The sequence below is a fragment of the Cypionkella sp. TWP1-2-1b2 genome (assembly GCF_049896245.1).
GTDB lineage: Bacteria > Pseudomonadota > Alphaproteobacteria > Rhodobacterales > Rhodobacteraceae > Cypionkella.
The window spans coordinates 1-56,783 of record NZ_JAFCTX010000012.1 but is presented as its reverse complement, the minus strand read 5'-3'; the positions used below and the strand labels follow the sequence as shown (position 1 = coordinate 56,783).

Annotated in this window: 51 protein-coding genes, 1 tRNA gene and 3 pseudogenes (1 of these 55 running past the window's edge); 36 read left to right on the top strand and 19 right to left on the bottom strand. The window is 59.3% G+C overall.

Annotation, left to right across the window (positions count from 1 at the left end):
• Together ACP7AP_RS10000 and ACP7AP_RS09995 are read right to left on the bottom strand one after the other, a co-directional pair.
• Positions 1-262: the beginning of a sugar phosphate isomerase/epimerase family protein gene (locus ACP7AP_RS10000; RefSeq protein WP_426034066.1), read on the bottom strand. The gene continues 794 nt to the left of window position 1, outside the view; 262 of the gene's 1,056 nt are visible here — the first part of the coding sequence; it begins with the start codon at positions 260-262; its stop codon lies off the left edge, out of view.
• 9 nt (positions 263-271) lie between these two features.
• The gene (locus ACP7AP_RS09995) at positions 272-1,303 is read right to left on the bottom strand and encodes a LacI family DNA-binding transcriptional regulator (protein ID WP_426034065.1); all 1,032 of its coding nucleotides are present in this window, start codon (positions 1,301-1,303) and stop codon (positions 272-274) included.
• Positions 1,304-1,631: 328 nt separating this feature from the next.
• Here ACP7AP_RS09995 and ACP7AP_RS09990 point away from each other — a divergent pair, with 328 nt between their 5' ends.
• The 21 genes and pseudogenes from ACP7AP_RS09990 to ACP7AP_RS09890 all read left to right on the top strand — a co-directional run bounded on the left by ACP7AP_RS09990 (position 1,632) and on the right by ACP7AP_RS09890 (position 23,786).
• Positions 1,632-2,861: an ABC transporter substrate-binding protein gene (locus tag ACP7AP_RS09990; RefSeq protein ID WP_426034064.1), complete on the top strand. Its 1,230-nt coding sequence runs from the start codon at positions 1,632-1,634 to the stop codon at positions 2,859-2,861.
• 84 nt (positions 2,862-2,945) lie between these two features.
• On the top strand, positions 2,946-3,839 hold the full coding sequence (locus ACP7AP_RS09985) for a carbohydrate ABC transporter permease (protein ID WP_426034063.1): 894 nt from the start codon (positions 2,946-2,948) through the stop codon (positions 3,837-3,839).
• The gene (locus ACP7AP_RS09980; protein WP_426034062.1) at positions 3,832-4,758 is read left to right on the top strand and encodes a carbohydrate ABC transporter permease; all 927 of its coding nucleotides are present in this window, start codon (positions 3,832-3,834) and stop codon (positions 4,756-4,758) included. The genes ACP7AP_RS09985 and ACP7AP_RS09980 overlap by 8 nt, the downstream gene beginning before the upstream one ends.
• Before the next feature lie 4 nt (positions 4,759-4,762).
• Positions 4,763-5,875 carry an ABC transporter ATP-binding protein gene (locus tag ACP7AP_RS09975; RefSeq protein ID WP_426034061.1) on the top strand — a complete coding sequence of 371 codons (1,113 nt, stop codon included), beginning with the start codon at positions 4,763-4,765 and terminating at the stop codon, positions 5,873-5,875.
• Positions 5,876-5,879: 4 nt separating this feature from the next.
• Entirely contained in the window at positions 5,880-8,270 is a 2,391-nt protein-coding gene (locus tag ACP7AP_RS09970; protein ID WP_426034060.1) for a beta-mannosidase, read from the top strand.
• Between the two features lie 9 nt (positions 8,271-8,279).
• Positions 8,280-9,029, top strand: coding sequence for a sugar phosphate isomerase/epimerase family protein (locus ACP7AP_RS09965; RefSeq protein ID WP_426034059.1), 750 nt, complete (start codon positions 8,280-8,282; stop codon positions 9,027-9,029).
• Positions 9,030-9,038: 9 nt separating this feature from the next.
• On the top strand, positions 9,039-10,172 hold the full coding sequence (locus ACP7AP_RS09960) for a Gfo/Idh/MocA family protein (RefSeq protein WP_426034058.1): 1,134 nt from the start codon (positions 9,039-9,041) through the stop codon (positions 10,170-10,172).
• 42 nt (positions 10,173-10,214) lie between these two features.
• Positions 10,215-11,138: pseudogene (locus tag ACP7AP_RS09955) on the top strand (glycoside hydrolase family 43 protein); the annotation flags it as partial.
• Positions 11,139-11,210: 72 nt separating this feature from the next.
• Complete coding sequence (locus ACP7AP_RS09950; protein ID WP_426034128.1) at positions 11,211-11,834, top strand: hypothetical protein; 624 nt, start codon at positions 11,211-11,213, stop codon at positions 11,832-11,834.
• Between the two features lie 82 nt (positions 11,835-11,916).
• On the top strand, positions 11,917-12,570 hold the full coding sequence (locus ACP7AP_RS09945; protein WP_426034057.1) for a GntR family transcriptional regulator: 654 nt from the start codon (positions 11,917-11,919) through the stop codon (positions 12,568-12,570).
• A gap of 121 nt (positions 12,571-12,691) precedes the next feature.
• Complete coding sequence (locus tag ACP7AP_RS09940) at positions 12,692-14,080, top strand: aspartate aminotransferase family protein (RefSeq protein WP_426034056.1); 1,389 nt, start codon at positions 12,692-12,694, stop codon at positions 14,078-14,080.
• 532 nt (positions 14,081-14,612) lie between these two features.
• The gene (locus tag ACP7AP_RS09935; RefSeq protein WP_426034055.1) at positions 14,613-14,819 is read left to right on the top strand and encodes a hypothetical protein; all 207 of its coding nucleotides are present in this window, start codon (positions 14,613-14,615) and stop codon (positions 14,817-14,819) included.
• Between the two features lie 242 nt (positions 14,820-15,061).
• Positions 15,062-16,096 (top strand): cysteine synthase A, encoded by a 1,035-nt coding sequence (locus tag ACP7AP_RS09930; RefSeq protein WP_426034054.1) that lies wholly within the window; start codon positions 15,062-15,064, stop codon positions 16,094-16,096.
• Positions 16,093-18,642 (top strand): DUF3772 domain-containing protein, encoded by a 2,550-nt coding sequence (locus tag ACP7AP_RS09925; protein WP_426034053.1) that lies wholly within the window; start codon positions 16,093-16,095, stop codon positions 18,640-18,642. Before ACP7AP_RS09930 ends, ACP7AP_RS09925 begins: the two co-directional genes overlap by 4 nt.
• The gene (locus tag ACP7AP_RS09920; RefSeq protein WP_426034052.1) at positions 18,639-19,361 is read left to right on the top strand and encodes an alanyl-tRNA editing protein; all 723 of its coding nucleotides are present in this window, start codon (positions 18,639-18,641) and stop codon (positions 19,359-19,361) included. The genes ACP7AP_RS09925 and ACP7AP_RS09920 overlap by 4 nt, the downstream gene beginning before the upstream one ends.
• A 213-nt stretch (positions 19,362-19,574) precedes the next feature.
• Positions 19,575-19,664, top strand: a tRNA-Ser gene (locus ACP7AP_RS09915).
• 149 nt (positions 19,665-19,813) lie between these two features.
• Positions 19,814-21,016 carry a tyrosine-type recombinase/integrase gene (locus tag ACP7AP_RS09910; RefSeq protein WP_426034051.1) on the top strand — a complete coding sequence of 401 codons (1,203 nt, stop codon included), beginning with the start codon at positions 19,814-19,816 and terminating at the stop codon, positions 21,014-21,016.
• 76 nt (positions 21,017-21,092) lie between these two features.
• A complete protein-coding gene (locus ACP7AP_RS09905; protein ID WP_426034050.1) occupies positions 21,093-21,917 on the top strand; it encodes a hypothetical protein in 825 nt (274 codons plus the stop codon).
• A 100-nt stretch (positions 21,918-22,017) separates the two neighbouring features.
• Positions 22,018-22,230, top strand: coding sequence for a MerR family transcriptional regulator (locus ACP7AP_RS09900; RefSeq protein ID WP_426034049.1), 213 nt, complete (start codon positions 22,018-22,020; stop codon positions 22,228-22,230).
• Positions 22,230-22,649 carry a helix-turn-helix domain-containing protein gene (locus ACP7AP_RS09895; RefSeq protein WP_426034048.1) on the top strand — a complete coding sequence of 140 codons (420 nt, stop codon included), beginning with the start codon at positions 22,230-22,232 and terminating at the stop codon, positions 22,647-22,649. Before ACP7AP_RS09900 ends, ACP7AP_RS09895 begins: the two co-directional genes overlap by 1 nt.
• 114 nt (positions 22,650-22,763) lie before the next feature.
• On the top strand, positions 22,764-23,786 hold the full coding sequence (locus ACP7AP_RS09890) for a tyrosine-type recombinase/integrase (RefSeq protein WP_426034047.1): 1,023 nt from the start codon (positions 22,764-22,766) through the stop codon (positions 23,784-23,786).
• Here ACP7AP_RS09890 and ACP7AP_RS09885 read toward each other — a convergent pair.
• Positions 23,783-24,256, bottom strand: coding sequence for a hypothetical protein (locus tag ACP7AP_RS09885; RefSeq protein WP_426034046.1), 474 nt, complete (start codon positions 24,254-24,256; stop codon positions 23,783-23,785). The genes ACP7AP_RS09890 and ACP7AP_RS09885 overlap by 4 nt on opposite strands.
• A 342-nt stretch (positions 24,257-24,598) precedes the next feature.
• Here ACP7AP_RS09885 and ACP7AP_RS09880 point away from each other — a divergent pair, with 342 nt between their 5' ends.
• Positions 24,599-27,001 (top strand): hypothetical protein, encoded by a 2,403-nt coding sequence (locus ACP7AP_RS09880; RefSeq protein WP_426034045.1) that lies wholly within the window; start codon positions 24,599-24,601, stop codon positions 26,999-27,001.
• A 778-nt stretch (positions 27,002-27,779) separates the two neighbouring features.
• On the opposite strand, the gene ACP7AP_RS09875 is transcribed toward ACP7AP_RS09880, so the two are convergent.
• From ACP7AP_RS09875 to ACP7AP_RS09855, 5 genes are all read right to left on the bottom strand, one after another.
• Positions 27,780-27,914, bottom strand: coding sequence for a hypothetical protein (locus ACP7AP_RS09875; RefSeq protein WP_426034044.1), 135 nt, complete (start codon positions 27,912-27,914; stop codon positions 27,780-27,782).
• Between the two features lie 496 nt (positions 27,915-28,410).
• Entirely contained in the window at positions 28,411-28,809 is a 399-nt protein-coding gene (locus ACP7AP_RS09870; RefSeq protein WP_426034043.1) for a hypothetical protein, read from the bottom strand.
• Entirely contained in the window at positions 28,806-29,015 is a 210-nt protein-coding gene (locus ACP7AP_RS09865) for a hypothetical protein (protein ID WP_426034042.1), read from the bottom strand. The genes ACP7AP_RS09870 and ACP7AP_RS09865 overlap by 4 nt, the downstream gene beginning before the upstream one ends.
• Positions 29,012-29,215: a hypothetical protein gene (locus ACP7AP_RS09860; RefSeq protein WP_426034041.1), complete on the bottom strand. Its 204-nt coding sequence runs from the start codon at positions 29,213-29,215 to the stop codon at positions 29,012-29,014. The genes ACP7AP_RS09865 and ACP7AP_RS09860 overlap by 4 nt, the downstream gene beginning before the upstream one ends.
• 45 nt (positions 29,216-29,260) lie before the next feature.
• Complete coding sequence (locus ACP7AP_RS09855) at positions 29,261-29,551, bottom strand: hypothetical protein (protein WP_426034040.1); 291 nt, start codon at positions 29,549-29,551, stop codon at positions 29,261-29,263.
• Between the two features lie 96 nt (positions 29,552-29,647).
• On the opposite strand from ACP7AP_RS09855, the gene ACP7AP_RS09850 reads away from it, so the two are divergent.
• Both ACP7AP_RS09850 and ACP7AP_RS09845 read left to right on the top strand, forming a co-directional pair.
• Positions 29,648-29,896 carry a hypothetical protein gene (locus tag ACP7AP_RS09850; protein ID WP_426034039.1) on the top strand — a complete coding sequence of 83 codons (249 nt, stop codon included), beginning with the start codon at positions 29,648-29,650 and terminating at the stop codon, positions 29,894-29,896.
• Entirely contained in the window at positions 29,893-30,123 is a 231-nt protein-coding gene (locus tag ACP7AP_RS09845; protein WP_426034038.1) for a hypothetical protein, read from the top strand. Before ACP7AP_RS09850 ends, ACP7AP_RS09845 begins: the two co-directional genes overlap by 4 nt.
• 56 nt (positions 30,124-30,179) lie before the next feature.
• Here the strand turns inward: ACP7AP_RS09845 and ACP7AP_RS09840 are convergent, their stop codons facing one another.
• The 3 genes from ACP7AP_RS09840 to ACP7AP_RS09830 all read right to left on the bottom strand — a co-directional run bounded on the left by ACP7AP_RS09840 (position 30,180) and on the right by ACP7AP_RS09830 (position 31,855).
• Entirely contained in the window at positions 30,180-30,710 is a 531-nt protein-coding gene (locus ACP7AP_RS09840) for an HGGxSTG domain-containing protein (protein WP_426034037.1), read from the bottom strand.
• Positions 30,697-31,128: a terminase small subunit gene (locus ACP7AP_RS09835; RefSeq protein ID WP_426034036.1), complete on the bottom strand. Its 432-nt coding sequence runs from the start codon at positions 31,126-31,128 to the stop codon at positions 30,697-30,699. The genes ACP7AP_RS09840 and ACP7AP_RS09835 overlap by 14 nt, the downstream gene beginning before the upstream one ends.
• Before the next feature lie 544 nt (positions 31,129-31,672).
• A complete protein-coding gene (locus ACP7AP_RS09830; protein WP_426034131.1) occupies positions 31,673-31,855 on the bottom strand; it encodes a hypothetical protein in 183 nt (60 codons plus the stop codon).
• Between ACP7AP_RS09830 and ACP7AP_RS09825 the strand changes: the two genes are divergently transcribed.
• Positions 31,816-33,540, top strand: a complete 1,725-nt coding sequence (locus tag ACP7AP_RS09825) for a helicase-related protein (RefSeq protein WP_426034035.1) — start codon at positions 31,816-31,818, stop codon at positions 33,538-33,540. The two genes, ACP7AP_RS09830 and ACP7AP_RS09825, sit on opposite strands and share 40 nt — an antisense overlap.
• Here the strand turns inward: ACP7AP_RS09825 and ACP7AP_RS09820 are convergent.
• The 5 genes and pseudogenes from ACP7AP_RS09820 to ACP7AP_RS09800 form a co-directional block, all read right to left on the bottom strand.
• A pseudogene (locus ACP7AP_RS09820) lies at positions 33,481-34,039 on the bottom strand (transposase); the annotation flags it as partial. The gene ACP7AP_RS09825 and the pseudogene ACP7AP_RS09820 sit on opposite strands and share 60 nt — an antisense overlap.
• 211 nt (positions 34,040-34,250) lie before the next feature.
• Entirely contained in the window at positions 34,251-35,213 is a 963-nt protein-coding gene (locus tag ACP7AP_RS09815; RefSeq protein ID WP_426034034.1) for an aminotransferase class IV, read from the bottom strand.
• Positions 35,214-35,243: 30 nt separating this feature from the next.
• Positions 35,244-36,488, bottom strand: a complete 1,245-nt coding sequence (locus ACP7AP_RS09810) for an aminotransferase class III-fold pyridoxal phosphate-dependent enzyme (protein ID WP_426034033.1) — start codon at positions 36,486-36,488, stop codon at positions 35,244-35,246.
• Between the two features lie 71 nt (positions 36,489-36,559).
• A complete protein-coding gene (locus tag ACP7AP_RS09805) occupies positions 36,560-38,176 on the bottom strand; it encodes an ABC transporter substrate-binding protein (protein ID WP_426034032.1) in 1,617 nt (538 codons plus the stop codon).
• Between the two features lie 36 nt (positions 38,177-38,212).
• Positions 38,213-40,390 (bottom strand): alpha-ketoacid dehydrogenase subunit alpha/beta, encoded by a 2,178-nt coding sequence (locus tag ACP7AP_RS09800; RefSeq protein WP_426034031.1) that lies wholly within the window; start codon positions 40,388-40,390, stop codon positions 38,213-38,215.
• Positions 40,391-40,604: 214 nt separating this feature from the next.
• On the opposite strand from ACP7AP_RS09800, the gene ACP7AP_RS09795 reads away from it, so the two are divergent.
• Genes ACP7AP_RS09795 through ACP7AP_RS09785 form a run of 3 tightly spaced genes read left to right on the top strand, consistent with a single transcriptional unit; the run spans position 40,605 to position 43,709 of the window.
• On the top strand, positions 40,605-41,750 hold the full coding sequence (locus tag ACP7AP_RS09795) for an acyl-CoA dehydrogenase family protein (RefSeq protein ID WP_426034030.1): 1,146 nt from the start codon (positions 40,605-40,607) through the stop codon (positions 41,748-41,750).
• 34 nt (positions 41,751-41,784) lie between these two features.
• Positions 41,785-43,047, top strand: coding sequence for a four-carbon acid sugar kinase family protein (locus tag ACP7AP_RS09790; RefSeq protein WP_426034029.1), 1,263 nt, complete (start codon positions 41,785-41,787; stop codon positions 43,045-43,047).
• Positions 43,048-43,064: 17 nt separating this feature from the next.
• On the top strand, positions 43,065-43,709 hold the full coding sequence (locus ACP7AP_RS09785; RefSeq protein WP_426034028.1) for a class II aldolase/adducin family protein: 645 nt from the start codon (positions 43,065-43,067) through the stop codon (positions 43,707-43,709).
• Positions 43,710-43,728: 19 nt separating this feature from the next.
• Here ACP7AP_RS09785 and ACP7AP_RS09780 read toward each other — a convergent pair whose 3' ends face one another.
• Complete coding sequence (locus ACP7AP_RS09780; RefSeq protein ID WP_426034027.1) at positions 43,729-45,000, bottom strand: acetoin dehydrogenase dihydrolipoyllysine-residue acetyltransferase subunit; 1,272 nt, start codon at positions 44,998-45,000, stop codon at positions 43,729-43,731.
• Between the two features lie 20 nt (positions 45,001-45,020).
• A complete protein-coding gene (locus tag ACP7AP_RS09775) occupies positions 45,021-45,878 on the bottom strand; it encodes an IclR family transcriptional regulator (protein ID WP_426034026.1) in 858 nt (285 codons plus the stop codon).
• A 178-nt stretch (positions 45,879-46,056) separates the two neighbouring features.
• Between ACP7AP_RS09775 and ACP7AP_RS09770 the strand changes: the two genes are divergently transcribed.
• Genes ACP7AP_RS09770 through ACP7AP_RS09735 form a run of 8 tightly spaced genes read left to right on the top strand, consistent with a single transcriptional unit; the run spans position 46,057 to position 55,839 of the window.
• Positions 46,057-47,070 carry an ABC transporter permease gene (locus ACP7AP_RS09770; RefSeq protein ID WP_426034025.1) on the top strand — a complete coding sequence of 338 codons (1,014 nt, stop codon included), beginning with the start codon at positions 46,057-46,059 and terminating at the stop codon, positions 47,068-47,070.
• Between the two features lie 4 nt (positions 47,071-47,074).
• Positions 47,075-47,911 (top strand): ABC transporter permease, encoded by an 837-nt coding sequence (locus ACP7AP_RS09765; RefSeq protein ID WP_426034024.1) that lies wholly within the window; start codon positions 47,075-47,077, stop codon positions 47,909-47,911.
• Positions 47,912-47,919: 8 nt separating this feature from the next.
• On the top strand, positions 47,920-48,903 hold the full coding sequence (locus ACP7AP_RS09760; RefSeq protein ID WP_426034023.1) for an ABC transporter ATP-binding protein: 984 nt from the start codon (positions 47,920-47,922) through the stop codon (positions 48,901-48,903).
• Positions 48,903-49,934 carry an ABC transporter ATP-binding protein gene (locus tag ACP7AP_RS09755; protein WP_426034022.1) on the top strand — a complete coding sequence of 344 codons (1,032 nt, stop codon included), beginning with the start codon at positions 48,903-48,905 and terminating at the stop codon, positions 49,932-49,934. The genes ACP7AP_RS09760 and ACP7AP_RS09755 overlap by 1 nt, the downstream gene beginning before the upstream one ends.
• Complete coding sequence (locus ACP7AP_RS09750) at positions 49,931-51,223, top strand: CaiB/BaiF CoA transferase family protein (protein ID WP_426034021.1); 1,293 nt, start codon at positions 49,931-49,933, stop codon at positions 51,221-51,223. The genes ACP7AP_RS09755 and ACP7AP_RS09750 overlap by 4 nt, the downstream gene beginning before the upstream one ends.
• Entirely contained in the window at positions 51,220-52,425 is a 1,206-nt protein-coding gene (gene pcaF / locus ACP7AP_RS09745) for a 3-oxoadipyl-CoA thiolase (RefSeq protein ID WP_426034020.1), read from the top strand. The genes ACP7AP_RS09750 and pcaF overlap by 4 nt, the downstream gene beginning before the upstream one ends.
• Before the next feature lie 11 nt (positions 52,426-52,436).
• Positions 52,437-54,401 (top strand): 3-hydroxyacyl-CoA dehydrogenase NAD-binding domain-containing protein, encoded by a 1,965-nt coding sequence (locus ACP7AP_RS09740; protein ID WP_426034019.1) that lies wholly within the window; start codon positions 52,437-52,439, stop codon positions 54,399-54,401.
• Positions 54,402-54,405: 4 nt separating this feature from the next.
• Positions 54,406-55,839, top strand: a complete 1,434-nt coding sequence (locus tag ACP7AP_RS09735) for an NAD-dependent succinate-semialdehyde dehydrogenase (protein ID WP_426034018.1) — start codon at positions 54,406-54,408, stop codon at positions 55,837-55,839.
• Positions 55,840-56,374: 535 nt separating this feature from the next.
• On the opposite strand, the pseudogene ACP7AP_RS09730 reads toward ACP7AP_RS09735, so the two are convergent.
• Positions 56,375-56,644 (bottom strand): annotated as a pseudogene (locus tag ACP7AP_RS09730) (DUF1989 domain-containing protein); the annotation flags it as partial.
• Between the last annotated feature and the right edge of the window lie 139 nt (positions 56,645-56,783).

Below are 56,783 nucleotides of genomic sequence, written 5' to 3'. Positions count from 1 at the left end.
CGACCAACTGGCCTTGCAGGTGGGTGGAGAGTTCGGTGATCTGCACGCCATTCGCGGCAGCGATGCCTTTGATTTCATCGCAATAGGTTTTTGAACTGGCGGCGCGGTCAAGATCAATCAGCCGCGCGTCCCATGATGGGATCTGCACGCCTTTGTAACCGCAGTCGGCGGCCCATTTTGTGATGGCATCCAATGAGTTGAACGGCGCTGCATCGCCTGCGAATTGCGCCAGAAACAGCGCCGGGCCTTTGATCGTTTTCATGGTCTCTCCCTAATTTCCCGTGCGGAAGTCCGTGGCTTGCGGCACTTCCAGTGCTTGTCCCTGATCCGGCGCGCGGCCCTCTATCGCGGCCATCACGGCGCGGGCCAGAAAGTTCCCGGCACGCGCCACATCTTCTTGCACCACGATCATCTCTTTGCGAAAGCGGTGCAACAGGCGGATCGCCTCTTTTGCCACCACATCGAAATCTTGGCCAATCTGTAAGCCGACACGTTCGGCCCCGGCCACCGCTGCAATCGCGCCCGTGGTTGATCCGGCGATGATGCAATCGGGGGGGGAGCTTGCGAACCGACAGGCAATGGCGATTTCGATATCATCGGCAGAACTGTCCGAGGTGATTTCGGTTGCCAATTCAAATCGCATATTGCGCGCAGCGGCCTCTTGGCTGGCCCCGATGATCATATGGCGGGCATACATATGGTTGCGCGGCGGGGCGATCATCAAGACATGGCGGCGCTGGCGTTCGGCCAAGGCTTGCACGGCCAAGCGGCCAAAGGCTTCGTTGTCATAGTCGAAATAAGGGTGATCGAGCCCCATATCGGTGCGGCCATGCGTGGCGAAGGGGATGTGATGCTCGGTCATATAACGGATGCGCGGATCGTCGGGCTTGGTCTGGTTCAGGATGATGCCATCGGCGCTTTCGGTCTCGACGATATAGCGCACCGGGTCCATCGGGTCTTGGTCGCGAAAGAACGGCATCACCACCAGGTGGTAGGCGGTGCCGCGCAGGGCGTCGGCGATCGAGTATAAAAGCTTGGAGGTGTGGTTCATCACATCGGATTCAGTCGAGAGCAGCAAGGCAATCACATTGGTCTTTCCGGTGCGCAAACGCACAGCCGCGCGATTCTGCCTGTAGCCCAGTTTCAACGCGGTTTCGCGCACGCGGCGCTTGGTTTCCTCACCAATATCGGGCGCATCTTTTAGCGCCCGGCTGACCGTGGCAATCGCAAGCCCGGTGGCGGCGGCGATGGTTTTCAGCGTGGGCCGTTCCGCCCCAACAAGGGGCAGGGGTGATTCTGTCATCGCGTCCATTCCCGAACCCTGCCGCTTCTTTTGGCGGTAATCCACGCAATCTTCCAGCCCTGTGATTCGCTTTTTCCGGTGCGACCTGCGGCGGATGCCCGATGAGTTGCGATGGCAAAGCGCGCCAACTTGCCCATAATTTCAGAGACTTCCTCACCCGCAAACGGCACCGCCCAAACCGAAGATCCTGCACATACCACAATCATCAAGGCGCAGAATTTTACAACCGACAAGCGAAAAGATTGCTTGATTGAAAAAACTATAACGTTATAGGATCGGACTATAACGATATAGAAACCGCGAAAGCTTAATGATCTGGGAGGATCTTATGAAGAATTGGAAACTGGTTGCTGGCCTGTTGTTGTCGGTGGCACTGCCGTCCGGGGCCTATGCCACCGATCTGGAAGTCACCCATTGGTGGACCTCTGGCGGCGAAGCGGCGGCGGTGGCCGAACTTGCGAAAGCCTTTGATGCATCGGGCGATCATTGGGTCGATGGCGCGATTGCAGGTGGCGGTGATACCGCCCGCCCGGTGATGATCGCACGCATCACCGGCGGCGATCCGATGGGGGCGACGCAGTTCAACCACGGCCAGCAAGCTTTGGAGCTGGTGCAGGCTGGCTTGATGCTGGATCTGACCGATGTGGCCGAAGCCAACAAGTGGCGCGACGTGATCAACCCGATCTCGCTGCTGGATGGTTGCACGATTGACGGCAAGGTTTACTGTGCGCCAATGAACATTCACTCGCCGGAATGGCTGTGGATCAACAACAAGATTTACGAAGATCTGGGCATCCCGATCCCGACCAACTGGACGGAATTTGTAGCCTCGGCACCACAGGTTGAAGCGGCTGGAAAGATCCCGTTGGCTTTGGGCCGCCAGGCTTGGCAGTCAAACCTTGCGTTCAACGCGATTGCGGTTGGCATCGGTGGGCTTGATCTGTGGAAGAAGGTCAACGTCGACAAAGATATGGAAGCCGCAGCGGGTCCTGAGATGCTGAAGGTGTTCCAAGCCTCGGCGGATGCGCGCAAACTGGCGTCGAAATCGACGGTGCAAGACTGGAACCAAGCCACCAACATGGTGATCACCGGCGAAGCGGCGGGTCAGATCATGGGCGACTGGGCGCAGGGTGAGTTTGCGGTGGCAGGCAAGGTCGCCGGCAAGGATTACACCTGCCTGCCGGGGCTGGGGCTGAACGCTTACCTTTCGACCGGCGGCGATGCGTTCTATTTCCCGAAACTGACCGATCCCGATCAGGAAGCCGCACAAAAACGTCTGGCGGCGCTGCTGGTCAGCCCGGATGTGCAGGTGGCGTTCAACCTGAAGAAAGGCTCGCTGCCGATCCGGGGCGATATCGACATGTCTGCCGCCAATGATTGCATGAAAAAGGGTCTTGAGATTCTGAAATCCGGCAATGTCGTGCCCGCTGGCGATCAGGTTTGGTCGCCGGATGTGCAGACGCAGCTGGGCGACATGCAAAGCGAATTCTGGAGCGGCGACATGACCCCAGAAGATGCCCAAGCGCGTTACGTCGAAATCCTGAAAACCGGGCTTTAAGCCTTGCACTGCAAAAGCGCCGTCCGACCCGTTCGGGCGGCGCTTTTGTGACCAGGTACGGATTTGCGGGGGAGAAGGTAGAGCATGGCAGGAAAACCAAGGGGGCTGCGGCTGTTTCGCAACCTGAATGCCAAGGTCGCGGCGGTGCCGATGGTGCTGACCACCATGGTGGTGTTCGTCGGTGGCACATTGTGGACGGTGCTGTATTCCTTCACCAATTCCAAGCTGTTACCGCGGTTGGAGTTTGTTGGTATCGACCAATACAAGCGGCTTTGGTCGAATGATCTGTGGAATGCCGCTATCTGGAACCTTGCGTTTTATGGCGTGATGTCGCTGATCTTCACCATCGTGATGGGCTTTGTGCTGGCGGTGCTGCTGGATCAGAAAATCCGCTTTGAAGACACATTCCGCACCATCATGCTGTATCCTTTCGCTTTGTCCTTCATCGTCACCGGCCTCGTCTGGCAGTGGATTTTGAACCCCGAGATGGGGATTCAAGAGGTGGTGCGCCGGATGGGGTTTGAGACTTTCACCTTCGATCCGCTGCACAATCCAAATACGGTTTTGTATGGTTTGCTGATTGCTGGTTTGTGGCAGGGCACGGGATTTACCATGTGTCTGATGCTGGCGGGCCTGCGTGGCATTGATGAAGATATCTGGAAAGCCTCTCGCGTCGACGGCATCCCAAAGTGGAAAACCTACATCTTCGTGGTGATCCCGATGATGCGGCCGGTGTTTATGACCACTTTGGTGATCGTCGCGGCAGGCATCATCAAGCTGTACGATCTGGTGGTCGCACAAACTTCCGGCGGGCCGGGCAATGCCAGCCAGGTGCCTGCAATGTATGTGTATCGCTATATGTTCACCGCGCAAAACCTTGGCCAAGGCTTTGCCGCCAGCACGATGATGCTGCTGTCGGTGCTGATCGTGCTGGTGCCTTGGGCCTATCTGGAATTTGGGGGCAAAAAGCATGGCTGATGTAGCAATTCACGGCGGAGCGGGTCACGGCGCGACGGGCGTGCAGCCACGCGGGGCCAAGCCGAAGCGGCGGTTCTCTGGCGGCAATATCATGCTCTATGGCACCTTGTTTGTGGTGTCAGTCTACTACCTGCTGCCGCTTTGGGTGATGGTGATGACCTCGCTGAAAGGCATGCCGGAAATCCGCATGGGCAATATCTTTGCCCCTCCGGTCGAGATCACCTTTCAGCCGTGGGTCAAGGCGTGGTCGCAGGCTTGCACCGGGTTGAATTGTGACGGGCTTTCAAGGGGCTTCTGGAACTCGGTGATGATCACTGTGCCGTCGGTGATTATCTCGATCATCGTGGCAAGCGTGAACGGCTATGCGCTGGTGAACTGGCGCTTCAAAGGCAGTGAAGTGTTCTTCACCATCCTGATTTTCGGCAGCTTTATTCCTTATCAGATCATGCTTTACCCGATCGTGATTCTGCTGCGCGAATTGGGGATTTACGGCACGCTCTACGGTTTGATCCTTGTGCATACCATCTTCGGGATGCCGATCCTGACCTTGCTGTTTCGGAACTATTTCAGCAGCTTGCCGGAAGAATTGTTCAAAGCCGCCCGCGTCGATGGTGCCGGGTTCTGGCGGATATACTTTCAGATCATGGTGCCGATGAGTCTGCCGATTTTCGTGGTGGCGCTGATCCTTCAAATCACCGGCATCTGGAACGACTTCCTGTTCGGCGTCGTGTTCACCAAGCCCGAGATTTACCCGATGACGGTGCAGCTGAACAATATCGTCAACTCGGTGCAGGGGGTGAAGGAATATAACGTCAATATGGCGGCGACGTTGCTGACGGGGCTTGTGCCGCTGATCATCTACTTCGTCTCTGGCAAACTCTTTGTTCGCGGCATTGCTGCTGGCGCCGTGAAAGGCTGACCCCATGACTCCTTCTAACCAGACTCCTTCGATCCAGACCCATTCCATCCAAGTCAAAGACCTGAGCTTGAATTTCGGTTCGGTTTCGGTGCTGAAAAACATGAATATCGACGTCGCAGAGGGCGAGTTTATCGTGCTGCTGGGGCCATCGGGTTGCGGAAAATCGACCTTGCTGAACTGCTTGGCGGGTCTGTTGGACATCACCGACGGCGAGATTTGGATTAAGGGCAAGAACGTCACCTGGGCCGAACCGTCCGAGCGGGGCATCGGCATGGTGTTCCAAAGCTACGCTTTGTATCCGCAGATGACGGTGCGCGGCAACCTGTCGTTCGGCCTGAAAAACGCCCGGATGCCGAAGGACGAAATCGACAAGCGCATCGCACGGGCGGCGGGGATTTTGCAGATTGAGCCGTTGTTGGACCGCAAACCTGCGGCTTTGTCGGGCGGTCAGCGGCAACGCGTGGCCATCGGGCGGGCTTTGGTGCGCGATGTCGATGTGTTCCTGTTTGACGAGCCTTTGTCGAACTTGGATGCCAAGCTGCGCAGCGAATTGCGGGTGGAAATCAAGCGCTTGCACAGCCGTCTGAACAACACGATGGTCTATGTAACGCATGATCAGATTGAGGCTTTGACTTTGGCCGACCGCATTGCGGTGATGCGCGGCGGCCTGATCCAGCAACTCGCCGCCCCACAGGAAATCTACAACCGCCCGTCGAACCTGTTCGTGGCGGGGTTTATCGGCAGCCCGTCGATGAACTTCCTGCATGGGGCTACGATTGACGGTGGGGCGGCGTTTCAGTTTGCCAGCACCAGGATCAACCTTGCGGGCTATGAGGGCGGTGCGATTTTGGAGCGCCCGAAAGCCATCCTTGGGTTGCGCCCCGAGCATCTGCACATTCAGGACCACGCTGAACCCGGTCTGACAATCCCGGCGGTGGTGGAAATTGACGAGCCGATGGGGGCGGATTCTCTGGTCTGGCTGGAGGCCGAGGGCGGTCTGAAAATGTCGGTTCGCGTGCCGGTGGAACGCCGGATGGCACCGGGCACCCCGGTGCATCTGAAGGTGGATATTCCGAAGGCGTCGATTTTCGACACCGCATCCGAACAGCGGGTCTAAGACAATGGATTTGGCTGAAGGCTGGACGCTTTGCGATGAAAGCGGCGCATATTCTGTCGCTTTCGCTTTGCCGGGGGATGGCATCACCGCCTTGCACGCCGCAGGGGCGATTACCGATCCCTATTGGGGCCGCAATGAATATGATCTGCGCTGGATTTGTGGCCGCGATTGGGTCGCCAGGCGCAGCTTCAATGTCAGCCGCACCGACCTTGTGCTAGTGGTGTCGTTGCTGGACACCGTGGCCGAAATTGCGGTGAACGGGGTGACGGTTCTGGCTTCGGACAATATGTTCCGCAGCTACCGCATTGATCTGTCTGCCGTGCTGCGGCTGGGGGCGAATGACATCGCAATCACCTTTCGCTCGCCCGAGGTGGAGGCCGCTAAACGCCAAGCGGCGCAACCGTATTTCGTGCCGTTCAGCGCCAACAACACCCCGATCCATAACGGCAATATGCTGCGCAAACCGTCTTGCGATTTCGGTTGGGATTGGAACATCGCGCTGGGTAGTTTCGGGGTTTACGGCGATTTTTATCTTGAACCGTTGAGCCTGGCGCGGATTGCATCGGTGGGCATCGCGCGATCCCATTCTGCCAATCGCGCCGTGGTGACGGTGACGGCGGATATGGAAGGCGCGGCGGAGGGGGTCGAAGTGACCTTCGCCCTCTGTGGTGTCACCGCCCAAGCCAAAGTCCAGCGCTGGCAGGCTGTGGCGGCGCTGGTGGTGGAGAACCCCGAACTCTGGTGGCCAGCCGGGCAGGGCGCGCAGGTGCTGCATGATCTGGTGATCGGGTTTGGCGATCAGAGCCTCACCCGCCGCATCGGGCTGCGCGATGCCGTCTTGGTCAATGTCAAAGATGCCGTAGGTCTGGGCTTTAAGTTCCGCGTCAATGGCCGCGATATCTTTGCCAAGGGCGCGAACTGGATTCCGCAGGATGCCTTGTCGGGGCAGATCACGCCCGAGGCCACCCGCGATCTGCTGCAATCGGCAGTGGACGCCAATATGAACATGATTCGGGTCTGGGGCGGTGGGCGCTACGAGCCGGATTGGTTCTATGACCTTTGCGATGAACTCGGCCTGATGGTCTGGCAGGATTTCATGTTCTCCTGCCACATTTACCCCGCCGATAATGCCTTTCTGAACGATGTGGCGGTTGAGGTCGCCGAGCAGGCTAAACGCCTGCACCATCATGCGTCGCTGGTGTTGTGGTGTGGTGACAATGAGTTGATCGGCGCGCTGACATGGTTCCCGGAAACCCGTGCCAATCGGGATTTGTATCTGGTCGGCTATGACCGGCTGAACCGCACGATTGAAACCGCTTTGAAAGCGGCGGTGCCGGATGCGGTCTGGTGGCCATCCTCGCCCAGCCCTGGCCCGATGGATTTTGGCGATGCGTGGCATGATGATTCAAAAGGTGACATGCACTTCTGGTCGGTCTGGCACGAGGGGCGCGATTTTGATCACTACCGCGATGTAAGCCCCCGGTTTTGTTCAGAGTTTGGCTTTCAAAGCTATCCTTCGATGGACGTGATCCGCAAATTCGCCGATCCGAAAGATTTCAACATCGCCGCCCCGGTGATGGAGAGCCATCAGAAAAACGCCGGCGGCAATGCGCGGATTGCGGAAACCATGTTCCGCTATTTCCGCTTCCCGGTGGATTTTGAGAATTTCGTTTATCTCAGCCAAGTCCAGCAGGGTTTGGCGATCAAAACCGCCGTCACACATTGGCGATCGTTGAAGCCGCATTGCATGGGCGCGCTGATCTGGCAGTTGAATGACACTTGGCCGGTGTGTTCGTGGTCGAGCCTTGATCACGGCGGCGGCTGGAAGCTGTTGCACCATATGGCGAAACAGTTTTTCCATACGGTGCTGGTGTCTGCGGTCCCCGTTGCGGGCGGCATCGAATTGCGCGCGGTCAACGATGGTGCGCCGCTGGATGTGACGGTGAAAGCCATGGCCGTGGCGATGGATGGCATTACGCGCCCTTTGTCGGAAGCCACGGTCAACGTCGCCGACACCGCCGTTCTGGCGCTGAAAATCGACGCCACCGATCTCGGCCCGCAAGAGATGCTGGCGTACACTTGGTCAGACGGCGACACGTTGATTTCTGGCGATAGTTTCGCGCCAAAGCCTTACAAAAACTACGATCTTTTGCCTGCGCATCTGAGCCATCAGGTCCGCGAAGCCGGTGGCAGCTATGAGATCACGCTCACCGCCGAAGCCCTCGCGCTGTTTGTCGCGGTCGAATCCGATCAGCCCGGTCGCTTCTCACACAACGCGATCACGCTGTTCCCCGGTCATCCCGCCACCATAACCTTCACCCCCGCGCAAGCCCACGCGGAGCCCCGTTTCACCATCCGAGACCTTCATTCCGCGACCTATGGTCCGACTGCCTGAGGAGGCATCATGTTCAGCTATCAACTCTATTCCTCGCGTAACTTTCCGCCCTTGGCTAAGACCTTGGAGATGCTGGCGCAAACCGGCTACCGCGCCGTCGAAGGCTTTGGCGGGCTTTATGCCGACCCCACAGGCCTGACCGATCTGCATGCTGGTCTGCAAGCCTGTGGGCTGAAGATGCCATCGGGGCATTTTGGGCTGGGCCAGGTGGAAGACACCCCGGACTGGGCAATCAAAGTGGCGCAGACTTTGGGGATGGAACAGGTGATCGTGCCGTGGATTCATCCCGATGAGCGCCCCACCACCGGCAAGGGCTGGCACGATCTGGGCGCGCGGTTGCAAAAGGCGGGCGGGCCAATACGCGATGCTGGATTGAAATTTGGCTGGCACAACCACGACTTTGAATTTGTCAAAACCGCCGACGGAGCCATTCCGCAAACGGCTTTGTTTGAGGGCGGGCCGGACCTTGGGTGGGAGATGGACGTGGCTTGGGTGGTGCGCGGCGGCGCGGACCCGTTGGCGTGGATTGCTGACCACAAGTCCCGCCTCATCGCCGCCCATGTCAAAGACATCGCCCCGAAGGGTGAGAATCTGGCCGAAGATGGCTGGGCCGATCTCGGCTATGGCGTGGTGGATTGGGCGGCGATCCTGCCCGCTTTGCGCAAAATTGGCGTCACGAATTTCGTGATGGAGCATGACAACCCCACCGACCACGCGCGCTTTGCAAGCCGCTCGCTGGTTTCTGCGGAAAAGCTGTAAGGACATATCATGGTAAATCTAGGCATTGGCATCATTGGATGCGGCAATATCTCGACCTCTTACCTGAGGCTGGCGTCGTTGTTCAAAGGGCTGGACGTGCGGGCCGTGGCCGATATGAACATGGCCACCGCACAGGCCCGGGCGGCTGAATTTGGGGTGACAGCGCAGTCGGTCGATGACCTCTTGGCGAATAATGCCGTCGATGTGGTGATCAACCTGACCATCCCCGACGCGCATTACGCAGTGACCAAGCGGATTTTGGAGGCGGGCAAGCATGCCTATTCCGAGAAGCCTTTGGTGCTGACCTTGGCGGAAGGCGTGGCTTTGCGCGATCTGGCGGCCAGCAAAGGCCTTGCGGTCGGCTGTGCCCCGGATACGTTTCTGGGTGGCACCCATCAGCAGGCGCGGGCGTTGATTGACGAAGGCAAGCTGGGGACCATCACCACCGGCTGCGCCGCGATCCAAGGTCACGGGCCGGAAAGCTGGCACCCGAGCCCTGAGTTTTTCTACCTGCCCGGCGCGGGCCCGATCATGGATATGGGGCCGTATTACATCGCCAATCTGATCAACCTGCTGGGTCCGGTGCGCCGTGTTGGCGCGCTGACATCTTCGGCGACACCGACCCGTGTGATCGGCTCGGGCGACCGGGAAGGGCAAGAGATTGCGGTGAAGACCCCCAGCAACATTCAGGCTTTGCTGGAGTTTCATTCGGGTGCTACGATCAGCTTCTCGGCAAGCTGGGATGTCTGGCACCACAAGCGCAACCATTTTGAACTCTATGGCACCGAAGGCACCCTCTATGTCCCCGATCCGAACTTCTTTGGCGGGCCTTTGGAAATCGCTGGGCGGGATGGGGTGCTTACCCCTGTCGAGGCGTGGGATCATCCTTTCAGCATCGTCAACCAGAAGGGCCATCGCGGCGAGGATCAGGCGAACTATCGCACGGCGGGGATGGCCGATATGGTGCTGGCGATCACCGAAGGCCGCGATGCGCGCTGTTCGCTGGAGCGGACATTGCACGGCGTTGATGTGATGACGGCGGCGTTGCGTTCGGGCGAGACCGGGGAATTCATCACCCTGACCACCACCTGCACCCGCCCCGCCGCTTTGGGGCCAGATCAGGCGCGGGCTTTGCTGCGCTAGCCGCTCCTCCGCCCTGACAGGCGTCGTCGCTTAGTGTCAGCGATGACGTCTGCCAAGACGGAAGCGCCAGCAAGAGGGATGACAATGATCGAGAACCCGGTGCTGCGTGGCTTTAACGCCGATCACTCAATCTGCCGGGTGGCGGGCGATTACTACATCGCTACCTCGACCTTCGAGTGGTATCCCGGCGTGCAAATCCACCACTCCCGCGATCTGGTGAATTGGCGGCTGGTATCCCGACCCTTGAGCCGCGCGAGCCAGCTTGACATGCGCGGCAATCCTGACAGTTGCGGCGTCTGAGCCCCTTGCCTGAGCCATGCCGATGTCAAGTTCTGGCTGGTTTATACCGATGTGAAGCGGCTCGACGGGGCGTTCAAAGATGCCCACAACTACATCGTCACCTGTGCGACGATTGATGGCGATGGGTCGGACCCGATCTATGTCACCTCATCGGGCTTTGATCCTTCGCTGTTTCACGACGATGATGGCCGCAAATGGTTCACCAACATGCGCTGGAACCATCGCCCCGCAGTCTCGGGGTTAAACCGAGCCCATGATCGCTTTGATGGCATCGAATTGCTGCAATGGCACCCCGAGCATGGCCTGCTGGGCGAGGTTGCCACGATCTACACTGGCACCACGCTGGGTCTGACCGAAGCGCCGCATATTTTCAAACGCAACGGCTGGTATTACCTGACCACAGCCGAGGGCGGCACAGGTTACGATCATGCGGAGACGATGGCGCGGTCGCGCAAGCTGCACGGGCCCTATGAAACCCATCCCAATCAGCACCTGATGACCGCCCGCTTTGCGCCGGTCAATCCGATCCAGCGGGTGGGGCATGGTCAATATGTTGAGGGGCCCGATGGAGCGGCGTTTCACAGCCATCTCTGCGGCAGGCCCGTGCAGGGGCCGCGTGGGCTGTTCTGCGCGACGGGGCGCGAGACTGGGTTGGCGAAATGCGTCTGGCTTGAAGATTGGCTTTACCTTGAAGGCGGTGGACTGGTGCCGCCCGCTACTTTGCCGGGGCGTGAACGTATGCCCGGCCCGATTGGCGTGCATGATCTGACCACAGCACTGCCGCCCGAGTTTCAATGGCTGCGCACGCCGTACCCTCTGCGGATTTTCCCGATGACCGGAACGGCGTTGCGGCTGACCGGGCGCGAAAGTTTGGGCAGTTGGTTTGAGCACGCGCTGGTTGCGCGCAGGCAAGAACATCAGGCCTACCGGGCAGAGACTGTTGTTTTGGCCGATCCGCCGAATTGGCAATGTGCGGCGGGGCTGACGACCTATTACAATTGTCACAAATTTCACGCGGTCCTGATTACGCATGAGCCGGGGTATGGCCGCTGCGCGCGGATTGTGTCGTGCATCGGTGACGTGACCGAGGCGCTGACGTTCAGCGATCCTGTGCCGCCGCCGGATGGCCCGATCACGCTGTCGGTCAAGGTTGATCGTGCCACTCAACCGATTTTCTGGGCGCAAAGCGGTGAAGCCCAGCCGCTCGGCCCAGTGCTTGACGCCTCGGTGATCTCGGATGAAGGCGGGCGCGGTGAGCATGCCTCGTTTACCGGGGCTTTCGTGGCCATGGTGGCTTATGATTTGACCGGGCAGGGGTCGAGTGCTGATTTTACCCGGTTTGGCTATCATCCGGGCGTATGAGAAACGCCTGCGACAAACGCCGGGCTTGCAACCCGGGCCATTGCCGTCATAAACGGCGCTTAAAGCAATGAGTGCAGGCCGCATGACCGAAGACGCCCGTAAAATCCCGACCCATGAGACGACCTATGCCCGCCTGCGTGACATGATCCTGTTTGGGGTTTTGCAGCCGGGTCAGCCAGTGACGATTCAGGGCCTGACGGCCGGGCTGGCGGCCGGGATGACTCCTGTGCGCGAGGCGATCCGGCGCTTGGCGGCGGAGGGGGCATTGCTGCCGCAGGGCAATCGGCGGGTGACGGTGCCGCGGCTTACGGCGGGCGATCTTGATCAGGTCGCCTTTGCGCGGTTGACGATAGAGCCGCATCTGGCGGGGCTGGCGGTGATCACGCCTGCACTGATTGCCAAGCTAGAGGCGTTGGATTTGGCGGTGGACGCTGCGATCCGCGCCGATGATGTCTCGGGTTATCTGCAAAGCAATCATGCCTTCCATTTTGCTCTGTATGAGGCGGCAGGGGCGGGCGTGTTGTTGGATATGGCGCGCTCGCTTTGGCTGCGGTTTGGACCGAGTTTGCGGGTGGTGTCGTCCCACAGTGGGGCCACAAGCCTGCCGGATTCGCATAAAGAGGCCCTCGCGGCGATGCGGGCAGGCGATGCGCCTGGTCTGTCGGCTGCGATGCAGCGCGACATTGCGCAGGGCGTGGATCAGGTGCGCGCGGCGTTGCAGCGTGGTGAGATTTAGGCGGGTAAAACGACCTCGAAATAATTTGATCAAATTCCTTGAACACGGACTCGTTTGATCATATCCTGATCCAAAGGCCACCGGATTCGGGCATGGCCGCACGTATCAAGAGGGTCATGCGATGAACAAAATCACCAACCACATGCCGACGGCGGAACTGCAAGCGCTGGACGCCGCCCATCACATGCACCCGTTTACCGAGAACGCCGCGCTGGCCAAAAAGGGCGCGCGGATCATGACGGCGGGCAAGGGTGTCTGGCTGACGGATAGCGAAGGCAACAAGATTATCGACGGCATGGCGGGGCTATGGTGCGTCAACATTGGGTATGGTCGCACCGAATTGGGCGATGTCGCCAAGGCGCAGATGGATCAGTTGGCCTATTACAATACGTTTTTCCAGACCAGTCATGTGCCTGCCATCGCTTTGGCCGCGAAGATCGCCGAACTTGCCCCCGAGGGCATGAACCATGTGTTCTTTGCCGGATCAGGCTCGGAAGCCAATGACACCAATATCCGCATGGTGCGGCGCTATTGGGACATCAAGGGCCAGTCCGAAAAGCGCATCATCATCGCGCGGCACAATGGCTATCACGGCTCTACCTTGGGTGGCGGATCATTGGGCGGCATGTCGGCGATTCACAATCACGGCGGCAAGATCGCGGGTGTGGTGCATATCGGCGAGCCGAACTATTGGGCGCAGGGTGGCGAGATGACGCCCGAGGCGTTCGGGCTGATGCGGGCGCAGGAACTTGAGGCGAAGATCCTTGAGTTGGGCGTCGAGAATGTCGCGGCATTCATTGGTGAGCCGGTGCAGGGCGCGGGTGGGGTTATTGTGCCGCCTTCGACGTATTGGCCGGAGATTCAGCGTATTGTGGACAAGTATGGCATCCTGTTGATCGCGGATGAGGTGATCACCGGGTTTGGGCGGACGGGAAATTGGTTTGGCTCGACCACATTCGGGATCAAGCCGCATATTATGACCATCGCGAAGGGGTTGTCGTCGGGCTATCAGCCGATTGGCGGCTCGATCGTCTGTGATGAAGTGGCGGAAGTGCTAGGCAGCCACGGCGATTTCAACCACGGCTACACCTATTCCGGGCATCCGGTAGCGGCAGCGGTGGCGCTGGAAAACCTGCGGATTTTGCAGGAAGAAAAGATCGTCGAGCATGTCCGCGATGTGGCACATCCGTATCTGGCGAAGAAATGGGCGGCGCTGGCGGATCACCCGATGGTGGGCGATGCGCAGTTGGTGGGGTTGATGGGCTCGATCGCTTTGACACCGGATAAGGCAAAGCGGGCGAAGTTTTCGTCGGATGTTGGCACGGTTGGCTATCGCTGCCGCGAGCGGTGCTTTGCCAACAATCTGATCATGCGGCATGTGGGCGATCGGATGATTATCTCGCCGCCGCTGGTGATCACGACTGATGAGATTGGTGTGCTGATTGATCGGGCCTCGTCCTCGATTGATGAGTGCTATCAGGGCCTGAAAGCGGACGGGTTGTTTAAGTAAAGCAAGGCGATTTTTGAGAAAAATCGTGGGTGGGGCTGCAAGGCTCCGCCCTTTTCTATGCGGTGTCCACGCGTGGACAGATTGGGTTATGCTGTATTATCAATGGGTTGTTATGGGACGTTGATGTCTTGTTAAACATTGTGGGGCGGTATGGTGCGGCGCAATACGGCACCTCGCATGGCGGGGATTGACGGAGTTTTAAACATGCGGGGACTGTGGATGCGGGCGCGCGGTTTGGCTGTATTGGGTCTGCTGGCCGCTTGTGTAGGGGCAGGTCCTGGCACTGTAAGCAACGCTGGCAAGAGCGAAGCGATTGTTGGCCCCATCGCGTGACATCGAGGAAGGGGCCTAAGCTTGCCCGCAAGAATGACGGATTGACGCCGCTGATGTTTATGTTCGCTTGGGCATCGCCCGCGGCACATCTGGGGGGATCAAAGCGGATTGGCAGAGCGAAGCGGCATTGCAGGGGGTATGTTTACACGCTGCGCAGGATCATGGTGCCAAAGGTTTACACCACCACAACGGGCGGTTGGTGATATCTACGATTGGCGCGATTGATGCGGGCCTCTGCGGTCACCAGTTGAACCTTTCGGTCGCACAACCTGCGGCGATGGCACCGCAAGCCTTGGCTGCCGCGCAGTCCTGCCATTGGGTGGGGTTTGATCCGGCTTGCCTTGCGCGCGTGTCCAATGCGGCGGGCGCTGCATCGCACATGCTGCATGTGCGGGCTGATTGCTAAGCCGCGGGCCTGAGCACCTGCGAGCCTGCGGTGTGGAGCAAGCGTCGAAGCCTCCGGCGGGGATATTTGAGCCAAGATGAAAGCCCGAGGGTGGGGATTGTTTGGGCTGGCGGGGGATTGCTGGAACGCGGTTCAACCCGGCCTGCGCAAGCGGCGCGGATTTCCTTTTCGGTCTGGCTGCGCTTGAGTTTGCCCGCCCGCTCGCCTATTCCTTTAGCAACGGTATAAAGGATGGTTTTCCCATGCGGATTCACAGTGACCTGGCTGACACGATTGGCAACACCCCGCTTTTGAAGCTGAAACGCGCCTCGGAAATCACTGGCTGCACAATCTTGGGCAAATGCGAGTTTCTCAACCCCGGTCAGTCGGTGAAGGATCGCGCGGCTTTGTACATGATCCGCGATGCGGTCGCCAAGGGCCAGTTGCAGCCGGGCGGCACCATTGTCGAGGGCACGGCGGGCAACACCGGGATTGGCCTCGCGCTGGTGGGAGCGAGCATGGGGTTTCGCACTGTGATCGTGATTCCCGAGACGCAATCGCAGGAAAAAAAGGACATGCTGCGTTTGGCGGGTGCCGAATTGGTGCAGGTGCCAGCCGCGACCTACAAGAACCCGAACAACTATGTGCGCTATTCGGGCCGTCTGGCGGAAGCTTTGGCGCGCACCGAGCCGAATGGCGCGATCTGGGCCAATCAGTTTGACAATGTCGCAAACCGTCTGAGCCATGCGGAGACCACCGGGCCGGAGGTCTGGGAGCAGACCGGCGGCAATGTGGATGGTTTCATCTGTGCAGTAGGCTCTGGCGGCACTTTGGCCGGGGTTGCCTTAGCGTTGCAGCCCAAAGGCGTGAAGATCGGTCTGGCCGACCCAGAAGGGGCGGCACTGCACGCGTTCTATACCACGGGTCAGTTTGACAGCCCCGGCACCTCGATCACCGAAGGCATCGGGCAGGGACGGATTACCGCCAATCTGGAGGGGTTCACGCCCGATTTCAGCTATCGCATCCCGGATGCCGAGGCTTTGCCTTTGTGCTTTGAGATGCTGGAGGAGGAAGGTATCTGTCTGGGCGGATCATCCGGTATCAACATCGCGGGGGCGGTGCGGATGGCGCGCGAAATGGGGCCGGGCCATACCATCGTCACCATCCTGTGCGATTACGGCAACCGCTATCAGTCGAAACTTTATAACCCGGCCTTCCTGAAGGAAAAGGGTTTGCCGGTGCCGAAATGGCTGGATCGTGCGCCATTAAGCATCCCAACGGTGTTTGAAGACGCATGATCGCGCTTTTGCTGCGCAGGCTGCTGCTGGTTCTGGTGTTGCTGGCCGCGCTGGGGCAAAATCTGCCAGCTTTTGCGCAGGACACCCCCGCGAGCGATGATTACAAGACCTTCGAAACCACCGCGTCGCAGATCGAGGATCTGGTCAGCCAAGCCCAGGTGAATGACGAGCGCCTCGGCGGGATGCGCGCCGAGATGGTGAAATGGCGCTCGACCTTCACCGCGGCGCAAAGCGCGAATGCCGACCAGATTGCCACGATCAAGAACCAGATTGCAGCGCTTGGGCCGACCCCTGCCGAGGGCCAGGCCGAGGATGCGATGATCGCCAAGCGGCGGGTCGAGCTGAACGCAGCACTGGCCAAGCTGCAAGCCCCGGTGCTGACCGCCGCCGAGGCGACCACCCGCGCCGACAGCACCATCGGCGCGATCGACAAGCTGATGCGCGAACGTCAGGCCGACAAATTGCTGCGCTTGTCGCCCTCGGTGCTGAACCCGGTGAATTGGCCGGCAGCGGCCAAAATGTTCCGCTGGATGGGCCAGTGGATCTGGGATGAAACCCGCTGGCGCTTCACCCGGCCCATGAATGTCGATCAGTTGCGCGACAACGCGCCGTTGATTATCGGTTTGCTGCTGATGACCTCGCTGTTGCTGCTGCGCGGCGGGGCTTGGATGCGGCGGTTGACCGCTTGGCTGCTGAGCAAGACCCATATGCGCGGGCGCAATCTGATCTCGGGCTTTGTGTCGCTGGGGCAGGTGGCGCTGCCCGTGGCGGGCGCGGTTCTGCTGTATGTGGCGCTGGAGCGGGCCTCGCTGTTCGGGCCGATCGTTTTGTCGCTGTTTGCCACCCTGCCAGCGTTGGTTTTGACTATCTTTCTGACGCGCTGGCTGGCGCAGCACATCTTCCCGGTCGATCCTGCGCAGGAAAGTGCCATCGGTCTGAGTGCAGAAGGCCGCAGCGAAGGCAGGTTGCAAGCGGTGCTGCTGGGGGTGTCCGTCGCGCTTTATGATCTGGTGGCGCTGTGGATTGTGCCGCGTGCAGCTGATTTTCTGGGCGGTTCGGTCAAGATGGCGGCAGACCGCGCGCAGCAAGTGGCGCAGGCTACGGATGCCGCGATTTCGGTCGTGCAAGTGCCGCTGCAGATCTTCGCGGCGATTGCGCTGTTTCGTCTTGGCCAGATCCTGCGGCGACAAAGCGGCGCGGGGCAGGGCGGTGACGCTGCGGCGTTCCGCTCTAAGCTGGTGTATTGGGTGTCGACTGCCGCCATCGCCATCGCGGTGGTGGCCCCGAGCCTTGGCGTGATCGGTTATGTCAGTGCCGCCAATGCGCTGATCTGGCCTGCGATCAACACGCTGTCGCTGTTTGCCATGGTGGTGGTGCTGCAAGGATTTTTCGCCGAATTATACGTCACGATGGCGCGCACGCCCGAGGCCCGGCACGATGGGCTGATGCCAGTGCTGGCGGGGCTGGTGATCAGCTGTGCCGCATTGCCGGTGCTGGCGCTGATCTGGGGCGCGCGGGTTGTTGATCTGGTCGAGTTGTGGACGTCGTTCCGCTCTGGCGTCTCGTTGGGCGGGGTGCGGATCTCGCCGACGAATTTCATCATCCTCGTCGCGGTGTTCGCGGTCAGCTATGCGGTGACGCGACTGGTGCAGGGCGGCTTGAAATCGTCGATCCTGCCGCGCACGTCGCTGGATCAGGGCGGACGCAATGCCATCGTCTCGGGGGTGGGCTATGCCGGGATCTTTCTGTCGGCGCTGCTGGCGATCAATGCGGCTGGGATTGATCTGTCGGGCTTTGCGCTGGTGGCCTCGGCTTTGTCGGTCGGTATCGGGTTTGGCTTGCAGACGATTGTGTCGAACTTCGTCTCTGGCGTGATCTTGCTGGTCGAACGCCCAGTATCCGAGGGTGACTGGATCGAGGTCGGCACCACGTCGGGTATCGTCAAGGCGATCTCGGTGCGCTCGACCCGAATCCAGACTTTTGACCGCTCTGATGTGATCGTGCCGAACTCGGATCTGATCACCGGGCGGGTGACGAACTGGACCCGGTTCAACATGTCGGGCCGGATAATTGTGCCGGTCTCGGTGCCGTTCACTTCGGACAGCCGCCGGGTTGAAGCGCTCCTGCGCGAGATTGTTGAGGCGCAGCCTTTGGCGGTTTTGACGCCGCCGCCGATCATCGCGTTGATGGGGTTCACTGGCGAGCTGATGAATTTCGAGATCCGCGTCATTGTGCGGGATATCTACTTTCAGGTTGCAGTGCGATCAGAGATCAACCACCAGATTGCCGAGCGATTCCACGCCGAGGGCATTTTGTTCTCGAACGCGCATCGCGATTACCTGAAGCGTCTTGCCGATGAGGCGGCGGCAGAGGCCGAGGCTGTGGCGGAAGAACAGGCCAATCTGAATGCGGTGCAAGCCTTGCTTTCGCCCAAGCCCACCGCCAAGCGGCTCTCCAGCCCAGCCAGTCCTGATGCGGCCAGTGCTGATGCGGCCAGTGCTGATGGGGCCAGCCCAGACAATACCCCCAAGGACACCAACGCATGACCACCACCCTGCTGTTTCTCGACGATGCCTATTTGCGTGAGGCCGAGGCTGTCGTGCTGGCACATACCCCCGAAGGCGGCATCGTGTTGGATGCCTCGATCTTCTACGCCACGGCAGGCGGGCAGCCGGGTGACAGCGGCCTGATCGTTTGGGCGGGCGGGCGGATGCCGATTGCAACGGCAGTCAAGGTCGAAGGCGGGCTGATCGCTTTGGTGCCAGCCGAGGCCGCCGCCTTGCCATCGGTGGGCAGTAAGATCACCCAGCGCCTCGACTGGCACCGCCGTCACCGCCACATGCGGGTGCATACCGCGTTGCATCTGTTGTCGGTGGTGATCCCCTTGCCGGTCACCGGCGGGCAGATTGGCGCCGATAAGGGCCGTCTGGATTTCTTGATGCCAGAGCCGCCCACCGATGTAGCCGCGTTGAACACCGCACTTAACCTCTTGATCGAGCGTGATCTTCCCGTCACCGAATCGTGGATCAGCGATGCCGAATTGCGGGCCAATCCGCAGCTTGTCAAAACCATGTCGGTCAGCCCGCCGCTCGGGCAGGGCCGTATCCGTTTGGTGCGGATCGGGCAAGGTCAGGCGCAGATTGACCTGCAACCCTGCGGCGGCACCCATGTTGCCCGCACCGCCGAGATCGGCCGGGTCGAGATCGGCCGCATTGAAAACAAGGGCAAACAAAACCGCCGGGTCAACCTGCTGCTGGTCGATTAGGGCGTGCCCGGGTTTATGCGAATTCACTCTCCCCCCGCACTCCCCCACGAACGCGTTTGCAAGGGCAATCGCAGCCTCGCGGGCAGAGCGAATGCATGACCCCAATCAATCGCACCAGGCGCTAAACCGCGCCGAAAATCCTGCAAAAACCGCGGCAAATGCCAAGTTTCCCCCCTTGCGCCCGCGCTGTGTTGCAGGCTAAACACCCGCAACGGATCGGTGGCCGAGTGGTCGAAGGCGCACGCCTGGAAAGTGTGTAGGCGGGGAACCGTCTCTAGGGTTCGAATCCCTATCGATCCGCCAACCCTCCATATTTTTGAGTTTGATCGGGTCGTCTTGCGCGGCCTTTTTGTTTGATTTTATTGGGCTTTTCCGACTTTCATCATTGCGCTGGATTTGTTTCGATTGCGGTCGTATGCTTTCCTTGCGTGGTATGAAAAGTGGTATGAACCTTGGCACTTACTGGCAAGCTGACAAAGAAATTGGTCGAGAATCTTGGCGCTGGGCGTCATGGCGACGGCGGCGGCCTCTATCTGGTAGTTGATCCATCTGGCGCGCGGCGCTGGATTGTGCGCGTGGTGGTTAAGGGGCAGAAGAATCTTAAAGGCGCGCCATTGCGGACTGACTTTGGCTTAGGTGGTGCTGATGTCGTTTCGCTGAACCAAGCGCGCGAACGGGCATTGGAATATCGGCGGATGGCCAAGCAAGGTTTGAACCCTCGTTTCAATGCCAGCCGTGAGATACCTTGCTTTGAGGAAGTCGCGCGGCAAGTTCACATTGATCGAATGCCAACGTGGAAGAATGACAAGCACGGGGCGCAATGGATCAACACTTTGCGCGACTATGCCTTCCCTAAGATTGGCCGGATGCCGATTGATAGCATTGGTCAGCCAGAGGTTTTGATGTGCCTTTCGCCCATTTGGACAGCAAAGCATGAAACCGCGCGTCGTTTGGCACAAAGAATCAAGATTGTGCTGGATGTGGCCAAATCCAAAGGCTTCCGGTCGGGTGAGAATCCGGTAACGGCGATCCATGATTTGCAAGTCTTGCCCAAGGTGAAAGCCAAACCCAAGCACCATAAGGCGATGCGTTGGCAGGAAGTGCCTGCATTCTATGCAGACTTGCGAACCCGCGATGCTATGGCCGCTAGGGCCCTAATGTTCACTTCCCTAACAGGTTCGCGCACGGGCGAGGTTTTGGGGATGAGATGGGAAGAGCTTGATTTCGACGCTGGGTTTTGGGCTTGCCCAGCGGTACGGATGAAGGGCGGCGAGTTGCATCGGGTGCCGTTGACCGAAGAAATGCTGGCAATCATCCAGCCTTTGCGCGCGATGCAGTCCGAATATGTGTTTGAGGGCCAAAAACGGCACAATCCGCTGTCGAACATGGCCATGCTGATGCTGTTGCGCCGGATGCAGGTTGAGGGTGTTACGGTCCACGGTTTCAGGTCGACGTTTAGAGATTGGGCATCAGAGGTTGCAAATGCGCCGCGTGAGGTTGCAGAAATGAGCTTGTCGCATAAGGTGGGTTCCGATGTGGAGCGTGCCTATGCGCGGTCGGATTTGTTGGAAAAGAGGCGGGGATTGATGGAACGTTGGTCAAATTTTGTCTGTGGCACCGAAACCGAAACCCAAGATCTGAACAAAATTGGCTAGACGCAAGGATTTGATCGTAGGGCGCTCGACTGAAGCGTGGCTTGTTGAGGCGTTGGGGTATTGGTCGCGAGCGTCGATGCGTGACATCCTTGCCGACATCGAAAAGCCAAAATTCAACCTGTCAAAAGTTGAAGCGCGAACTGGAATTTCGATTCAGGAAGATATTGCTACACAAATTCAACAAATATATGGCAGTTACGCGACCGAAGTTTTCAGTTCTGCAATTTCAAAAATTCTGCCGTCTACAGACAACATTTCAGCACAACAGTCTGACGAGCTGGGTCAGTCAGAATTCAAAAGTTTGATTGAAAAACTTCAAAGAAAGGCGGCAGAGCTAGAGGAAATTGTTGATTCGCTGGCTGAATTTGACTGCGGTCTATTGTTTAGACCAGAAGACAATAGAGATCGGTCAATTTATAAAAGCAATCTAGCCTCTCTAATAGATCTAAAATTTGGGTGTAGCGCAGCCAGCTACCGTTTAACCCAGCAAGAGTTCTCCGACTATTATTCATTTCGTAAGTTGCTTGACTATTACAGAAGATTCGAGAATATAAATCGACCGTTTAACAGTCATTATGCAGCACGTTACTCTCTTGAAACTGGCCATACCGATTACGAGCGTTTTATTCGACACATTGTTGTTCTACTAATGCAAAGTGGCTATCCGGCAACTATAACAATTCCAACTGACACAAACCCTGACTATGAATCACCGCTAATAGCCGCTTTGTTGGAATTGCAACAACAACACAATTCTGCATTTGCAACCGTTACTAAATATGACCTCGATTACACACAGAGGTTCAGCTATCGGCAGTTTGCGCATCTCTTAGGCCGCATCATCGCGGACATACGGAAGATCGAAGAAGTTTTCTCTGAGATCATCCGTCGACACGCTTAAGCCAAATTCCGACGATCCAGCACAGAAAATGTGGATTATTCTGCCCGAAAATTTCCGGGTAGGTCGAGACCATCGAAGAAAATCAGATGGGACTCTGGTAATGGCAAACCTATTCGAGCAAAACCGAAACTATGTGCTTGGCGACCCCGAACTTGACCTGATTGGCGACCGCGACAAGTTGGCGCAATGGCGGCACAAGAACACCGGGCCAGCCTTTTATCGCCTTGGTCGCAAGATCATCTATCGCGGGGCTGACTTGAACGATTGGGCGGAATCCAGTCGGGTCGACCCCGGCAAAGGCGGGCGCGGCTGATGGCAAAGCGCGTATCGGCGCGCAAAGTCAAAATCCACAACCAATACACCTATGAGCAGGCGGCGGATGCGCTGGGTGTTTCGGTGCAAACGGTGCGGTTGTGGCGGCAATCTGGCTTGCCCGTGCTGGACAGCCAGAAACCACATTTGATCTTGGGCTTTGCGCTGAAAGACTTTCTGGCCAAACGCCAGAACAAGCCCGAACGGCGCTTGGCGCGGGATCAGTTCCTTTGCATGACCTGCAACGCCGCTCGGCGGGCTTACGGTGGCATGGCCGATTATCTGCCCTACACCGCCACGCGGGGCAGGCTAGAGGCGCTTTGCGAGGCTTGCGAAGGGCTATGCGGCAAGTTTGCCAGCCCGTCACTTTGCGCCGCTGTTGCCCCGGTTCTGACCATCACCACACGCAACATGGAATGACCCTAAAGGAACCTGCCAGACCTAGCGTGAACCATAACTTCCGCGACACCGCCTTCCACGCGGAACAGATGCCCAGAATCCCCGCAAACTCAAGCAATAGAAGGACAGCAACCGATGCCCCGCTACACCGAGGAAAATGAACGTATCAAACACGATTACGCCAGCTATTTGCGCCATGCCAAGGGGCAGGATGATGCCTCTATCGACAAGGCACAGGCGGCGATCCGGCGGTTTGAGGAAAGCACCAAATTCAAGCCGTTCAAGAAATTTCACCGCCAACAGGCATTGGACTTCAAAACGTTTCTGGACAGGCAAAAGAACGCGACTACGGGCAAGCCTTTGGGCTTCTCAACCGTTGATGCGACCTTGCGCTTGGTCAAAGTGTTCTTTCACTGGCTGGTTAGCCGCGCTGGGTTCAAGCGGGTGCTGACATATCCCGATGTCGAGTATTTCAACAACACGCTGAAAGCGGGGCGGGTGGCGCATCGCCAACGCGAGATTCCTTATCCGTCGATGCAACAGGTTGCCCACGCGTTTCACGCAATGCCATTTGAGACGCCATTTCAAAAGCGCGACAAGGCGTTGCTAGCTTTTTTCATGCTGACAGGGGCACGGGATGGCGCGGTGGCGTCGCTGAAACTGAAACATGTGAATGTCGAACTGGGCCATGTGTTCCAAGATGCGCGCGAGGTGAACACCAAGGGCGCGAAAACCATCATGACCCAGTTCTTTCCGGTCGATGTGGCCTATCGTGATTGTTTTGCTGATTACGTCGACTATCTGCGCAAGATAGAGCTGTTCGGGCCAGAGGATGCGCTGTTTCCCAAGGCGCGGGTGGGTGTGGTGGCGGGGCAGGGCTTTGCCAACCTTGGCCTTGCGCGCGATGGCTATGCGGGTGGGGCCAAGCTGAACACGATCATTCGCGCGGCCTTTGCGGCGGTGCAGTTGCCGCAATACACGCCCCATGCCTTCCGCAAGACGCTGACCCTTTACGGCAATGAGCTGACCAAGACGCCCGAACAGTTCAAGGCGTGGTCCCTGAATTTGGGGCATACGAATGTGGCGACCACGATGAACTCTTACCTGCCCGTATCGACCGAACGGCAGATGGAGTTGATCCGAAACATGGCGGATTAGGACGGGAGTTCAAGCTTTCCGGCAAGCGATTGAATGGCAAGCGATATTGCCTTTGCCTGTTGGCCCAACGCCTCTAACGCCTGCAAATCCATTTCATCCAAGGTCGCGCTGGATGCGTCCAGCTCTTGCAGAAACTGCCTGCCTTCAAACTGGACCTTATCAATGGGTGAGCGGTCAAAAAGCCCCACATGTCTAGACAGTGTCAAAGGTTGCTTGCGCGCATGGCTGGCCCAGTTGGCGCGGAAGACTTGGCACGTCAGCTCAAGCGAAACTTGGGCTTGTCGCGCGTCATTCAGCGCGGCTTTGGTCTGTATCCGTAGCGTGTTCAGTTCTGCCTGTTTGGTTTGTTCAAGGCCAGACTTGCCAACGCGATAGGCCAAATGCGCATAGAACAACGCGGCGCAAGTGACGGCGAAAGAGCCGATTTCAAACCATTGGCGCGTGATCCAGTCCAAAAAAGTGTCGATCATATCCCGTCTTTCACGCGCGGTGCCTGCCACCCGATGCCCATATGGGAAGCTTTGCGCCGCTGCACAATATGGAAAGGGGTTTGCGCCTGTCAGAACCGTTGGTTAGGGTTGCGCGCAAGACGGTTGCCCAGCGCCGGAATGGTTTTCAGACAGGTAAGACGATATGCCCACTTTGCGATGGTTGACGCGGGATCAGGACGTGCGGGCGGCGGAAAAGGTGCCGTATCGGTTACAGGGATTTGAGCCAGCTCTAAGGTGCTGCGACCGCGACACGGGCAATATGCTGATCCAAGGCGACAACCTGCAGGCGCAGAAACCCTCCCTTCATGGGGAATTAATCGTATGAGTCTTCACGCAGCACTCAACCGCGCTAGAACCGAGGAAGACATCAAGGACGCTTATATCGCGGCGCTAGGCCTGAAAGGCGTGTATAAGGGGCTGGTCGACATCCAAACCCCTGAAATCTGGTTCGAGGCCAAGGATACGCCCACCCCGCCACTGCTGATGTTCGCGCAATTGCTGACCTATGTCCGTGCCGCGCGCAAGCGGGGCGAGCCGATCCCCGGCTTTCTGTGCGTGATCGACCGCGAGAAGGCGGCCCTGATGCCGACAGAGCACGCCTTGCCGCTGCTAAACGACCCAACCATCGTCTGGCCTAAATCCGGCTCTGCGGCGGATAGGGCGCTGGCAGCGCAGATCGCCCCCACGATTGAGACGCATTATATCCTGTATCAAATTGACGGGTATGAGGCGGAGTTCATTCAGGCCACCAAAGATGCTGTGCGCGAAGGCCGCATCATACGTACCCCCATCACGCCCGACAATTTGCGCCAAGTATTCGACAAATGGGTGGCGATGGTTGGCGTTGAACTGGGCGTGACGCGAGACGCGGACTATGCCGTGCTGTTCTTCGCCGACATCATGCATGATGGGCGCACAGCGACGATGGCAAATCTGCCCGCGCGCCTTCTATTCAATGGCATCGATCCCGTGTTCATCATGGGGGCCGACCAATACGAACTTGCAAGCGCGCGCGGCTATCGCAATTTCTGGAACATCTACCACCGCCCACCCGAACAAAAGCATCGGCACTATCTGCTGGAAAGGCGCGACAGCCTGCTGCCGCTGGACGACCAAAAGTTCAAGGGCGCATTCTATACCCCGCTACATATCGTTGACAAAGCCTATGACCAACTCGTCGCCACTCTGGGGGCGGACTGGCAAGAAAAATACATTGTCTGGGATATGTGCGCGGGCGTCGGCAACTTAGAGGCAAAGCATAACAAACTGCGCAATATTTTCATGTCCACGTTGGATGGCGAGGACGTGACAATCATGCGCAGCAACCCCGCCTTCGCTGGGGCCGAGATTTTCCAGTATGATTATTTGAATGACGATGTTGATGAGTTTGGCCAGATCGACCATTCCCTTTCGAACAAGTTGCCAGCGGCTCTGCGACAGGCGATTGCCGATGCGCGTGAGGGTAAGAGGGGTGCAAAGCCTATCTTGGTGCTCATCAATCCGCCTTATGCAGAGGCGATGAATGCCGATAACATCACCGATGATGGCGAAAAAGCGGGTATGAAAACGGGTGTTGCCAAAAACCGTATTAGTTATGGGATGGGTCTTCTCGGCTATGCTGCGCGCGAATTGTTCGCGCAGTTTCTGCATCGGATAGGTCGCGAACTTCCGCGCGCGAAACTGGCGATGTTCAGTACACTAAAATATGTGAATGCGCCGAACTTTGCCGAGTTTCGGCGGGACTGGACAGCGAAATATCTAGATGGGTTTATTGTTCACAGTAAGGCATTTGATGGGTTAAAGGGCAACTTTCCGATTGGGTTTTTGGTTTGGGATTTGGCGGTGAATCTGCCTGCGCGATCTGTGGGAACAATCGCATTGGACAAATTGGGCGAAGTAGTAGGGCAGCACACATTTTACCGCGAGCCGCTGCGCCCACCTCTGGCCGACTGGATTATTCGACCAAGAGCGAACAAAACGCCTGCCTTGCCCCTCAATAATGCCTTATCGCCTACCCCACGGACTAAGGACGTGCGCGGTCGGTATTGGGCAAATGGTGCAATTGGAAGTATGATGTGCAAGGGAAATGATTTTCAGAATGCAGTGAAATCAACGGCCCTTTTCTCATCGGGATATAACAGCGCAGGTGCATTTTTTGTAACCAAAGAAAACCTATGGCAAGCGGCAATTGTTTTTGCCGTTCGCCTGCTCATCAAACCCACATGGCTCAACGACCGCGACCAGTTCTTGCAACCCTCGCAGACGCTGACGGATGAATTCAAATCCGATTGCCTTGTTTGGATGCTGTTCAACCGCAGCAATCTGACTGCGGGGGCGGACGGGCTGCGCTGGAATGAGCTGGACTGGTCGCTGACCAATCACTTCATCCCCTTTACCGAAGCCGAAGTTGGCGCAAGGGCGCGGTTCGAAAGCGATTTCATGGTGCGATATATGGCGGGCAGAACCTTCTCGACCGAAGCCCGAGTTGTGCTGGATGAAGGGCTTAACCTGTTCCAACGTTTTCACGCCACCAGTTTTCCGAACAAGATTAGGCAGGAATATCAGCTAAATCGTGCGGATGCAGGTTGGTATCAGGTGCGCCGCGCGCTGGAAGCCTTTGGCGATACGCAATTCACCGACGTCGAGCCCTTCAAAGCCGCATACGCAGACCTGTCTGCAAAGCTGCGCCCGCAGGTGTTCGAGCTTGGATTTTTGCCGAGCTAGGTAGGGTCGAATGCCGAACCGGGCAGGATCATACGCTAAGGAATTTCAAGGCTGGTCGAGCCATGGCTTTGCAAAGTGAAAGCCGACCGTTACACATTGCACTGTTGGGCGGGGGAAGGGCGCTGCAGGTCCGGGGTGTGAAGTAAGCGGGGCAAATTGTGCAAGTCATAAAAGCCCAGGAAATGGCGAACCCTGAGTTTCATGTGGTATTTTTTGTGGTATGAAACTGAATAACTACTGGAATTCCACATTAAATCAATAGCTTGATCAAGCAGTTCTAAAGCCTATCGGTCCGCCATTTACCATTGAAATCATTGAATAATTCATGATTTTTTAGGTATACCCCTCAACAAACCCATCATAGAAAAAACGCTTGATTGCGATGGATTGCAGTGGCGGAGCAAAGGGATTCGAACCTTTAGCCCCAGACCCGCCCTCAAATTGAGGCTGAAAAGTCCGGCCCGCCGTTGAATGCACTCACCTTGGGCGCGGCCCCTAGATCGGCCTAGTTTACGGCCTCACCCTCAGATTTCCAGCATGGCGCTTTCACCCCATCCACGCCCGTGCGCGTTACTGCGCAGCAATCAGGCTAACACCCCGTCCCCCGCGTGCGCGTACTTGTGCGAGAATACCGCATTCCGGCCTTTCCGTATGCTGGAAAGGCTACCTTTCGCCTGTTCTGGAAACCCCGGCTTTCCTGATAGGGAAACCCCGCCTACGGTCCCCCTGCGCGAAGGTGGCAGAGATTGGACACCCGCCCCTTGCGCTGGGCGTCGGCCTATCTTTGCGCGTAAGGCGAGGTATAGACGGGCGAAGTCGTATCATCGGCAAGCTGCAAGGCCGGGAAAGCGTCAAAGAAGCGTTGTGCGTCTTGCAAGGTCCGAAAGTAGACCGCCGAAACATCCCGCGACATGCGCCCCGCCGGATGATACGCAAAGCCGCTCAGCCCAAGTTCTTTGATAAGCCAAGAATGGGGATCAATTCCCGCGCCCGAAAAGCCGCTGCCCGGCACCACGATACAAATGCGGATAGGCCACGATCTATCATCAACGGCTTTTTGTGGCGTGCTGCGGCGGCTCATGGACAGGCACTAGCACGAAATCGCAATTCCATGGGAATATTCTATAACTGGCGGGAACCAGACCAATGCCATCCAGTTATAATGGAGTAAATAGTGTCCCGTGCTTGCAAGTTCTTGTTGATCCGTTTTGAAGGTTTTTGGTTACGAGGCGCGCTGGAACGTATCCCCTGTCCAGCGCGCCTTTTTTGCTTGTTCATCCCCCACACAAGGCGAAAGCCCCGCGCTGGGCGGGACTAACACTCCGTAGGCGGGGTCCAGAATCTTATGGTAATCTTAGAGTCATTGCCCCGCATTTTGCCGCCGATGCGTTAGGGTGACGTTAGGGTCATTACGTGCGGCGCTGCCATTGCGGCATCCCCACTAGCGCCTCTATCTCGGCACATAGCGGCTCCGAGTGTTCGCAGATATGCACCACATCGCCAGAGCCGAAGGCATATAGCTTCATCGCCAGATCGGCGGGGGTGCGTGACGGCAAGGCGAATATCGCGGTTTCAATATCGTGCCACCGCTTTATCGCCTCGGCATCATCGCCCCCGGTTGCGTCCACATAATCGCGAGCGGCGGTCCAAGCCACAAACAGGCGGGCAATCTCGGACGGCGGGGCTTCGACAACTTGCGCCCGCTTGGGCATCCGCAGCGGTTCCCGGCGCTGCCAAGCGGTGCGGGGGTCAAACAGCCAATTCAGATTGAGGCGAAGCGCCGCAGCGGCGCGAAGGGCGAGGCTCATTTCAGGGCGTCAATTTGTGCTGGCAAGCCTTCTGTCTGGGCGAGGGTTATGCGCAGAAGGGCGTCCAGTTGATCCATGCCCCGGATGCGGTGGCCGTTGCTGTCCACGAAAGGCAACTCTGCCACCAGATCAAGGGCGAGGCCCACAAGATTTGAAACGTCCGAGCAACGAATGGCGATGGTGTTGCGATCAAAGTCGATGGTCATTGCGCCACCTCGGCCATCATGCCGGGGACAAGGGTTTTCAACCCGGTCAGTGCGCCATCAAGCAGGTTGGTGACGTGAAAAGCGACGGCGGCAATCGCCTTGGCTTCATCATCCTCGGGGCTGCCAAACGCCATGCGTATGGCCTCGGCAAAGTGGCGGGCGTCGCTGATTGTGTCCATCGCATCAAGTAAGTCTTTCATCGGCTTTCCTTTGGGATTGAGGTTTTGTCGGTTAATTCGGTTTTGTCAGGCGGCAAGGGCTTCGCGGCCTTCGGCTGCCGACAGCGCGGCGCGCATGGCATCAAGGCGGGTCCAGTCAGAGCCCCGCATGGTGTCCTTGCACTCGAAGGCCCACAGATCGGCGCGAAGCTGGGCGGCGGTGTTGGTTGCAGCGTTGGCGGCACGCTTGGCCTCGCCCCATGCGTCTTGCAGGGCATAGCGCAGGCGGCGCAGGCGATACTTCTGCCACTCGCTGCCCTTCTTCACGATAGCCCAAGCGCGGCGCATGATTTCTGATTTGTTGAATGTCGTTGCCATAGTATCGCCTCACTGCTACATAATAAATGTAGTTTGATACACACAGCATGTCAACACATGGCATGTATTTTGTTACATTTTTTATGTAGGAACGCGATGAAAGCCTTAGATCAAAAGACCTGCAAGGCGGCGCGGGCATTGGCAAATTGGACGGCGTCACAGCTTGGCGAGGCTGCGGGCGTTCCTATCGACACGATCCGATCCTTTGAAAGCGCTCGGACCAAGACTCTCAGCCGCGAAAATGAAGCCGCAATCCGCAAGGCCCTAGAAGCCCAAGGCGTCCAGTTCCTAGAGGCTGGGCAGGTTGCGGCGGGGCCGGGGGTGGCCGTGGGGGCGAAGGAATGACTGTACCCAAAGTTATCAAAAGCCCGCTGTCGCAGGTCTTGCTTGTCGAAGGCCATCGGTTTGAGGTTGGAATTTACCGGGACGAGGTTGCCGGGTGGTTTCTTGAAATTGTGAATGAGAAAGGATCGAAATTCGTGTGCGATGAGTGGTTTTCCACGGATGCGGACGCCTTGGGTGCGGCAATAGCTGATTTTGAAAACCAGCCGATTGAAGATTTCTTGGGCTAGGGGGCGGTTTGGGTAGCCCCCGACTGGGTTGGCCCATGCGGCCCCCGCGAGGGCGCTCAACTCGGCACATCCAAGGCCTTCACGCGCGCCCAGCGCCTTCTCTGAGCCTCTGCAATGCGGGCCAGCCCCTCGGGCGTCTTGGCCCCGGTGGATTTGCCGCCGTGAAACTTGCAGCGCCTCTTGCCCGGTTCTGACTTGTTGCGGCATTGCCCACCCTTGCGCGTCTTGGCCCCGCATATGACGCGCCGGGTGGCGATGTGATGGGCTTCGCGTTGCTTACGGCGGGCAAGATAGGCGGCGAATAGCACCTCGGCTTGGGCGTCGGCCTGCTCGCGAAAACTAACACCCCGCCCCCCCGCGCGCGCAATACTGGACGGATTACTCCGCAAACCCAAAGCCTCGGCCATCAATCGCCATGCGCCATGCCATCCGATTTGCGCTTTGGCTTCCCAATACTTGACGGTATCGCGCGACACGCCCGCACGCTTTGCCAGATCGGCTTGAGTTATCTTTGCCGCCTTCCGTGCGGCCCGCAACTCGGCCCCGGTCATAGCTTGCGCGCCCTTGCCGCTCTCAAAGGTCGGCATCATCGCCGGAAATGGTTATGCTAAACACGTGAGCTTCCTGCTTATCCACCAGCAAGCCATGCAGCTTTGCTTTGCCCATTGTCGCGCCTGTCATTGCGGCGGGATTCAAGGTTTCTTTCGCAACCTTGCGGGCTTCGTCTAATTCGGTCGTGAGGCTTTCGAGTGTCACCATAAGGCGGGTGGCGGCTTGGCCTTTGAGTTCTGCCACCCTAGCCGAAACCTTGCCGTTAGTTGCCAATGCGCTGGCCTTACGCCAAATGGTTTCGGGCTTTGTGTTTTCGCCTACATCATAGGCGAGGCGGTAAGCTTCGGACGCGTTGCCCGTCTCAATATAAGCGAGGCAAAACGCTTCCTGTTTTGCGGTTAGACCCTTGGACATTGCGTCACCTCTAGTCTGAATGGTGTTATATTGTAACATTGCTTCATCTCGGCATCACCCCAGACAGAGCCGCCAACAGGTCACGGCATAGGGTGAGGGTTGCCGATGGTGATAGAGGCACCGCCGCGACTTCCTTGCCGCTTTGCCAGAGGTGCAAGACAGGGCCGGGGCGGATGGTGAGTAGCGCGGCTGGCCTTTGTGCATCACCCATCACGCGGCACCCCCACCACAATGCGGGCAGGCACCGGGCAGCACCCAATCCCTGCACGCCCCGCAGAACATGCGCCCATCAGGGCCGTGACGCTCCCACGCGGTAAGCTTGCGCCATTCGTCTAGGCTGACTATGCGGCCTGTCCAAGTCAGGGGGCTGCCCGTGATGGATCGGCCATGCCGGAACGGGTCGCTTGCATCCGGGGCGCTGGGCTTAGGCGCGAAAGGCAAGACGGTGGCGGGCGCGATTTCAGCAGGGGGCGGGCCGCTATTCCTGCTATTCCCGCTATTCGGAGGTGGCGGAATAGCGGAAATAGCGGAAATAGCGGGCGGGGTGGCTTCGCTCAGGATTTCAGCAAGGGCGGCTTGAACGTCAAACAGCATTGCCAGCCCTCACAATCCGATAGGCTTCTTTGCGCGATACCGCCCGCACCTCGGCCCCTTCTGGCAGCGCGACAAGCCAGCCAGCCTTAACAAGCGCGCCCAGCGGCCCAGACAGCTTAGAGCGTTCGCGCAATGCGTTCGGCCCATGCTTCAGAATGTCGCTCGGCAGCACATCATCATGCGGCCATTCATGGCGGGGTTTCTCGTGAAGACCGCCGCAAGATCATTGAACGATTCATGCAGGATCGGGATATGCTCGTGCTGATCGCCAACGATGCGGCAGGCGAAGGCGTTAACCTTCAGCGTGGCCACCTGATGGTCAACTATGATCTGCCGTGGAACCCCAACAGGATCGAACAGCGATTTGGACGGATTCACAGAATCGGACAGACCGAAGTGTGTCATCTGTGGAACCTGGTCGCTGCTGATACGCGCGAAGGGGAAGTCTATGGTCGCCTCCTTGAAAAGCTGGAAGCAGCGCGGGAAGCGCTGGGCGGCCGCGTATATGATGTCCTCGGCGAGTTGTTCGACGGAACCCCCCTTAAGGATTTGTTGTTCCAGGCGATCCAGTACGGTGAACAGCCCGAGGTCAAAGCGCGGCTATTGCAGACTGTTGACGGTGCCGTCGATCAGCAGCACCTGTTGGAGCTACTTCAACGTCGGGCCTTGACCAACGAGACGATGCCCGCCGCTAAGGTACAGGAAATCCGTCTCGATATGGAGCGCGCCGACGCCCAACGCCTTCAACCGCACCATATCCAGAGCTTCTTCATCGAAGCGTTCAAACGGCTGGGCGGCCAGATCAAGCCGCGCGAGGAGGGACGGTGGGAGGTCACGCACGTTCCCGTCAGCATCCGAGAGCGAGATCGCCAGATCGGCACCGGTTCGCCGGTGCAAAAGAAGTACGAACGCATCTGCTTTGAAAAATCGAAGGTAAATCAGCAGCCGGTCGCCACCTTCGTCTGCCCCGGTCATCCCCTTTTGGAGGCGGTGATCAGCATCGTCCGTGAGCAATACGACCATCTGATGAAGCAGGGCGCTGTCATGGTCGATGAAACCGACCTCGGCCAGGACATCACCGCGATCTTCCTGCTGGAACATAGCGTCCAAGACGGCAGGCCTACCAGCATCGGCAAACCGCATGTGGTTTCCGAAAAGCTGCAGTTCGCAGCCATCGACAAGGCGGGCACCGCCACCAACGCGGGTATTGCGCCCCACCTGAACCTTCGCCCTGCGAAACCCGAAGAAATCAAGCTGGCCGAGGACAAGCTGAACGAGGATTGGCTTCGTCACGATCTGGAAAAGACCGCTGTACGCTTCGCGACCGTTGATCTGGCGCAGAGTCACGTGGCCGATGTGAAGGCGCGCCGTCTGCCAGAGATCAGGAAGGTCGAGCAGGAGGTGAAGGCCCGGCTGAAGAAAGAGATCAACTATTGGGACAACCGGGCTGCAGAACTGCGGGAAGACGAGAAGGCTGGCAAGAAAACCCGCCTCAACTGGCAGAACGCCCAGCGCCGCGCCGAAGACCTCGCTGATCGCTTGAAACGCCGGATGGAGCTGCTGGAGAAGGAAAAGTTCATCTCGGCCCAGCCGCCCCGTGTGCGCGGTGGCATGGTTGTCATCCCGCAGGGACTGCTGAATGCGCGCGCATTACCCAAGACCAACGGTCATGTCAGCGCCTTTGCAGAAGATCCTGAAGCCCGGCGCGAAAGTGAGCGGCACGGCCTGACCGAGGCGATCTTTGCGGATGTGAACGCGCATCTGGCCGACAAGGGCACCTTCCTGTCAGCCGAGAAGCCAGTGCCCCGGCACAAGGCGGCCTTCGATTTCCTCGGGGCGATGGATTATCCGCAATGATTCCGGGGCGATAGAGCCACCGGGCAGCGTGGTGCGCCGAAGTCCGCGGGATGGTTTGTGCTGGCGCAGCGCCACGATCATCTCGGCTTTCAGCCCACCTCTCGGCTGCGCGTAGATCGCGGCATAGATCGTCTCGTGGCTGATCAGCCGGGTCGGATCTTCGGGGTGCATGGCGGTCAGTTTGCGCGCAATCTGCTCGGGAGACCAGCGCATGTGTAATCAGTTTGCCGCGCACAAAGCCATGCAGCCAGCCGCCGGGGACAAGCTTTCGCCGCCGCCCGCAGAGCTTGCGGCGCGCCCGATACCCCGCACCGCCAAGCTGCGCGCAGTAGGGCTGGGCGGGCTCGCCCTCCGTACGGCCCCGAAACAGTTCCTGACCGATCGTGGAGGCGCTGCGTCCCAGCAACAAGCCGATCGCTTGAAGACTCGCCCCGCGCCGATGCTCCGCCAAAATCACGCCACGTTCCTCGCCGTTGAGGTGCTTGTACCGTTTGTCCATCGCAACATCCTATGCCCCATGGGCGCTGGGTGTTGCACTTGATGTTTGAGTCTAAGCTGGTCTGGGAACGCCGGTTGGTTTAAGATTTCCAATCTTCGTATCAGGGATTTTTTAAAAATCGCCATTAGTCCTGTGCAGTTATAAATGTGGCCATTGTCAATAATAATCTGCGGCCGATTTTAATAGTCCAAAAATCCTACCGACCCCAACCTCAGTGGTAGTTAATTGCAAAGCTGAGTTCAGGATCGTAATGCGCATCCCAATAGCCCTTCCACAGTGATTTCGCGATGGGGCCAACCGTGCCATCGCCCACCGGCGCACCGTCGAGCGTGGTGATCGGCATCACCCCGCCTGCGGTGGTGACGAACAGGATCTCGTCTGCGTCATAGGCCATGCTGACCGGGATATCGTCGATCACATATTCCAGCCCCTGCGCCTTAGCGACGGCCAGCACCGATTTGCGGGTGACGCCTTCCAGGACACCCCGGCGCGGGGTGTAAAGCTTGCCGTCCTTCACCAGAATGACGTTGAAGCCCGAGCCCTCCGTCAGGTTCGCATCGCCATCGGTTAGGATCGGGTACATCGCGCCGCGGTCGCGGGCCTCAAGAATACCGCGGGTGAAATCGCCCCATTGCAGGTTCTTCACCGTGGGGTCGATTGCACCGGGAGCGATGCGTCGCACGGTGCGGGCGATGATGGTGCTGCCGCCGGTTTTCTGGGTTTCTTCGTCCATCACCCAGAGAAAGGGCGTGACCATCATGTAGAGCGAGTTTTGGCAATCCTCTGGCGCGGTTTGCCGGATGTAACGCAGGCCACGGGTAAGGATCATCATCACATAGGCGTCGCGGATGCCGCTTTTCGCCACCATCTCGACCAGACGACTGCGGGTTTCCTCGCGCCCGATGGGGTTGGTCAGGCGCATCTTGGAGCAGCTTCTCTCAAACCGGTCAAGGTGATCGTCCAGCCGGAAGAAGCGGCCATCCCAGACGGCAGGCACGTCATAGGTCAGATCGGATTTCATGAATCCCTGATCCAGCAGTGGAACCCGCGCCTCGTTGACGGGCACATATTGCCCGTCAACATAGGCGATGCCCTGCGCGAAAGGATTGTCCGAGGTTTTTAATTCGGCAAGGCGGCGGTGGTATTCGGTAAAGATATAGTCGGTGTAGGACATCTGAAGGCTCCGGCAGAAGAGCAGGAAGAGTTACTCGGGACGCAGACCAGCTGTGGCGATATCGCGGAACGCAGCGTGGGCGGCATCAAGCGCGCGTTCGATGTCGGTGGCCTGATGTGCGGCGCAGAGGAACAAGTTGTGGCGCGGATGCATGTAAAGGCCATGGCGCAGGGCCGCAGCGCAAAACGCATTGCCAAGCCGCAGATCCTGGTCGCCGTCAAACAGCACCATCGGCATTTGCACCGGGCCAGTCTGGCGCAGCGTATAGCCATTCGCGCGGGCAGCGCTGTGCAGGCCGTCACGGAACAGCTTGCCCATCGCTTCGGTATGCGCCAGCGCATCTGTGTCGCGCAGCAATTTGATCGTGGTCACTGCAGCCGCCATCGCAGCCGAGCCATACCAGAACGAGCCGGTGGTGAAGACCTTCTCTGCGCCAACGCGGAAGGCTTCGGCTCCGGCGATGACAGCCAAGGGCCAGCCATTCGCGATGGATTTGGAATAGGCGGCCAGATCCGGTTTGATGCCATAAGCGGCCCAACTGCCGCGCACGTTCAGACGGAAGCCCGCCCGCACATCATCGCAGATCAGCGCAGCACCCGTCTTGTCGCACAGTGCACGGGCGCGGGCCAGAAAGGCGGCGTCGGGCAGTTCCTGATCGATCTGCACATCATGTTTGAACGCGGTGATCAGGATCGCGGCCAGATCATCGCCCGCGGCGGCCACGGCGGCTTCAAGGCTGGCAATGTCATTGTAGGTGTATTGCACGATATGTGCGCGGTCTTCTGTCGTCACGCCGACCATCGAGGGCGAACACCACGGCACAGCGCCATGATAGGACCCCTTGGCCACAAGGATCTTGCGACGTCCGGCGGTGGCGCGGGCGATGGTCACGCAAACTGTGGTCGCATCGCTGCCGTTCTTCTGGAACAGCGCCCAATCGGCATGGTCAATGGTATCGACCAGCAGCTCGGCCAGTTCGACCATCACCTCGGTTGGGCCGTTGCCGATGTCGCCTTTGGCGATCTGCGCCTGCGCGGCGGCGTTCACCTCGGCGTGGCCATAGCCAAGCACATTCGGACCCCAGGCGCACATGAAGTCGATATATTCATTGCCATCGGCATCCCAGACCCGGCAGCCGTCGGCGCGCGAGAAGAATTGCGGATAGCCCGGCCCGATCGACCGGGTGGCCATATGCCCCCAGACACCATTGGGCACCACGCGGCGCGCCCGCGACAGAAGTTCGGTATCACGGCTGTTTGGCAGATCGAGGCTCACGGAGGTTCTCCAGCGCAATTTGGGGGATGGAAACCGGGGGGCCGCGATGGCCCCCCGGTGGTTGGTGTTGATCAGTTGGTGATCTCTGCCAGCGGCAGGTTGCAGCAGGCGCTGTAGCGCACGCCTTTGATCGTCGGACCATAAGCGAGGATCAGATCGGGGCTGACCATTGGCACGATGATGCGGGCATCGGCCATCATTGTGCCTGCCTCGAACCACAGCTTGTCGGTCTCTTCCGGGGTCGGCGCGGCCAACGCCTTGGCCATCAGCTCAGCAGTTTTTGGGTTGACGATTGACGGATCGGTGGCAGATCCGGCGCGTTTCGCCCAGACCGAGCCTTCGGCCAGACCGAACACGTCAACATATTGCGATGAGCCGAAGAAGTCTGGGGCGAAGAACACCGCCGTCAGCGAGATATGATCGCCGTTGGCCGCTTCGCGCCAGTTGGCGAAAGGTACGGGCGACAGTTCCACCTTGATACCGACCTTGGCCAGATCCTGCTGGATCTTCTGCATCATCAGCGAGAAATCAACGCCATAGACGTTCAGATCCGGGTAGATCGACTGTATGGTGAAACCATCAGGAACACCGGCCTTGGCCAGTAGTTCCTTGGCCCGTTCCGGGTTATATTCCGGGATCGGGTGGTCGTCGCCACCGGGGAAGCCCAGCGGGATCGGGGTGGCCATCGGACGCCCCGCGCCACCCAGCGTGAAGTCAATCAGCGAGGTGCGGTCGATGGCAATCGAGATCGCCTCACGCACGTCGGCGGTCAGCGGCACGGTGTTGGCCTTTGCCCCCGGCGACATCGCAATATAGACGAAGTTGAACGACGGCACACGTTCGACCACAATGTCGCTGCCTTCCAGCGTCTTGGCGGTTTCCGGGTCGATCTGCATCGCAATATCAACCGTGCCCGATTGCAGCATCTGCGCCTGAGCCACCGCATCCTTGACCTGACGGAACACCACTTCGGGCACGCCAGCGGGTTTACCCCAATAAGCATCGTTGCGTTTCAGGCGCAGTTCGGCGTTCGGTTCATAGGAGTCCAGAACGAAGGGCCCACTGCCTGCCGAAGCGGTCAGGAACCAGTTTTCCGAAGTGTCCTTGTCAACCGCCGTGGCATCTGACAGCGCACCGTTGGCGCTGGCGACATCGCTGTTTATCACGCCCAGAAAGCCGGCGGCGACCTGATTCAGAAACTCGGAGTTCGGTTTGGCCAGAGAAATGACAACCGTCTGCGCATCTGGCGTTTCGATGCCTATGATTGGGTCGGCAAGGAACGAGCCGCTGCCCTTGATGTTCTTCACCCGCTCAAACGACCATTTCACGTCCTTGGCTTCGACTGCGGAGCCGTCCGAGAATTTCGCGGCCGGGTTCAGTTTGAAGGTGAATTGGGTCTGATCTGCGTTCACTTCCCAGCTTGCGGCCAGCAGCGCTTGTAGCTTGTTGTCTTTGTCCAGCGTGACCAGCTGTTCATAGACCGCTGTGTCATAGATTTGGCAGGTGTCGCACCAGGCGCGGGCTGGATCAAGCGAGTTGATGTCCATGTCGCGGGCGATCACGAGGGCGCGTTCTTCTGCGCTTGCAATGCCCGGCTGCATGCCGAGGATGGCGGTGGCCAGTGTCAGGGACATCAGCGCGGCTTTCACCATGCGTCGCGGGGTGAGGGGTAGAGGTATAAGCTTCATTCTTCTCTCCTGTTGAAGTGAAATGCGGCCGCTGTTTCAGCTTGTTTCCGCAAGGGTGATGAGGGCTTTTTTGACATCATTGCTGGTGGCTAATGCTGCACGGTTAAGGGCCGACGAAACCGTTGGTGAGGCGATGCTTCCGGTCACACGGATGATCTCGTGATCAAGGCTGTCAAAGAAACGCTCTTGAATTTCGGCGGCCCAAGTTGCACCCATTGAAAGGCTGCGGGCGGTCTGTTCGGCAATGACAACCCGCCCGGTCTTGGCAATCGAGGCACTGATGGTTGCCCAATCCATGCCGAAATGATCAAGGTTTCGCAGGTCGATGACCTCGGCGTCAACGCCGCTTTCCTCGGCCGCGCGCAGGCTGTTCTGCACCATCACCGAGGCGGCCAATACGGTGCAGGTGCTGCCTGTCCGAACTACGCGCGCGCTGCCGAAGGGAATGCAGAAATCACGGTCACCCTTGGGCACCTCGAACTCGCGCTGATAAAGCTCGGTGTGCTCGATAATCAGAACCGGGTCGTTGCAGTGCAGTGCAGAGTTCATCAGGCCGATGTAATCGAAGGCATTGGAGGGCGAGACGATGCGCCAGCCGGGGAACATGCCAAACAGCGCCGAAGGATCGCCCGAGTGCTGCGAGCCATAGCCGGTATGTGGCGACACCCGCACCCGCATCACCACCGGCACCGGAAAATCGCCGCCGAACATGTGGCGGACCTTGCCGACGCCATTGGCGATCTGATCGGCGGCGACAAGGCAGAAGTCGCCGAACATGATTTCGACCACCGGCCGCAGCCCGTTCAGGGCCGCTCCCAGTGCTACGCCAGTAAAGCCGTTTTCAGCAATCGGCATCGGCAGCACACGGTCAGGCCAGCGTTCCAGCGCGCCTTTGGTAAAGCCGCTGACGCCGCCCTTCATCTGATGCACGTCTTCGCCCAACACGATGATGCGGGGATCGCGCTCCATCGCTGCTGCCAGAGTTTCCGAGGCGGCGGTGACGAATTTGACCTTCTCGGTTTGCCCCAAGGCCATATCGGCATGTGACAGCTGACGCAGGCCGGAAAGTTCAGACAGATCGCCCAAAATGCCGTGATCCACTGTGGCAGGATCGGGCCATAGATCGGCAGGGATGCGTAGCGCGTTGCCGCCCGGCACCGGCTCGGTCAGCTTGGCCGCTGCTGCTGCCACGCTGGCGGTGACGATTTGGTCGATGCGGGCCAGCGCCTCAGTGGAAAGCACGCCGAGGGCGGTCAGCCGCGCCTCGGCCAGCGCAATCGGGTCGCGGGCCTTCCATTCGGCTTCTTCCTCGGCACTGCGATAGCCAAAGTCGCTACCGGTGCGGCTGCCGCTTTGGTGCAAATGCCGGTAGCACAGCGCCTCGACCACAACGGGGCCGCCGGTCTCATCAATAATGCGGCGCGCCTCTTGCATGGCGCGGTGCACGGCGACCACATCCATGCCGTCACATTCAATCGAGGCAATCCCCAGCATCGCGCCACGCGAGGAAATTCGGGTTTCGCGGGTCACATCGCTGATCCGGGTGGCCACGGCGTAAAGGTTGTTCTCGATAAAGAAGATCACCGGCAGGCTTTGGGCGGCGGCAATGTTCATCGCCTCATAGGTCGCACCCGCCTGCGCCGCACCATCACCAAAGAACGCCACCGATACTTGTTTGCGCCCCAGAATTTTGTCGGCCAGCGCGTAGCCTACGGCATGGGGCGGGTTGCCGCCGACGATTGCCGAAGTGCCGACCACCCCGGCGTTGGCATCACGCATGTGCATCGAGCCGCCCCGACCGCCACAATAACCCGGCGTCAGCCCCATGATTTCCGCCATAAAGCGGTGGACGGCTTCATCCATTTCCAAGGTGAAGCAGTCACTGCGGATGTCGAAATTCGCCGGAACCACGCTGCCGACTAACTTCGTCAGCACCTGATGATGCGCGCGGTGGGTGCCGTTGATCTTGTCTGCGGCGCCAAGCACCGACATTGCCCCCACAGCGCCAGCCTCTTGGCCAATACTAGCATGAGCGGGGCCGTGAATCAGCCCGGCCTTTTCAAGCTCCAGCAAGCGCTCCTCAAAGCGACGGATCAGCAGCATTTGCGCATACCAGTTCGCCAGATCATCAGGAGCCTCAGCGGCCCAGTCGCTTTGCTCAAGTTCGAGACGGAACCAAGGTGCGGACGCTGCAAGGGGTATGTGTCGGGCCATCTAAACCTCTGGTTCGGAGTATTATTCCGGGTAGTTAGGCTTCGTGTTCAAGGCGAACTACCGTTTCGTCGAGGGTTTGAAGCGTAACTGCCTCAGACCGCTTTGTGTTTGTGGAATTTAATTCCGTTTTCTGTTGAATCACACCATAGGCTGTGTCAGCGTTAGCTTGCAACAAAAATCTTAGCGAGACTGCCATGACAACTGAGGTGGGGAAATGATACGTGACGTTGAGGTTTTGAGTAGCCTGGTTGAAACGATCCGCCGCTTTGTCCACGAGCGGCTGATGCCTGCGGAAGCTCAGGTCGAGAGTGACAATCTGATCCCGGCCGCGTTGGTCGAAGAGATGCGACAACTGGGTCTGTTCGGCCTGTCGATCCCGGAAGAGTTCGGCGGTCTGGGTCTGACGATGGAAGAAGAAGTCACCATCGCAATGGAGCTTGGCTACACCTCGCCCGCGTTCCGGTCGGTGATTGGCACCAACAACGGCATCGGCTCGCAGGGTATCATCGTGGATGGCACGGCTGTGCAAAAGGCCTATTGGCTGCCGAAAATGGCCACTGGGTTGGTGATTGGGTCATTCGCGCTGACAGAGCCTGATGTTGGTTCGGATGCGGCCTCGGTGCGGACCACGGCGGTACGTGACGACGATCACTATATTCTGAACGGCACTAAGCGCTACATCACCAATGCACCCGTCGCCGATGTATTTACCCTGATGGCGCGCACGGGGGGCAAAGGTGCGGATGGGGTGACGGCGTTTCTGGTGCCAGCCAACAGCCCCGGCCTTAGCCTTGGGCCGATTGACAAAAAGATGGGCCAACGCGGCACCCGCACCTGCGATGTCATTCTGGAAGACTGCCGCGTGTCTGCGGATGCGGTGATCGGCGGCATCGAGGGGCGAGGCTTCAAGACCGCGATGAAGGTGCTGAACCGTGGGCGGCTGCATATCTCGGCGGTCTGTGTCGGGGCGGCGCAGCGGCTGTGCGATGAATCGGTGGCTTTCGCCAAGGCCCGTGTGCAATTCGGCAAACCGATTGCCCAGCATCAACTGATACAGGCGATGCTGGCCGACAGCGGAACCGAAACCTTCGCAGGCCGCTCGATGGTTATGGAAGCCGCGCGGATGTTCGATAGCGGCCAACGCATTATTCAAGAGGCGGCCTCGACCAAGCTGTTCTGTTCGGAAATGGTGGGTCGCGTCGCAGATCGCGCAGTGCAAATCCATGGTGGCGCGGGCTATATGCAAGACTCTCCGGTAGAGCATTTCTACCGCGATGTGCGGCTGTTCCGGCTTTACGAGGGCACATCGCAGATCCAGCAAATCATCATCGCGCGCGAGATGACAGCCGAACGACGCTGAGGTGCCTGGACATTTGAGGGTTGAGGAGGCAGCCATGACAGCGGTTTTGGGCATCATTGCCGACGATTTTACAGGCGCATTGATGGTTGCAGGGTATCTTGAGTCCGCAGGCATCCGAACGGCAGTGATCTTTGATCCCAAAGCCGCAACGGCGGGGCAGGATGCAGCGGTGCTGATCCTTGCCACCCGCACGCGGCTGAAACCGGTGGCCGAGGCCATGGCGGAAGTGCAGGCCGGGGCCGAGGCGCTGGAGGCTGCGGGCTGCACGCGGATTGCCTATAAGGCGTGCGCTTCGTTCGATTCCACCGAAGATGGCAACATCGGCCCCGCCGCTGATCTGCTGTCAGATCGGCGCGGCGGTGCGGGAGTGCTGATGAGTGCGGGCTACCCTGCCTTCAATGCGACGGTACATCAGGGCTATTTGTTTTATCGCGGCAGGCTGGTGTCAGACTCGATCAAACGCCATGATCCGCTTACCCCGATGAGCGACCCCGATCTGGTGCGCTTTTTGTCGCGGCAAACCCGCAGCCCCGTCGCCTTGCTGCCGCACCGGGTGTTGCTTCAGGGCGAAGTTGCTGCGCGGGCGGCGTTTGCAGAGTTGGTGGCGGGCGGGTCGCGGCATGTGCTGGCGGATACCAGCGATGACGGCGATGTCGCGGTCAGCACGGCAGTGGCGCTGTCCGAAGACGCGGTCGTGGTTGCAAGCGATCCGCTGATTTTAGGCTATGCCAAGGCGCTGGCCGGGCAAAGCCCTAAGATCTCAGCCGCCGCCTTGCGCCATGCCGATGGCCCGGCTGCGGTGATTGCAGGCAGTGTCGGCCCGGTGGTGCTGGCCCAGCTTGCCGTGTTCGCGGTGCAGCACCTGGTGCTGACGCTTGACCTGCTGGACCCGCGCCCCGCAGCCGATCAGATCGCGGCGGCGCTGGCTTGGGCCGCGCCCCTGATCGGGGCACAGCCGTTTGCGATTTCGACCGCGACCGATCCTGCGGGGGTTGACCGTGCGCAGGCGGTGCTGGGGGCCGCAGGGGCGGCGCAGCGGGCCGAGCATCTGCTGGGCGGCATTGCCAAAGGGCTGGTGGTGCAGGGCGTGCGGCGGCTGGTGGTGGCGGGGGGCGAAACCTCTGGCGCGGTGGTGACGGCGCTGGGGATCACGCGGGTGCGGGTTTTCCCGGAAGGCCCGCTTGGCACTGGCTTTTGTGTGACCGAGACCGCGCCGAAGCTGTCGCTTTACCTCAAGCCGGGGAAACTCGGCGCGGATGATATTCTGCTGCGCGCGATCACCGCGATGCAGCCATGACAACAGGAGACTGGACCATGACAGAGGCAGAAAGCCGCCTTGCTTTGGTTGCGGCGTCGCGGCGCACGGTGGCGCTGAAGCTGAACAGCGGCACGGCGGGAAACCTCAGCCTGCGCTTTGGCGCGGGTATGCTGATCACGCCGACGGGCGTTCCGCCCGATGATATGCAGTCCGAGCAGATCGTCTACATGGATATGGCGGGCAAATGGTCTGGCCGCTGGAAGCCGTCCTCGGAATGGGCGATCCATCTTGACCTGTATAAAGCCACCAAGGCGCAAGCCGTGGTACATGCCCATCCCGACCCCTGCGTCGCACTTTCCTGTCTGCGCGCGCCGATCCCGGCGTTTCACTATATGGTTGCGGGTTTTGGCGGCAATGAAATTCCCTGTACGGATTATGCCACCTTTGGCAGTCAGGCGCTGGCCGATACTGTGGTGGCCACGATGGGCACTACCTACTCGGGCTGCCTGATGGCGAATCATGGCATTGTCACCCATGCCGCCGATATGGCGACCGCGCTGTCACGCGCCGAAAAGCTGGACATGCTGGCGCGTCAATATCTGTTGGCGCTGTCGGTTGGAACGCCAGTGCTGTTGACACCCACCGAACTGGTGGCGGTTCATGCTGGATACGCGGGTTACGGAAAGCAGCCCAAAGCCTGACGCCGCCTGCCACAAAGCTTCAGGCGCTGCGCAGCATCTCTGACAGGATGCGTAGTGCCAGCGTGGGTTGTTCCAGATGCGGCATGTGCCCGCAGGCGGCAAGTGCATGCAAAGCGACATGGCCGGGAAGGTCGGCCGTGCGCGCGAAGGGCAGAATGCGGTCATTTCGGCCAAACACCACGCGCGTGGGCAGGGTGATGCGGGACAGATCCGGCAAGATGGAGTGGCTTTGCGTGCCGTCTGGCAGAAAGCGGTTGGCAAAGGCGCGCATCGCATCGGTCAGCGGCTGATTGCGCCGCTGTTCGACGACGACGCGCAGGAAGGCGTCGGAAATCACCGCGCTGTCATGGACCAATTCGTTCAGCCACGGCCGCAGGCTGTCCGGTGCGCGGGCGCGCAGGATGCCATCGGTGAAATCCGCGTTGATCTCGGGGCCAAGGCCCGCAGGCGCGAACAGACAAAGGCCGCGCAGATCGAGTATGCCGCGCGCCGCGATCCGGGTGGCCACTGCAGTTCCAAAGGAATGGCCCGCCAGCACCATTGCACCATCGAGCAAACCTGCGATCGATCGTTCGACCAGCACCGCAAGCGCCTCCATATCCGCCGGAATATCCAGCGGCGATTGGCCGTGGCCGGGCAGATCCAGCGCCAATACCGGCCCGTCAAAACGCGCCCCTGCAAACAGGCCGCGCCAGTTGTTCAGATCGCCGGAAAAGCCGTGCAGCAAAACCAGAGGCACGCCGCTGCCCCGCCGCAGCCAGACATGGTGCAGCGCGTCACTTGCGCGGCGCTGGGGGGCAGGCGCAATGCTTTCGGGATTGTGGGTCAGCGACGACAGATGTTCCAGCACGTCTTTCTTCTGCACACGCCCGCGTGGGCCGGTTCCTGCAAGGCCATCAATGCTGATGCTCTGATCGCGTGCAATACGCCGCGCCAATGGCGTCGGGCGTGGGCCTTGCTGCGTATTCTCAACAGGAGCCGCCAGAGTCATCGCTGCCACTGAAGCCGCTGCAACAACGGATTGCGGTTTCACATCGAGATCCGCGAACGCCTCGCCCGTCGCATAGATCATCGCCACCTGCGCGCCGACATCCACCTCTGTATTCGCCGGGGTCAGATGCCGGATCACACCATCGGCGGGGGCCTCGACCTCGACCGCGGCCTTGTCATTCTCGATCTCGAACAGGATCTGACCGGCGCGGACAATCTCGCCCTCTGCGACCAGCCACTGCGAGACTTTGCCGGCAGAGGTTTCCAAACTGACCTTCGGATAGATAACATGTGTCGGCATGACGGCTCCTGGATAAGCGCCTATTCCGCTGTGGTTTTCCAACTGGACGGCAAAAGGGCGGTAGATTGTGGGGTTTCATGCCCTGCCAACTGCGCACGCAAGCGCTGGGTCAGGTGCACAAGTGCGGGTCCGACCACATCACGGCAGCGCTCGCGTGGCAGAATGTCGACGATGCCGCCACAGGTCAGCGCAATCAGGGGCGATCCATCTGTGGGCCGGAAGGCGACGCCAATGGCATTGATATAGCTGAACCAGACGCCAAAGCCCGCCACAAAACCACTGGCTTCGCGCTGCTGCAACGCATCCTGAACTGATATTTGAATCCGCTCGGCATCATCAGGGTCGCTTTGCATCAGCTCTTGCATTACAGAGATGCGGATATGTGGTGTCATCTCGGCCAAATATGCCAGTCCCATCGCCGTGCGCCAGATCGGCAGCCGCGAGCCGACATTCAGCCGCAAAGACACAGGGCTGTTGGAGCGGCAGTTGGCCAGATAAACCATCTCAAGTCCATCGCGGGTGCCCAAAGCCACAGCGGCCCCGGTTTCGTCCGCAAGCTTTTGCATTAATGGTCGCGCAAGATGGATCACCGCGTTCGAGCTGAGCGCCGAATAGCCCAGCGACACCGTTGCAGGCCCGATGCTGTAGCGGCCAAGTGCATCATCGTAATGCAGATAGCCCAAGCCGACCAGGGTGGAAGTCAGACGTGAAATCGTGGCCTTTGGCAGGCCCGTCCGCTCGATAAGCTCTTGATTTCCCAGCGTTGCGTCTTCGATGGTGAAGGCACGCAAAATCGCTAGCCCTCGGGTCAGCGATGCTGCCGAGTTGCCGGATTCTGCATTTGTTATGCCGTCTACAGGCTTGGTTCTTTTCCGCAAGGTTCTTCCCTTCGTCGCCCTCTTGTAGGTCTATCAGTCTTCACTCTGCCAATATCAACAGTAAATGGAATTTAATTTCATTTATGTTGACGTTGCGCAAACCTGTTGTCAATATGGATCGTAGAAGCGCCGCTCGTCACGTTAAAAGGCGGCAATCTGCATGTCAGGAAAGCAAAGCATGGTTCGTTACATCCTGCGTCGGCTCATAGCCATGCCATTTTTAGTGCTGGGAGTCGTCACTCTGGCGTTTTTGTTGACGACAGTCACCAAGGGCGACCCATTGGCTGCTATACTTTCGGACCGGCAGATGAACGATCCCGAGGCAGTTGCCGCGGCGAAGGCCCGATGGGGGTTGGACCGCAGCTTGCCGGAACGCTATGCGATCTATGTGGGGAATCTGCTTACCGGCGATATGGGGACCTCTTTCATCACCCGCCGCCCGGTGGCGCAGGATATCCTATATCGTCTGCCCGCGACCATGGAATTGGTGACGGCTGCGATGGTGGTGGGTACGACCATGGGTATTACACTGGGAGCGCTGTCCGCCTATTATCGCAACAGCTTCATCGACCACCTTGCCCGGTTTTTCGCACTGTTCGGTTCGTCTGTTCCGGTGTTTTGGCTTGGCTTGGCGTTGCTTTACGTGTTTTCGGTGAAGTGGGGTGTCTTGCCGGGTCCCGGCAGGGTGGATGCCCGATTACAACTGCCTCCGTCTGTGACCGGCGTGCTGACGATAGACGCCCTGCTGGCAGGGGATCTCAAAGTGTTCATCGATGCGGTCTGGCATCTCATTTTGCCTGCGTTTGTGCTGGGCTGGGCGGTGGCAGGCACCATATCGCGGCTGGTGCGCGCCAATATGCTAGAGGTGTTGGGACGCGAGTTCATCCTGACCGCACGGGCCAAGGGGGCAAGCGAGTTTCGTGTCGTGGTGCGCCACGCTTTGCGCAACACGCTGGTGCCGACGCTGACGGTGATCGGCTACTCCTTTGCCTATCTGTTGACTGGCGCGATCCTGACCGAGACGATTTTTTCTTGGCCCGGCATGGGGTCTTACGCGGTCGACGCCGCCCGTGGCCTTGATTTTCCAGCAATTATCGGTGTGACGATTGTGGGCGGCGTGGTGTTTCTCGTGACGAACCTGATCACCGACATCGCCTATGTGATAGCCAACCCACGCGTCAGGTTGGGGTAGGGCCATGACAACATTTCCGCTTGTTATGCCGAAGCGCCCGCGCTGGTTGACCGTGCCGCTGGGCATTGGTGCCGCTGCAGTGCTGTTCTGGCTGGCCGCGACGGTTCTAGCCCCGGCCATGAGCCAGTATGACCCGCTGGAGTTGGTCGGTCGCCGCCTGAAACCGCCAAGCTGGGAGCATTGGCTTGGCACCGACGCGCTGGGTCGAGATGTGCTCAGCCGCACGTTGCACGGCGCGCGTTATTCGCTGCCCATCGCGGTGATCGTGGTGACGATTGCCGTGGCTGTGGGTGCGCTTTTGGGGGCGATCTCAGGCTACGTTGGCGGTTTTGTCGGCTCGGCTATCATGCGGTTGGTCGATGTGACGCTGTCGTTCCCACCGATGCTGTTGGCAATGGCCGTCGCGGCCTCACTGGGCCCAGGATTGGGCAATGCCGCGGTGGCGATGGTGATCGTATGGTGGCCAGTTTATGCCCGCCTGATGCGCGCGCAGGTGCTTGAAGTGCGCGAGCGCGAGCATGTCGAAGCAGCCGTAGCGGCGGGGGCGGGGGGAGCGCGCGTGCTGTTCAAACACATTCTGCCGCTGTGCTGGACCCCAGTTTTGATTAGCGCCACGATGGATCTGGGGCAGGTCATTCTGCTGGCGGCCTCGCTGAGCTTTATCGGTCTTGGGGCCATGCCGCCCTCGCCTGAATGGGGCTCAATGATCTCGGATGGGGCGTCGCAGTTCTATTCTTGGTGGGTGGCGCTTGGGCCGGGCCTTGCCATTCTGTCGATCGTGCTTGGCTTCAATTTTATTGGAGATGGTTTGCATGACTATTTCGATCCGAGGTCGAAATGAGCGCTGCAATGACTGATCCGCCGCTGTTTTCCGTGCAAAACTTGCGCGTGGCATTTGGACATGGCGGCCAATATTCCGAAGCTGTGCGTGGCATCTCGTTGACGGTCGATCATGGTGAGGTGCTGGGCATCGTCGGCGAATCCGGCTCGGGCAAATCGGTGGGTATGTTGGCCTCTATTGGCTTGCAGGCGGAAACGGCGCGGGTCACAGGCTCGGTGCAGTTCAAGGGTCGCGAACTGGTGGGCATGCCCCGGCGCGAGCTTCAAAAGCTGCGTGGCTCGCGCATTGCGATGATCTTTCAAGACCCGCTGTCGTCGCTGAACCCGGTGATGACTGTGGGTTGGCAGATTGGCGAGGCGTTGCTCCTGCACAACCGTGACATGACGAAGAAAGTCGCGATGGAGCGGGCCGAGGAACTGCTGTCACTGGTGGCAATTCCGCAGCCAGATCGCCGCCTGCATCAGTATCCGCATGAGTTTTCGGGTGGGATGCGGCAGCGGGTGATGATCGCGATGGCCGTCGCCAATGATCCTGATCTGCTGATTGCGGATGAGCCGACCACAGCGCTGGACGTAACTGTGCAGGCGCAAATTATGGAGGTGTTGGCCAATCTGCAAAGGCGGCTGAACCTTGGACTTGTGTTGATCACCCATGATCTGGGCGTTCTGGCGGGCCATGCCGACCGCGTGGCGGTGGTCTATTCGGGCGAGATAGTCGAGCAAGCCTCAGTTGATGATCTTTTTGCCCGCCCTAGTCACCCTTATACCCGCGGGCTTATCGCCTCGATCCCAAACATGGCGATCAAGCGTGACAGGTTGTTTTCCATCGAAGGCACCCCACCCGTACTTGGCAAACTCCCCGGCGGTTGTGCGTTCCATCCGCGCTGCACGATGGCGCAGGATATCTGTCGCAAGCTGGCTCCGCCGGTGCGCGGCACCGCTAGCCATATCGCCGCATGCCATTTCACTGATTTGCCAGAGAGGAGTGTCTGATGGCAAACACTCAACCCATTCTTTCGGTGCGTAATCTCGTTAAACGCTTCCCCATCAAGGGCGGACTTCTGATTGAGCGCGACGTGGGCCATGTCAACGCCGTGGCGGGGGTGTCGTTTGATGTCCCTGCAGGAGAGACGCTGGGCCTTGTCGGCGAATCCGGTTGTGGCAAATCCACTCTGGGCCGCTGTCTATTGCGGCTGATTGAACCCAGTTCGGGGCAAACACTGTTCCGAGGGCAGGATCTGAACGCGCTGTCGCCCACCGAGATGCGCCTGCGCCGACGCCATGTGCAGATGGTTTTTCAAGACCCCTATGCTTCACTGCATCCGCGTATGACGGTGGCTGACAATATCGCGGAGCCGCTACGGATCAGTGATCTGTCGTCTACCCAGCGCAAGGCCCGCGTGGCCGAGATGCTAGAGTTAGTTCGGCTGAACCCGGAGCATGGGCAGCGTTATGCACATGAAATGTCAGGTGGGCAGCGCCAGCGCGTGGTGATTGCGCGGGCGCTGGCGTTGAAGCCTGATCTGTTGGTACTGGATGAACCCGTCTCGGCGCTGGATGTTTCGGTGCAGGCAGGGGTCCTGAACCTGCTGAAAGATATTCAGCGTGATATGGGCACCGCCTATCTGTTCATCGCGCATGATCTTTCGGTGGTTCAGCATATCTCCCATCGTGTGGCAGTGATGTATCTGGGCAAGATCGTCGAGATCGCGCCGAAATCCTCGCTCTACCGCGCGCCGATGCACCCCTACACGCAGGCGCTGATGTCGGCGGTGCCGCTGGCGGACCCTGCGCGCGAACGCAGCCGCGCTCGCATGGTGCTTAAAGGCGACGTCCCCAGCCCGATGAATCCGCCCTCGGGCTGTCGGTTTCGTACACGCTGCCCGGTGGCGCAGCCCAAATGCGCCGAAATGGAACCGCCGCTGGCATTGCTTGGGCCTGACCATGCCGTTGCCTGCCATTACCCGAAGGCCGTCGAAACGGGACTGTCTGGGCCCGTCGCCGTGCAGGAGTCTCATCAATGACCACGAACAAATTGCCGCTTTCCGGACTGAAAGTGCTGGATCTGACCCGTGTGCTCGCCGGGCCTTGGGCCACAATGAGCCTTGGCGATCTCGGGGCCGAAGTCTGGAAGATCGAGAACATTCACGGCGGCGATGACACGCGTGCTTGGTCGGTGCCGAATTACAAGGGCGTCAGTACCTATTACCTGTGCGCCAACCGTGGCAAGCACAGTCTTGCATTGGACATGAAGGCCCCTGAAGGACGGCAGATTGTGCTCGATCTGGCCGCGAAAGCCGACATCCTTGTCGAGAATTTCCGTGCTGGTACTGTGGACCGTCTGGGTGTGGGCTATGAGGCGATCCGCAAGTTCAACCCTAGCATCATCTATTGCTCAATCTCGGGATATGGCCAGATCGGACCGGAACGTGACCGTCCAGGCTATGACTTTATCATGCAGGCCGAAAGCGGGCTGATGTCGATCACTGGCGAAAAGGATGGCCCGCCAAACCGGCTGGGCGTGGCCTTCACCGATGTTGTGGCGGGGATGATTGCAACCCAGTCCATTCTGGCTGCGCTGTATGAACGCCGCGATACCGGACTGGGGCAATACATTGATGTGGCCTTGCTAGATTCGGCGCTGAACATGCTTATCAATGTTGGCACGGGCTACCTGAACGCGGGTGTCGAGCCGGTTCGCTATGGCAATGCGCATCCCACCGTGGTGCCTTATCAGATTTTCGACACGCAAGACGGCATCTTCGCGCTTGCCGTGGGCAACGATCGTATGTTCGTCGATTTCTGCGAACAGGTGATCAGCCGGCCAGAACTTGGATCTGACCCGCGCTTTGTCAATTCGCATCAGCGCGCGCTGCATCGTGATGAGCTGTTGCCAATCATTGCCGAGATCATCCGTCACCGCACTTGCGACGACTGGTTGGCAGCTTGCAATCGGGCCAGCGTTCCGGCAGGCCGGGTCAAAACCGTGGCTGAGGCGCTGGAAAGTCCAAGCGTAACCGAGCGCGGTGTGATCCAACGGTTAGATCACCCAACGCTCGGCCCGGTCGCGTTGATCCGCCCGGCGCATGGTTTGGTGGCGCAACAAGACCATATCCCCAAGGCGCCGCCGCTTTTGGGCGAAGATACCCGTGCGGTTCTCTCTGATGTGCTTGGCTATGATGCAGCTCGGGTTGAGAGCCTGATCCGGTCGGGCGTAGTGTCTTGCGCCTTCGATGCACCGATCAACGATCCAGAAAACGCTGGTGCGCCCCACTCGGTCCATGAAGCCCTGACAGCCGGAGCAAGCGCATGACGGATGCCTTTATCTGCGATGCTATTCGCACCCCGATTGGCCGTTATGGTGGGGGTCTTTCCGCGATCCGCACAGATGATCTGGCGGCGCTGCCGTTGGCGGCGCTTGCTGCGCGCAATCCGGGGTTGGATTGGGGGATGCTTGATGACGTGATCTATGGCTGCGCCAATCAGGCAGGGGAGGATAACCGCAATGTCGCGCGGATGGCAGTGCTGCTGGCGGGCCTGCCGATCAGCGCGCCGGGCGTCACGGTGAACCGGTTGTGCGGTTCGGGTCTGGATGCTGTCGGTACTGCGGCGCGCGCCATTCGGGCGGGCGAGTGTCATCTGATGGTTGCTGGTGGTGTTGAAAGCATGTCGCGCGCGCCGTTTGTGACGCCCAAGGCCGAGGCCGCGTTCTCACGCTCGAACGCGGTTTACGACACCACGATCGGCTGGCGTTTCGTCAATCCGAAAATGCAACGCGGCTACGGCACAGATTCCATGCCGGAAACCGCCGATAACGTTGCCGCAGACTACGGGATCACCCGCGCGGATCAAGATGCGTTTGCCTTGCTGTCACAACAGCGGTGGGCCGCAGCACAGGCAGCGGGCCGTTTCGCGCAGGAAATTATCCCGGTCAGCCTGCCGCAAAAACACGGTGACCCGTTGGTTCTTGCCACCGACGAACACCCCCGCCCCGAAACGACGGCGGTGCAGCTTGCAAATCTGAAAGGCATCAATGGCCCTGATTTGAGCGTTACGGCAGGTAACGCTTCGGGTGTCAACGATGGGGCGGCGGCACTGATTGTGGCCTCGGCGGAGATGGCTGCGCGGCAGGGGTTGACCCCGCGTGCCCGTGTGGTCGGCATGGCCGTGGCAGGGGTGGCACCTCGCGTGATGGGCATAGGCCCGGTCCCGGCAGTGCAAAAGCTACTGGCACAAACTGGGCTGACCATTTCACAAATGGATGTGATCGAAATGAATGAGGCTTTCGCAGCGCAGGGACTTGCGGTGCTGCGTGCGCTGGGAGTTGCGGATGATGCGGCGCAAGTCAACCCCAACGGCGGCGCGATTGCGCTTGGTCATCCTTTGGGGATGAGCGGCGCACGACTTGCGCTGACCGCGACAGCAGAACTGCACCATCATGGCGGGCGTTATGCCCTTTGCACCATGTGTATTGGCGTCGGCCAAGGCATCGCCCTGATCCTTGAGCGGGTTTAAATAGGTTTGAGATGACGATTCACTATCAACATCACGGCAGCGTCGTTGTTGTCACAATCGACAATCCGCCGGTCAACGCCATGAACCACGCGGTGCGGCAAGAACTGGTCGATGCGGCAGCACGGCTGGATACTGACCCTTCGGTGACAGCCATCGTGCTGGCCGGGGCAGGGAGCGTCTTTGTGGGTGGTGCCGACATCACCGAGTTTGATCGCCCGGTCGAGGAGCCCTCACTTCCCGCCGTGATCACGGCCATCGAGACCGCCCGCAAACCTTGGGTGGCTGCGGTGCAAGGCGTGGCACTGGGCGGCGGGCTAGAGCTGATATTAGGATGCCACTATCGGCTGGCCGGACCGCAGGCGCACTTTGCGCTGCCCGAAGTGGGCCTTGGTATCATACCCGGGGCGGGCGGCACTCAACGTCTGCCGCGCCTTGTCGGGATTGAGGCGGCGATAGGGGTTGTTGCTGAAAGTCAGACCCTCAACGCGCATCGCGCAGTCCAGCTTGGTTTGGTTGAACGGGTGGTGAGCAGCAATCTGCTGGCCGAAGCCATCGCCTTTGCCGAAAGCGCCGCAACCAAACCCCTGCCGCTGACTGCAGCCAACCGCAGCCTTGCCACCGTCGATAGCGCGTTCTGGCAGGCCGCCGAAACCCGCATCGGAGCCAAATCCAAAGGCACAGCTGCGCCACTTTTGGCACTTGCCGCCCTGCGCTTTGGTGCCGAACATGGCTTTGCCCAAGGCATAACCCTCGAGCGAGCCACCTTTCTGCGGCTGCGCGCCACAGAGGAATCGGCGGCCTTGCGCTATCTGTTCTTCGCCGAGCGCGCAGCTCCTCGCCCCGCCGATCTGAAGGGCATCGTACCGCGCCCGATCACTACTACCGCTGTCATCGGCGGTGGTACCATGGGCGCGGGCATCGCCGCTGCGCTGCGCAATGCGGGTCTACCGGTGGTGTTGGTCGAACGCGATGCGGAAAGCCTCGCGCGTGGTGTGAAAACCCTAGCCAACATCTTTGACGCCGCAACGCGCAAAGGCAATCTGACCCCCGAGGCGGCCGCCGCGCGCATGGCGGGCGTCGTGCCTGCGGTCGGTTACGCAGACCTTGCCGTTTGCGATTTGGTGATCGAGGCAGTGTTTGAGGATATCACCACCAAACGCGCGGTCTTTGCCGAACTGGCGCAAGTCTGCCGCACCGATGCAATTTTGGCTACCAACACTTCGTATCTTAACCCTTCTGAGATTGCGGCTGGCTTGCCCAACCCTGCGCGCTTCATCGGGCTGCATTTCTTCAGCCCGGCGCATGTGATGAAACTGCTCGAGATCGTGCCAATCCCCGAAACCGCGCCTGAAGTGCTTGCAGCCAGTTTTGATCTTGCCCGTCGGCTTGGGAAAGTGCCGGTCCGCTCGGGCATATGCGATGGCTTCATCGGCAACCGTATCCTGCGCCGTTACCGCGGCGAGGCCGAAGCCATGCTGCGTGGCGGTGTCAGTTTCGTACAGATTGATGCTGCGATGCGTGAACTTGGCTATGCGATGGGGCCGTTCGAGATGCAGGATCTGGCGGGCCTCGATATTTCTTACATGATGCGCGAAGCCGCCCGTGCCCTTGGTGAAAATGTGCCGGAAACCCCTGGCGACATTCTGGTGCGGGCTGGGCGCAAGGGGCAGAAAACCGGCGGTGGCTGGTATGACTACCACCTCGGCGATCGCAAACCGCAGCCCTCTGCCGAGACCGCTCGGCTGATCGCACCCCTGCTGGGCCCTGCGGTCGAAATGCAAGCAGTTCAGATCACCACCCGCCTGATCGCGGCGATGGCGGTGGAAGGTCAAGCGATCTTGTCTGAAGGCGTCGCCCGCAGCGCCGCTGACATAGATCTGGTCGAAGTGTATGGCTATGGCTTTCCGCGCCGCTTGGGTGGGCCGATGTTTCTGCACGGCCGCCCCCCCACAAAAAAAATCCCAAAATTGGAATGACCCAATGACCTATCCCAGCACCCAGCTTTTCATTGATGGCACTTGGCGCGCAGCCGACCGTGGTAAGACCATCCCGGTTCTGAACCCCGCGACTGGTTTGGAAATCGGCACCGTTGCATGGGCAGAAAAGTCCGATCTCGATACAGCGCTGGCAGCCGCGAAAAAGGGCTTTCAAATCTGGCGAAATACCTCAGCCTACGAGCGCGCCCGACTGATGCGCCGCGCCGCTGATCTGATCCGCCAACGCAGCGATACGATCGCCGAGATTATGACGCTGGAACAGGGCAAGCCGCTTGTCCAATCGCGGATGGAAACACTTGCCGGTGCCGACATCATCGACTGGTTCGCCGGAGAAGCGCAGCGAACCTATGGACAAATCATCCCAGCCCGCACGCCCGGTGTCTTACAGATGACGCTGAAGCTGCCGGTAGGCCCGGTTGCCGCCTTCACACCATGGAACTTCCCGATCAATCAGGTGGTCCGCAAGCTGTCTGGCGCTATCGCCGCAGGCTGCTCGATCATCGTCAAAGCACCCGAAGAAACTCCAGCTTCGCCCGCCGAACTGGTCCGCGCCTTTGCCGATGCTGGTATTCCTGCAGGGGTAGTGAGCCTCGTCTACGGTGTGCCGTCCGTGATTTCCGCCTATCTCATCCCGCATCCGGTGATCCGCAAGATCAGCTTTACGGGATCAACTCCGGTCGGTAAACAGCTTGCAGCGTTGGCGTCGCTGCACATGAAACGCTCGACTATGGAACTTGGCGGCCACGCCCCGGTGATCGTCGCCGCAGATGCCGATCTGGATCTGACGCTGGATCTCATGGTCGCTCACAAATTCCGAAATGCTGGGCAAGTCTGCGTCTCGCCTACCCGCTATCTGGTCGAAAACGCTTTGGCCGATACGTTTATTGACCGCTTTACACAAGGTGCTAAGGCCGTGGTGGTTGGAAACGGCATGGATCCGCAAACCCAGATGGGTCCTCTGGCCAATGATCGCCGCATTCCCGCGCTTGAGGCGCTTGTGGCTGATGCAGTGGAACAGGGGGCTAAATTGATGACCGGCGGGCGGCGCATTGGTAATGAAGGTTGGTTCTTTGAACCCACCGTTCTGGCCGACGTGCCCGTCACTGCGCGGATCATGAACGAGGAACCCTTCGGCCCTGTCGCGGTGATCAACCGCTACGCCAATATGGACGCGATCATCGCTGAGGCCAACCGGCTACCCTTTGGACTTTCGGCCTATGCCTTCACCCGTAGCGGCGAAACCGCCACGCGGCTGGGCAATGAGGTTGAGGTGGGCATGTTGTCGCTCAACCATCTGGGGCTTGCCTTGGCCGAGGTGCCGTTCGGCGGCATCAAAGACTCGGGCTATGGCACCGAGGGCGGCTCTGAAGCCATCGAAGCCTATCTCGAAACCCGCTTTGTTACCCGCAAAGGCTGATCCAAAGCCAGCCCCGCCATGCGCACCAACGACATCCGCAGGTATGTTGTTGCCGATAACGAAAGCAACGACTTCGGCGGGCAGAAATTCACCTCGCGGGTGCGTATCACTACGCCGGGCGGAGAATGGAATGGGTAGGGCGAGGGTGTCATGCTGGGGTCGGAAGCCGCCAAGGCCACCAAGGTGTTGATTAACGAAGGTTTCGCCCGCTGCTGCGAGCTGAGGGGTAAATTCTCATAAAGCATGTCGGTGTCGTTGTGCTCGGGCATCAGGGCCCATGGCGAAGTTGGGTTGCCCAGCATAGCCTAGACTGGGTTCGACATGGCGCTGTCGGATGTTGAAGGCCAGCAACACGGCAAGCCGCTTCACGCGCAGGTTGGCGGCTTGCGCCACCAAAGCCTAGCCGCCCATGGCATGCGCATTCGGTTCTGGTGCCCTGCCGGGGCTATGGGCAAGAGGCTGGGATTGAGTGTCGCCGCCGATGAAAGGCAACGGTGCGCGGGTCAGCATGATCCGACCTTAGTTTTTCATTCGGTCAGTCCAACAGTCGATAGTGAACCTCGGTCGGCTGACAGGCGGCTCCGTTGATGGGGATCATGTCCTGCGGGCAGGTCGACATGACGACGATGCAATCCATCACGGCGCGCAGGATTACACAATCTCCCGGCTTGCTGAGTGGCTCTCCCCAGACGATCTTGCCATCGGGGCCGACCGGGATGTTCATCCACAAGTTCAAAGGCGCAGGGCAGTCGGTCGCGAGCAGACCCATTTGTCCGAGGGCTGCATGCAAATTGTCGGTGCAATTGTCATGATAGTCGCGGCAGCCTAGAGCAAGTCACCTTCAATCGGGACCATATCCTGCGGCTTTGAAGTAGTTTCTGCATTCCTGGCTATGGAATAGATCGCAGACTGCACCGACGGCGGTCCAGAGGGCTTGGTACGTT

Excerpts from the sequence above, each read along its gene's own strand:
- ACP7AP_RS09995 (WP_426034065.1), bottom strand. The coding sequence starts at position 1,303 with ATGACAGAATCACCCCTGCCCCTTGTTGGGGCGGAACGGCCCACGCTG.
- ACP7AP_RS09990 (WP_426034064.1), top strand. The coding sequence starts at position 1,632 with ATGAAGAATTGGAAACTGGTTGCTGGCCTGTTGTTGTCGGTGGCACTG.
- ACP7AP_RS09985 (WP_426034063.1), top strand. The coding sequence starts at position 2,946 with ATGGCAGGAAAACCAAGGGGGCTGCGGCTGTTTCGCAACCTGAATGCC.
- ACP7AP_RS09980 (WP_426034062.1), top strand. The coding sequence starts at position 3,832 with ATGGCTGATGTAGCAATTCACGGCGGAGCGGGTCACGGCGCGACGGGC.
- ACP7AP_RS09975 (WP_426034061.1), top strand. The coding sequence starts at position 4,763 with ATGACTCCTTCTAACCAGACTCCTTCGATCCAGACCCATTCCATCCAA.
- ACP7AP_RS09970 (WP_426034060.1), top strand. The coding sequence starts at position 5,880 with ATGGATTTGGCTGAAGGCTGGACGCTTTGCGATGAAAGCGGCGCATAT.
- ACP7AP_RS09965 (WP_426034059.1), top strand. The coding sequence starts at position 8,280 with ATGTTCAGCTATCAACTCTATTCCTCGCGTAACTTTCCGCCCTTGGCT.
- ACP7AP_RS09960 (WP_426034058.1), top strand. The coding sequence starts at position 9,039 with ATGGTAAATCTAGGCATTGGCATCATTGGATGCGGCAATATCTCGACC.
- ACP7AP_RS09950 (WP_426034128.1), top strand. The coding sequence starts at position 11,211 with ATGCCCGGCCCGATTGGCGTGCATGATCTGACCACAGCACTGCCGCCC.
- ACP7AP_RS09945 (WP_426034057.1), top strand. The coding sequence starts at position 11,917 with ATGACCGAAGACGCCCGTAAAATCCCGACCCATGAGACGACCTATGCC.
- ACP7AP_RS09940 (WP_426034056.1), top strand. The coding sequence starts at position 12,692 with ATGAACAAAATCACCAACCACATGCCGACGGCGGAACTGCAAGCGCTG.
- ACP7AP_RS09930 (WP_426034054.1), top strand. The coding sequence starts at position 15,062 with ATGCGGATTCACAGTGACCTGGCTGACACGATTGGCAACACCCCGCTT.
- ACP7AP_RS09925 (WP_426034053.1), top strand. The coding sequence starts at position 16,093 with ATGATCGCGCTTTTGCTGCGCAGGCTGCTGCTGGTTCTGGTGTTGCTG.
- ACP7AP_RS09920 (WP_426034052.1), top strand. The coding sequence starts at position 18,639 with ATGACCACCACCCTGCTGTTTCTCGACGATGCCTATTTGCGTGAGGCC.
- ACP7AP_RS09905 (WP_426034050.1), top strand. The coding sequence starts at position 21,093 with ATGCGTGACATCCTTGCCGACATCGAAAAGCCAAAATTCAACCTGTCA.
- ACP7AP_RS09900 (WP_426034049.1), top strand. The coding sequence starts at position 22,018 with ATGGCAAACCTATTCGAGCAAAACCGAAACTATGTGCTTGGCGACCCC.
- ACP7AP_RS09895 (WP_426034048.1), top strand. The coding sequence starts at position 22,230 with ATGGCAAAGCGCGTATCGGCGCGCAAAGTCAAAATCCACAACCAATAC.
- ACP7AP_RS09890 (WP_426034047.1), top strand. The coding sequence starts at position 22,764 with ATGCCCCGCTACACCGAGGAAAATGAACGTATCAAACACGATTACGCC.
- ACP7AP_RS09885 (WP_426034046.1), bottom strand. The coding sequence starts at position 24,256 with ATGATCGACACTTTTTTGGACTGGATCACGCGCCAATGGTTTGAAATC.
- ACP7AP_RS09880 (WP_426034045.1), top strand. The coding sequence starts at position 24,599 with ATGAGTCTTCACGCAGCACTCAACCGCGCTAGAACCGAGGAAGACATC.
- ACP7AP_RS09875 (WP_426034044.1), bottom strand. The coding sequence starts at position 27,914 with ATGTCGCGGGATGTTTCGGCGGTCTACTTTCGGACCTTGCAAGACGCA.
- ACP7AP_RS09870 (WP_426034043.1), bottom strand. The coding sequence starts at position 28,809 with ATGAGCCTCGCCCTTCGCGCCGCTGCGGCGCTTCGCCTCAATCTGAAT.
- ACP7AP_RS09865 (WP_426034042.1), bottom strand. The coding sequence starts at position 29,015 with ATGACCATCGACTTTGATCGCAACACCATCGCCATTCGTTGCTCGGAC.
- ACP7AP_RS09860 (WP_426034041.1), bottom strand. The coding sequence starts at position 29,215 with ATGAAAGACTTACTTGATGCGATGGACACAATCAGCGACGCCCGCCAC.
- ACP7AP_RS09855 (WP_426034040.1), bottom strand. The coding sequence starts at position 29,551 with ATGGCAACGACATTCAACAAATCAGAAATCATGCGCCGCGCTTGGGCT.
- ACP7AP_RS09850 (WP_426034039.1), top strand. The coding sequence starts at position 29,648 with ATGAAAGCCTTAGATCAAAAGACCTGCAAGGCGGCGCGGGCATTGGCA.
- ACP7AP_RS09845 (WP_426034038.1), top strand. The coding sequence starts at position 29,893 with ATGACTGTACCCAAAGTTATCAAAAGCCCGCTGTCGCAGGTCTTGCTT.
- ACP7AP_RS09840 (WP_426034037.1), bottom strand. The coding sequence starts at position 30,710 with ATGCCGACCTTTGAGAGCGGCAAGGGCGCGCAAGCTATGACCGGGGCC.
- ACP7AP_RS09835 (WP_426034036.1), bottom strand. The coding sequence starts at position 31,128 with ATGTTACAATATAACACCATTCAGACTAGAGGTGACGCAATGTCCAAG.
- ACP7AP_RS09825 (WP_426034035.1), top strand. The coding sequence starts at position 31,816 with ATGCGTTCGGCCCATGCTTCAGAATGTCGCTCGGCAGCACATCATCAT.
- ACP7AP_RS09815 (WP_426034034.1), bottom strand. The coding sequence starts at position 35,213 with ATGTCCTACACCGACTATATCTTTACCGAATACCACCGCCGCCTTGCC.
- ACP7AP_RS09805 (WP_426034032.1), bottom strand. The coding sequence starts at position 38,176 with ATGAAGCTTATACCTCTACCCCTCACCCCGCGACGCATGGTGAAAGCC.
- ACP7AP_RS09800 (WP_426034031.1), bottom strand. The coding sequence starts at position 40,390 with ATGGCCCGACACATACCCCTTGCAGCGTCCGCACCTTGGTTCCGTCTC.
- ACP7AP_RS09795 (WP_426034030.1), top strand. The coding sequence starts at position 40,605 with ATGATACGTGACGTTGAGGTTTTGAGTAGCCTGGTTGAAACGATCCGC.
- ACP7AP_RS09790 (WP_426034029.1), top strand. The coding sequence starts at position 41,785 with ATGACAGCGGTTTTGGGCATCATTGCCGACGATTTTACAGGCGCATTG.
- ACP7AP_RS09785 (WP_426034028.1), top strand. The coding sequence starts at position 43,065 with ATGACAGAGGCAGAAAGCCGCCTTGCTTTGGTTGCGGCGTCGCGGCGC.
- ACP7AP_RS09780 (WP_426034027.1), bottom strand. The coding sequence starts at position 45,000 with ATGCCGACACATGTTATCTATCCGAAGGTCAGTTTGGAAACCTCTGCC.
- ACP7AP_RS09770 (WP_426034025.1), top strand. The coding sequence starts at position 46,057 with ATGGTTCGTTACATCCTGCGTCGGCTCATAGCCATGCCATTTTTAGTG.
- ACP7AP_RS09765 (WP_426034024.1), top strand. The coding sequence starts at position 47,075 with ATGACAACATTTCCGCTTGTTATGCCGAAGCGCCCGCGCTGGTTGACC.
- ACP7AP_RS09760 (WP_426034023.1), top strand. The coding sequence starts at position 47,920 with ATGACTGATCCGCCGCTGTTTTCCGTGCAAAACTTGCGCGTGGCATTT.
- ACP7AP_RS09755 (WP_426034022.1), top strand. The coding sequence starts at position 48,903 with ATGGCAAACACTCAACCCATTCTTTCGGTGCGTAATCTCGTTAAACGC.
- ACP7AP_RS09750 (WP_426034021.1), top strand. The coding sequence starts at position 49,931 with ATGACCACGAACAAATTGCCGCTTTCCGGACTGAAAGTGCTGGATCTG.
- pcaF (WP_426034020.1), top strand. The coding sequence starts at position 51,220 with ATGACGGATGCCTTTATCTGCGATGCTATTCGCACCCCGATTGGCCGT.
- ACP7AP_RS09740 (WP_426034019.1), top strand. The coding sequence starts at position 52,437 with ATGACGATTCACTATCAACATCACGGCAGCGTCGTTGTTGTCACAATC.
- ACP7AP_RS09735 (WP_426034018.1), top strand. The coding sequence starts at position 54,406 with ATGACCTATCCCAGCACCCAGCTTTTCATTGATGGCACTTGGCGCGCA.